The following is a 56,672-nucleotide window of genomic DNA, read 5'->3' as shown; positions in this document are numbered from 1 at the left end:
TATCATGCATCATGAAAACTAATTGCGAAATATGAAAGAATATTTCATATCAGGATGTGATGCGGCATGCCGTGCCGCGCTCAGCTACGCGCAGAAGCCGTCGCGCCGATGCGCGCCGCCGCATTTTTCTGAGTGAAGCGTGTTGAAAGCGGACCGCCTGACCGGCGATCCGCAAGCAGGCACGGCCTCAGCGGGCGAGCCAGCCACCGTCGACGGCGATGGTATAGCCGTTGACATAGGAGGAGGCGTCGCTGGCGAGGAAGACGACCGGCCCGGCAAGATCGCGGGGAAGGCCCCAGCGCGCGGCCGGAATCCGGCCGAGGATCTCGCTGCTGCGCTCTTCGTCGGCCCTGAGCGCCGCGGTGTTGTTGGTGGCCATGTAGCCGGGCGCGATGGCGTTGACGTTGATGCCGTGATGCGCCCACTCATTCGCCAACAGCTTGGTGATGCCCATGACGCCGCTTTTCGAGGCGGTGTAGGAAGGCACCCGGATGCCGCCCTGGAACGACAGCATGGAGGCGACGTTGACGATCTTGCCGCCATGGCCCTGCGCGATGAACTGGCGGGCGACAGACTGGGAGAGGAAGAAGACGCTCTTGATGTTGATGTTCATCACGTCGTCCCAGTCCTTCTCGGAGAAGTCGACGGCATCCTCGCGGCGGATAATCCCGGCATTGTTGACCAGAATATCGACTTTTCCGAATTCACGGACGGCCGTTTCCACGATACCGGGAATGTCATCCTGCTTCATCAGATTGGCTTCGATCGATACGAAACGGCGCCCGAGCGCCTCGACCTTGGCGATCGTTTCCGTCGGCGCGACGATATTGACGCCGACAATATCCGCGCCGGCCTCCGCCAGAGCCACGGCCATGCCCTGGCCAAGGCCGGTATCGCAGCCGGTGACGATGGCCGTTTTTCCGGAAAGGTGAAAATCATCGGTGATCATGGGGTTCTTCCAGTCTTTTGATGAGGGGAAACGTTGCGGCAGCAACGTCTGGAAAAGAAAAGGCGCTCCCTGTTCTATGAGACAAGAAGCGCCTTTGCCGTCATGTCCGGGGGGACCTTATTGAGCGTTCTGAATGGCATCGACCAACTGGCCGATTGCCGGATCCTGTTTGTATTCCTCGATCAGAGGGGCAACCTTTTCCTGGAAAGGCGCCTTGTCGGGGGTCACGATGGTGACGCCCATTTCCCCGATCTGCTGCATGGCCTCGTCAACGGCCTCGTTCCAGACCTTCTTCTGTGCCTGCGTAGCGTTGACCGCGGCCTCCTTGATGATGGCGATCTGCTCATCCGTCAGCTTGTCCATCGCGGTCTTGGAGATCACCAGGAAGTCCGGAATACGCAGGTGCTCGTCCAGCGAATAGCACTTGACCACTTCGCCGTGACGGCCGAGCGTCAGCGCCGTCGGGTTGTTCTCCGCGCCGTCGATGACGCCCTGCTGCAGGGCGGTGTAGATCTCGCCATAGGGAAGGGGGGTGGGAATGCCACCCATCAGCTCGACCATCCGGATCGAGGTATGCGAGTTGATGACGCGCAGCTTCTGGCCCTTGAGATCGTCTGGCGTCTCCACGCATTTCGATTTGGTGTAGAACGAGCGGGCGCCGCTGTCGAAATAGGTGAGCCCCATGAAGCCGCTGTCGAGCGAAGCCTGGTAGACCGGGTCGACGATCGGACCGTCCATGACCTCGTAGAAATGCTCCTGGCTGTTGAACAGATAGGGCAGCGTGAAGGCCTGGTAGATCGGGTTGAAGTTTTCCAGATTGGCGGCGCTGACGCGAGTGATGTCCACAGCGCCGTTCTGCACCTGCTCCAGAACCTCGCGCTCGGAGCCGAGAACGCCGTTCATGTAGAGCCGGATCTTGACCTCGCCATCGGTCTTCTCCTCGACCTCTTCTGCAAACTGCTCGAGGATCACGCTCGTGGGATGATCGGCTGCCAGCGCGTCGGCCAGCTTCAGGCGAACGGCGGCGTCGGCCGAACCGGCTGCTAGCGTCATGCCTGCGGCCAATACGGCCAGTGCGGATGTCATTGTCTTCATTGTCTCACTCCCTGTGGCACATTGTTGTCCGCTGCCGCGGCGCTTACACGCAAAGGCAAACGGAGAAGATGGGAATCATTATGCAGGATGAAATTATATTCTCAATATGAAAGAAAATTTCATGCTCTTGGGATTTGGCGGGATGTGGTTCGCAAGAACAAAGGCGTGGGCGAAGCGCGATCTGCCCCGGGCGTGTTTGCCGAGCAATGCCAGCTCAGCGCGGCTTTCCGCAAGTCTCCCCGCTCACGGACCGGCGCGAGGAGACGTAATGAAACCACTTCGAGCCCCGGCCCTGTCGTGCCTGCCGCGCGAGGCCGCTGATCGGGAGGCGGCCTTCAGCCGGGTGATGGCGGCCGGCTTTGCCTGTCTCAAAAGAGTCCCGGAAACGGCCCTGTATATCTTGACTTCTGGTGCAGACCGGAAAGAATGGTTTGAAAGCCTTTCGGGAGGAACAAATGGCCCCAATCAAGCTCGAGAACGTTTCCAAGAGTTTTGGGAACGTCAATGTTATCAACGATATCTCTCTTGCGGTAGAGGCCGGGGAGCTGATGGTGTTCCTCGGGCCCTCGGGTTCGGGAAAGTCGACGCTGCTGCGCATGATCGCCGGGCTCGAGACGATTGATGACGGGGCGTTGATGATCGATGGCGTTCGCAGCGAGAAACTGGCGCCCGGCCAGCGCAATGTTGCCATGGTTTTCCAGAACTATGCGCTTTATCCGCATATGACGGTGCGTGACAACATGGCTTTCGGCCTGCGCAATATCGGCATGAGTGCGGATGCGATCGCCGAGCGCGTTCAGGAGGCGGCCCGCATGCTCGAAATGGAGGAGTTGCTTGACCGTCGTCCGGCCCAGCTTTCCGGGGGGCAGCGGCAGCGTGTCGCCATCGGCAGGGCGATCGTGAAGGAACCGAAGGCCTTTCTGTTTGACGAGCCGTTGTCAAACCTCGATGCGGCGCTGCGTGTCAGGACCCGCGTCGAGCTTGCCCAGCTGCACAACCGCATGAAGGCGACGATGATCTATGTCACGCATGACCAGACCGAGGCGATGACGCTCGCCGACCGGATCGTGGTGCTCAACAATTGCCGGATCGAGCAGATCGGCACGCCGATGGAAGTCTACCTGCGTCCGGCCTCGCGTTTCGTGGCCGGTTTTGTCGGCTCTCCGGGGATGAATTTCCTGAAGGCCGATCTGTCGGGAGACGGAGCGCATACGGTGCGCATCAACGACGGCTCCGTTCTTGAAATCGATATCCCCGAAGTTGCGGCCGGGCAGTATGAACTGGGCATACGTCCGGAATCCGTCCAGGTCGTCAGGGACGGCCAGGCGGCCGTCACGACGGCCACTGTCGGCGTGGTGGAGCGGCTTGGCGAACGGACGCTTCTCTACTGCACCCTCGCCGACGGCACGGAGCTGATCGCGACCGACAGCGGCCGGACCGAGGTCAAGACTGGCGACACGGTGCCGCTCGCCTTCGATGCGACGGCATGTCATCTCTTTGACGAAGCGGGACGCGCGTTCCACGTCCACTGACCGGCAAAGGGTCTGAGAAAAACAAGGCGCCGCGGCGGATACGCCCGCGGCGTTTCGCGTGCGGCCAGAGGAGAGAGGCGGGACCGCGTCTTTGTCTGATGGCCCCGGCCGAGCCCCGCCTCTCGACGCGCGAAATCGCCGGGACGGGCTTGCCTTCCGCGCCCGACCTTTGCGGATGTCGCCCCATTGCCGGGCGGCGGCGTGGCATGTCCTGCGATCGCGTTTTCATTCCGGCCAGGATGAACGGCTTCGTCGAATAATCGGATTCCGCCTTTCCCGACGATCTACCCCTTGATGCCGGCGGATAGCGTGATGGCCTGGGTCACCTTCCGCTGGAAGACAAGATAGGCGAGGGCGACGGGGAGGCCGGCCAGAACGGCGGCGGACAGTTCGCGGGCGTAATACACCCCGAAGGCATCGTTCACCTGGGTAATGCCGACGGTGATGGTCATCATTTCCGTCTTCGTCACGGCCAGGAACGGCCACAGGAAGGCGTTCCAGGACCAGATGAAGGTCACGATCGCCAGTGCGGTCGTCACGCCCCAGTTCATCGGCATGTAGATGCGGGTGAGAATGCGCCATTCGGAGGCGCTGTCCATGGCCGCCGCCTCGCGGAAATCCTTCGGGACGTTATCGAAGAACTGCTTGTAGACGATGATGACCACTGGATGGATCAGCTGCGGAAGAACGATGCCGGCCCAGGTGTTGATGAAGCCGAAGCGGGCCATCAGCTCGAAATGGTTCACGATCAGAACCTGCATCGGCACCATGAAGCTTGCGAGGATCAGCACCCACAGGACCTTGCGGAAGGGAAATTCGAGTTGCGAGATGGCGTAACCGCAGAACATCGAGGATCCGACGGTCAGAACGGTGATGGCAACCGCCGTGACGATGGAGTTCAGGTACCAGATGCCGATCTGTGTCTGCGTGAGCGCGAAGTAGTAGTGCGAGAAGGTGAGCGTTTCCGGCCAGAGCTCGATATAGCGTCGCACGACCTCGTCTTCGGGCTTCAGCGAGGAGATGACGCCCCAGTAGAGCGGGAAGGCCCAGACAACGGCGATGAAGACGGTCAGAAGCGTGATCGCCAGGCCGGCAATGTTGAGGCGCCTTGCTGTTGTCGCGTGCATCATGCCCTCCCTTTCGAAAGTCGCGTCAGCTGGAAGTTGAGAACGGAGACCACGATGACGAGGATGAACAGGACGACAGCCGCAGCCGCGGCACGGCCGCCCTGATCATACTGGAAGGCCCTCTGGAACACATAGTAGACGAGAACGAGGTTGTCGTTCGGCCGGCCGCCGGTCGAAAACAGGTAGACCTGATCGAAAATCTTCAGCTGCGAGATCAGTTGTATGGTCAGCACCAGCGCTGTCACCGGCCACATCAGCGGCCAGGTCAGCCGGCTGAAGGTTGTCAGGCGCGACGCATTGTCGAGCGCGGCCGCTTCGTAGATCTCGGCGGGTATTGCCCGCAGCCCCGCCAGAAACAGCAGGATCGAAAACCCGGCGGTCCACCAGATCGTGATCATGGCGACGGCCGGCATGAACCACACGGTCGACTTGAATACCGGCACCCGCTCCATGCCCAGGAGATCGAAAAGATACATGGCAATGCCGAACTGGAAATTGAGCGTCCAGTCCCAGATGAGGTAGACCACCGAAACCGGCAGAATATAGGGCAGGAAGAAGAGGGCCAGGATCAGCGCCTGCAGCCTGCCCTTGAGCCGGTTGATGCCGAGCGCGATGCCGAAGGCCACCAGCGTTCCGGGAATAACGGTGAGGGCGACGAAATAGGCGGTGTTCCAGAAGGCCGTGTTGAAGCGCCGGTCGCCCCATAGCCGCGTGTAGTTGTCCAGGGCGACATAATCGCCGCCGCCGATCAACGGCGCGTCCTGAAACGAGGTGATGAACATCCGGATCGTCGGGTAAACGAAGATCAGTCCATAAATGACGATGAACGGAGCGACCAGCAACAGGGCGACGATCGCTTCATTCCGTTTGTTGCGGAGCATGGGGGGCCTCAGATCACGTTAGGCTGACGTGGGAACCGCCGGCGGCGTCGCCGGCGGTTCCGAGTGATTACTGCAGGTCGTTCAGCTCGTATTTGATTTCTTCCACCGCTTCGGCCGGTTCCATTTCGCCGTTGAGCGTCGGCACGAAATAGGTGGACATGACGTCGTAGATCGGACCCGCCACGCCGGCCAGCGGCGATTTGGGATCAAAGATCATGTTTTCCGTCAGGCTCGAATAGGTCGCGTTCGGTTCCATGGTCTGGTACTCGTCAGACTGCGTCACAGGTCCGTAGGCCGGAATATGGCCGGCGGTTGCCCAGAACAGCGAATTCTTGGCCATCCACGAAATGACCTCCAGAACGGCAGCCCGCTTCTCCGGGCTCATCTCCTTGCCCGAATTGGCGGGGATTGCGAAGGTGTGGCTGTCCGCATAGGTCGAGGGATGGTCGAAGATGACCGGAAGCTCGACAGCGCCCCACTCGAACAGTTTTCCCTGATCCTTCAGGTCGATCATCGTCGGAACTTCCCAGACGCCGTTGATCATCAACGGCGATTCGCCGGAGGTGAACAGGGCGACGGTCGCGGGATAGTCGGTATAGGTCGTCTGCAGCCCCTCATTGGTCCAGCCCTGCAGCGCCGCGAGCGCATTTTCGAGCTTTTCGGCATTGTCTCCGGCGAGGAACTCGCCGTCGGTCATCAGTTCGCCGTCCTGCTGGCCCATGAAGGAATAGATGGTGCGGAACATGAAGGTGCCGTCCGCTGTGGTCGAGGCGAGCGGATATTCGGACCCGGCCTCCTTGAGGCCCTTCAGCGTGGCTTCGAAGCCTTCGCGGGAATCGAGACCCATGGGCTTGCCGTCCTCGGACAGAAGCCCGGCCGCCGCAAGAGCGTCCTTGTTATAATAGAGAACGATCGGGTGCGTGTCGAAGGGAACGGCGTATTGCTTGCCGTCCACGGTCACCGCGTCCCAGGTCGAAGGGGCATAATCGGCCTCGGAGAGGCCCATTGCCGACCAGTCGTCCGGCGTGATCTCCTGAAGGATGCCCTGGCTGACGGCCAGCGGAATGCGGCTTGCGTGGTAGGTCATGATATCGGGGCCTTCGCCGATCGCCGCCGAGGTCCGGACCTTCGAGTAGAACGGGGTGCCCCATTCCAGCGTGGTCGCGTCGATGGTGATCTCGCCTTCGTGGTCGGCATTGAAATCGGAGATCAGCTGCTTCATGCGAATGCCGTCGCCGCCGGAAAGGAAATCCCACCACGACACTGTTTCCTGGGCCTGAACCGGGCCGGCCAGCACCGCCGCCGCGATGATCGCACCCGAAGCCACACCAAGCATTTTCGACATTTTCTTCTCCTCACTTTTCAATGCGGCCTCCCGCCGCACGGTTGAAAACTCCGACGCATCGCATCCCGTGCAATGCGTCTGCCGGGCGCCGCCACGCCAATGCCGGCATGATGACGGCCAAGCGCATTCTCAGTCGTCCTGACGGCCGGGACGCCGCTCGGTCCGAACCGCCGAACGCCTCCGGCCTTCACCTTTCCGAGGCGTCCGGTCCCGCCGGATGCGCTTCGGGGATGCCGCGCGGGGCCGCATCCCGCCACTTCGCCCTTGCCTAAAGCGTCACGCGGATCATCGAGTAGGAGTAGGGCGGCACCGTCAACGAGACCCCGCCATTCGTCAGGGTCGCGCCATCCTGTTTCACCGGCTTCACGTTTTCCGGATTGTCCTTCGTGTTCACCGCCTCGAGATTCTCGTGCTTGATCAGAGTGTGCTCAACAGATTTGGCTTCGCCAAACCGTTCCAGCGCCAGGTCGATGGTCATCGGCTCTTCCCCATTGCGGTTGACGGCGAAGAAGGTCAGCGTGCCCGCGTCGTCGTCATGGACGCCCGCAATGTCGAGATAGGAGACATCGGCAGCAACATCGGCATTGTAGCGCGCGCAGTCGACATCGAGAGCGAGCGCCGTGCCCCTGCCGAAACAGGAGGCAAACTGGAAGGGATAATAGATCGTCTGCTTCCAGGCCGCCCCGCCCGGCTCCGTCATGATCGGCGCGATCACGTTCACGAGCTGGGCGATGCAGGCGATGCGCACGACATCGGAGCGCCGGATGAAGGTATTGAGAATGCAGCCGACCTGAAGAACGTCCTCGAAATTGTAGACATCCTCAAGCAGCACCGGCGCGTGCGGCCAGTCCCATTCCTTCATGCGTTTTTCGTCTGCTTCCCGCTCATGATACCAGACATTCCACTCATCGAAAGATATTTTCACATCTTTCTTCGAGCGTTTCTTCGCCTTGATATAGTCGATCACGCCGCTGACCGAACCGATATAGCGGTCGAGCTTTTCCGGAAGCGCGAGATATTCGCGCGTGTTCTTCTCGTAGTTCATGAAATACATGTGCAGCGAGATATAATCGACCTGGTCATAGCTCTCGTCGAGAACCGTCGCCTCCCATTGCGGGAAGGTTGGCATGTCCGAATGGGAGGAGCCGCAGACGACCAGTTCGAGCTTGTCATCGAAAGACCGGATCGCCTTGGCGGTCTCATTGGCGAGATGGCCATACTCGGCCGCCGATTTGTGGCCGACCTGCCAGGGACCGTCCATCTCGTTTCCGAGGCACCAGAGCTTGACGTTCCAGGGGTCGGCCTGACCGTTCTTGCGGCGCAGATCAGACCAATAGGTGCCGCCCGGATGGTTGACATATTCGACAAAGTTGCGGGCGGCATCAAGGCCGCGCGAGCCGAGATTGACGGCCAGCATCATTTCGGTGTTGGCGGCCTCGGCCCATCGGGCGAATTCGTGAATGCCGACCTGGTTGGATTCCGCTGTCCGCCAGGCGAGATCGAGCCGCGTGGGACGCTCGCTCTGGGGGCCGATCCCGTCTTCCCAGTTGTAGGCCGAGACGAAGTTGCCGCCGGGATAGCGGCAGATCGGCGTGTCGAGCTGACGCACGAGATCGATGACGTCACGGCGCATGCCGTTTTCGTCTGCGGTGGGATGTTCAGGCTCATAGATGCCGGTGTATACTGCGCGTCCGAGATGCTCGAGGAACGAGCCATAGAGGCGTGGATCGATCGTGGAAATGGTGAAGTTCTTGTGCGCGGTAACGCGGGCCTGCATGGTGTCTCCTCCGCAATCTAATTCTTGGTATAAACCAATATTTATGGATAATAAAGACCTGATCGAAACGTTCGTCAAGCCGATTTTTTGCGGGGCGGATATTTTCCGGGCGTAATTTTCCGGCCTTCTATTGGGTGGTCAGGCGCAGGACGATGTCCTGGTCGTAATTGCCGAAACCCTTGCCGAAGATGTTGACCCCGCCGGGATGGCGGGCGTCCTCGCGCACGCTGATCGACAGGCGGATCGAGTGGTGCCGGTCAAGCTGAAGGTCGGCGAGGCAGACATCGGATATCCTGATTCCATCGACATAGGACCCGGAGCCGGAGACGCGGAAGCGCTTCAGCATGCCGTACTGCGAGCCCTTCAGCTTCCACCAGTCCGGCGTGAACGAGCCGCGGCGGTCCCCGTAGTCGCCCGGCGATGTCCAGTGGCCGATGTCGATGCCATTGACGGTGATCGTGATGTCGGAGGGCCAGTCCGGGTTCGTCCCCGGCGTTTCGGAGGAGAGTTCCATCGAGAACTCGATCTCCGTGACATCAAGGTTCGCGAGCCGGGCATTGTTGGGAAACTGGTATTCCACGGTGCCGCGGGTGAACCAGATCAGCCCGGCCTTCATGCGCGCCGGATCGAGAAACGAATCGGGCACGTCGAGCAGCCCGATAATGCTCTCATCGGTGCAGAGTCCGCATGGCGCGCTGACATCGAAAGCGGTGTAGAGGCCGACCGGCATCGACACCTCGATACCGTCCTCGCGGCGCTCTTCCGCCGCCTCGCCGAAAACGATGGCGATCTCGTCATAAATATTGGTGCAAAGCTTCTGGCTTCCCTTGCGCGCCCGCTGGCTTTCCGTGCGGATCAGCCCTGCCTCTTCCAGCAGCTGCACGCTGAGGGAGACCGTTGACTGCGGCAGGTCCAGACTTTCGCCGATTTCCTTCACATTGAGCGCACCCTTGCGGCGCAACAGTTTGAGCACGGCGATGCGCGCGGGCGCGGCCAGCCCCTTGATGACCTGGAAATCCTTTTCAGGATCGACGACGAGGAAATTTCTTGGCATGGGTGTTCACTGCTGGAAGGCCGTTGTCAGAAAAGTTTCATATCAGGATTCTTGGCATGGTCAAACGCCGCCGTTTCCGCTCCTGCCGGCCTCCGGAGCGGAAACGGCGGCAGCATCCCCGCGCTCGCATTCCGGGCGGCAGATCGTCGCGCGCTTACGGCCGGCGAAGCGGGGCCCCTGGAATTGCCTTGTTCCAGCGGATGTTCGCGGCCGGCACTCGCCGCATCGTTCGCCGAGGCCGGCGGTTCAGGCAGAAGGTCAGAGAAGTCGGCGTTTCCGTCCGCTCGGGGAGAATGAAGGCGAGTGCCCAGGCCACACCCGTTCGGCAAGCTGCCGTTCGGAACCGGCCGCCCGGCAGCGACGTTGTTTCACGATTGTGTTCATGCGACAGGCCGATTAAAACGGGCACGCCGCAGCTTTGTTCATCCCGCGGGGCGGCGACGATCGTTCGCAGACGGGCCGTTTGTCACTTCCGAGATCGCGAGCACCTCGGGAGCGAGGGACTGAATATCAACACTTGCTTCCAGGCCGGAAAGCGGAACGGAAAGTTATGATCGCGCTCATCGGCGTTTCCCCTGCCATCGCGGCGCTTGTGCTTCTGGCGCTTCTTTTCGCCGCCTTCACGATCGAAAAATACCCTCCCGATGTGACCGCCGTCATCGGCGCGGCGCTGTTCATCGTCCTTGGCCTTGTGCCGGCGGATGACGTGATGGCCGTGTTTTCAAGCTCTGCTCCGATCACGATCGGGGCGATGTTTGTGGTTTCCGGGGCTTTGCTGCGCACCGGCGTGCTGGATGCGCTTGCGGACTTCATTGTCGAACGGGCCAAATCACACCCTGTCCTTGCCATTGTGATCTTCATCATCATCGCGGCATCGGCTTCCGCCTTCATGAACAGCACGCCGGTTGTTCTTGTTCTCATACCGGTTGTCGTCCGCCTGGCGGCCAGTCTGAGCATGGCGCCCACGCGATTGCTGATACCGCTCTCCTACACGGCGATACTCGGCGGGACCTGTACATTGATCGGCACGTCGACAAATCTTCTGGTCGCCGGGGTGGCGCAGCAGAACGGACTGGATGCTTTCTCGATTTTCGAGATCGCGCCGGTCGGCGTCATCTCGGCGATCGTGGGCGGCGTGTCCGTTTTTGTCCTCGGCAAATTCCTGCTGCCGCACCGGGATACGGATCAGACTGTGGGCAATGAGGAGACGCCGTTTCTGTCCGAGGTCACCGTGCTGTCCGATTATGCCGGGGCTGGCAAGCGACTGTCCGAGGTCAGTGATTTTCAGCGCTCCGGCATCCGGGTGACGGGCATAAGGCGCGGAAGCGAGATCGAACGAAGCGATCTCCCCGAACACATCCTTCAGGAGGGCGACGCCGTGATCCTCATTGCCCCGACATCCGAGCTCCTGACCTTCGAAGAACTGGCCGGCCTGCAGGTTGGCCTGCGGCGATCAGTTCTGTTGGAACCCGATGCCGAAATCCGTGTGGCAGAGGTCATCGTGTCGCCTTCACGCAGAAGCTCGGGCAGGCGCATTGCGGATCTCGCGCTCGGGCGGCGTGCCGGCATGCGCGTCCTTGGCGCCTATCGAGCCAGCCATGTGGCAGGTCCGGACCTGCCCAACGTTCAGTTGCGTCCGGCCGACAAGCTTCTCCTTGAAGGCACGTCGGAAGGGTTCGCTGACCTGTCGAGGGTCGGCGACGTCGTTTCGGTTACGGAACCCGGCGGCCGCGCCTTCCGGCGGCGACAGGCGCCGATCGCGGTCCTGACCCTGGCCGGCATCGTCAGCCTTGCCGCATTCAACGTTCTGCCGATCGGGATTCTCGCCCTTCTGGGTGTCGCGGTCATCCTTGCGCTGCGCTGCATTGACAGCGACGAAGCCTGGCAGACCATCGACGGATCCATTCTCGTCCTGATCTTCGCGATGCTGATCGTCGGCGCCGGCTTGGAAAACAGCGGCGCCGTGGAACTCGTCGTGCGCATGCTGAAGCCGTGGCTGGAAAACCTGTCGCCGATGCTGATGCTGCTGGCGGTCTATTTCGTTGGCTCCGTCCTGACGGAAACCGTCACCAACAATGCCGTCGCGGTTGTCTACACGCCGGTTGTCATTGCGCTCGCTACCCAACTCGGTCTGGATCCCCGGCCTTTTGTCGTCGCCGTCATGTTCTCCGCCAGCGCAAGCTTTGCGACGCCGATCGGCTACCAGACCAATACGCTTGTCTACGGCGCCGGCAACTATCGGTTCAGCGACTTCCTGAAGATGGGAATCCCGATGAACATCATCGTCGGCCTGACGTCCGTCTTCGCGATCGGCCTCTTCTTCCCCATGTGAGTGCGCCTCACTGCAGCGGCCGGCGCGTTGCGTCACCTCGAGAAACCCTGGGTGAAGGGGTGGGCTAGCCAGTCCCTTCCGCAGGCGGTCAGAAGTCCGGTCACCGGTCCCGTCCCGAGCCGTCCCGTTTCGCCTGCAGGCGGGGCGCGCGGCTCGGGCTTTTTCGCGCCGGTCAGGCTTGCCTAGAGCATTTCGCAGTCAGATGGAAACATCTGACGTTCGGGAAAATGCGTCAAAACAAGTAGATAGAGCGGATTCGCGTTTCCGGCAAAGGCGGAACCGCTCTAATCGGCCTTGTAGTAGTCGTCGCCATAATTGGCCGCATAGCCGTAACCGTAGCCATAGCTATAGCCATAGCGCTTGAAGCCTTTCGGGTCGATCTGGTTGAGGACAAGGCCGCCGATCACGTCGCGCGAGAACAGGCTCATGGCTTCCTCGACCTGCTGGTGATGGGTCGAATCCCACTTCACGACGAACAGGACGGCATCGACGAACTGGCTGACGACACGGGCATCGGGCACGATCAGGACGGGAGGCGTGTCAATAATGACGATGTCATATGCCTCGCGCGCCTCTGCCAGCAGCCTTTGCATGCTTCCCGAAGTCAAAATGTCGGCTGCATTCGCCTCCGTCTTTTCGCCGAAGAGTATATCGATCCCGTATTCCGCACGGTGCGAAACGGCGTCCTTTAGGCTTGTGTCTCCGGTGAGGGCGGAGATCAGGCCGGTGCCGCTGTTGTTTTTGCCGAAATACTGTTCGAGCGAACGCCGGCGCAGGTCGCCCTCGATGAGGAGAACGCTCTTGCCCATGCCGACGAAATTCAGCGCGAGAGAGGCGGCTATGGTCGTCTTGCCTTCGCCCGGTATCGAAGAGGTCGTCATGAGAAGCTTCGGCGGCTGGTCGATATTGCCGAGCAGCACCGAGGTTCTCAGGTTGCGAATGGCCTCGGTAACGGGCGATGTGGGGTTTTCCAGAACGTAGCTGAGCACGCCCTTCCTGTTGCGGCTGGCGATCAGCGGTATCTGCCCGGTCACGCGTATGCCCGTAAACTGTTCCAGTTCCTGGGAAGAGCGGAAGGTCCGCTTGCGCAGTTCGAGCAGAAGCACGATGCCGCTTCCGAGGGCGAAGCCCAAAAACGTGCTCATCAGCACGATCAGCTTCTTGTTCGGCTGGGATGGCTCCAGCGGCACGACGGCATAGGACAGGATCCGGCTATCGGACTGCTGGATGCCTTGCTGCGCCGAAGTTTCCTTCAGCCGGGCGAGAAAATATTCATAAAGGGTGCGATTGGCTTCCGCCTCGCGCGTCAACTGTTCCAGCTCGACGAATGCCTCGCTTTCGGTCTGGATCTTTTCTTCCAGCACGTTCTCAGAGGTGCGCAGCGTGTTGAGCTGGGAATCCGCTTCCGAAACGGAGCGCCGGGCGCGCTCGACGAGCGAATCGAACTGGGCATCGAAACGGCGGGCCGCGTCGGGGTCGGTCTGTGCCCGGACCGCGAGACCGTCGAGCAGGCTGTTGTCAGCGATGGCTGCCTTTTCGGGATAGGTTTCAGCCGAAGAGACCTGGGCGAGAAACTGACTTGCCTCCTCGGCATCGCGTGACGTCGCTTGAATCCGGTCCCGCAATGATCTCAGCTGACGTTCGAGGCCGGACAGGACGTCAGGCGAGATCATCGGCGTGTTCGTCTTGAACTCCTTGACGGCGTTCTCCGATTTCTGGAGGCTCAGCCTCAACTCGCTCACCTGGTCGCTCAACCAGTCGATCGCCTGCATGGTCGCGTCGCGTTTGACGTCAATCTGGCTCTGAACATATTGCTCGGCCACGGCATCGGCGAGCCGGGCCGACTTTTCCGGCTCTTCGGTGCGGGCCGTTATCCTGAACGCCGTGGTGTTGGGCACGACCAGAACCGAATAGCTTTCCAGAACATGATCGATCACCTGGTCTCTCAGAAGGCTTTCGGAGAGGAGCTCCTCATCGGCCCCGAGGTTGTTCCCGGCCGGCAGGAATGACGTGATCGTATCCTTTATCCGGTCCGCCAGGTCCGGCTCCTGCAGCGTCGTGTTGAATTCCGGGTCGGACATGAGATCAAGCTCATCGACCACCTTGCCGACAAGAATGCGGGACCGCATGACTTCGATCTCGGTCTGAACCACCGTTTCGTCGTTTGTAAGCTGGCTCAGGACACTGGGCAGATCGACGATCTGCTCCGACTGGCTGTTCAGCATCACGACGGAGTTGGCGCTGTAGATCGGCGTCGTGAGCATAATCGCGTAATAAACGCCGAAGCCCGCAAAAATGGCGGTGACAAATGCAATGATGAACTTGCCGCGCCAGAAGACCTGAAAGAGTTTTCCGAGGTCAATTTCGTCGTCGTCGTTAAGGTTTTGAATTTGATTCATATCAGCCCGTTGTTTTTTCAAGGCGCTCTGTAGGCAAAAAGTGAGGCGAACCCTAGGGGATAAAAAAGATTTCCCGAAAAATAAACTTGTCCAAACGAAAATGATCCTAGCCGCCGTGCGGGCGAAAATCTAGATGGGAAGTGGCCTGAGAAATCGGAACGGCCGAGATAAATGAGGTTCGGCTTTTCCCGCCGCCTTGTCGGCGAGCGCCGGCGTCGATTTCGAGCATGCTGCCTCGTCCCAAAAATCCGGCCTGCGCAGGGCAACTTTCAAAGGCGCGTGTCAGGGGCGGCGGCGCAAACCGATCACATCATCGACGGTATGGCGAGCGCGATCGCCGGGAAGGCGATCAGCAGGGCGATGCGGACGATGTCCATGGCGACGAAGGGGAGGAGGCCGGAGAAGATGGTCCTGAGGCTGACATCGCGCACCACCGTGTTGAGCACGAAGGCGTTCATGCCGACCGGAGGCGTGATGTAGCTCACTTCCGTGATGACGACGACGAAGATACCGAACCAGATCAGGTCGAAGCCCTGTGCCGCCACGATCGGGTAGAAGATCGGCACGGTCAGCGTGATCATCGAAAGCCCTTCCAGCACGCAACCGAGCAGGAGATAGACGATCAGGATGGCGATGATGGTGGCGTAAGGCCCGTCGCCGAACATGGAAAGCGCCGATTGGATATCGGCCGTCATGCCCGACAGGTTGACATAATTGGTGAAGGTCAGCGCGCCGAACAGGATGAAGAACATCATCGCCGTGGTCTTGGCGGTGGAATAGAGAATGTCGCCGAGGTCCGAGAGTTTCAGCCGGCCGGAGAGCAGCGCGAGCAGGAAGGCGCCGAAGGCGCCCATGCCGGCGCTTTCCGTCGGCGTGAAGATGCCGATATAGATGCCGCCCATGACGAAGACAAAAAGCAGGAGCGCGCCCGCCGTGCCCTTCAGCGCCAGAAACCGCTGCTTCAGCGGGAGTTTCGGCTCCGCCGGTAGGTCCTGCTTTGAAAGGCGCACCGAGATCATCACCGCGATCGCGTAGCCCAAAATGCCGAGGAGGCCGGGCAGAATGCCGGCCATGAACAGCTTGCCGATATTCTGCTGCGTCATGATGCCGTAGAATACCAGAATGACCGAGGGCGGGATCAGGATGCCGAGCGTGCCGCCGGCGGCAATCGAGGCGGTGGCGAGGCTGTCGGGATAGCCGAAGCGGCGCATGGAGGGCAGGGCGATCTTCGACATGGTGGCAGCCGTAGCAAGCGACGAGCCGCAGACGGAGGAGAACCCGCCGCAGGCCGCAACCGTCGCCAGCGCCAGCCCGCCCTTTCTGTGTCTCAGCCAGGCATGGGCGCTGTCATAGAGCTCGCGGGCAATGCCGGACTGGACGACGAAATTGCCCATCAGCAGGAAAAGGGGCATCACCGTCAGCGTGTAGGAGCGGCCATTGTCGAAGAAGGTGGCGCCGAGCAGCGCGAATGAGGGCTTCAGCCCGATGATCGATGCAGTGCCGATAATGCCGACAAGCGTCAGCGAAAAGGCGATCGGCATGCCGACGAGGAGCAGCGCGATCAGCACCGCAATTCCGATGGGCCACTCGATCATTTCATTCTCTTGAATAGCGCGGCAAGCGCCAGCACAAGCGTGATGAGCGCCGAGATGCCGGCAAAGACCGCGCAGAACCAGACGACGGGGGCGACGGGAAGGCGCAGCGAATTGGTGACGAGATTATAGCCGCCGACCTGCGCGCCATAGGCATAAAGCCGCCAGGCGATGATACCGAGGACGCCGGAAGAGACGAGGCCGGTGACGAACAGGCGTGCCCGCTCGCTCCAGCGTGGCAGCGATTTGGTGACCAGATCGACCGTGACATGGCCGCCGTCAAGACAGACGGCCGGCAGGCCGAGATAGACGAGGGAAACCAGCAGCAGTTCGGAGAGTTCCGCGGCGCCCCTGATCGGGGCATTAAGGACATAGCGGCCGATCACATCGATGACGGTGAGGCCCATCAACGCCATCAGCAGCGCGCCGGCGGTTATGCTCAGAACAATGCGAAGGCCGCGAGCCAGAGGGCTCGCGGCGCCCGCGCGTTCGGAAACAAGGTCTGCGTCGCTCATTCAGCCTGCAATGCTTCGATATTTTCCTTCATCATCGCAACGGCCTTGTCGGAGGGAATGCCGGCGGCATCGACCTCGGCAAGCTTGGCTTCGACCACGGGCGCGACCTTCTGGCTGATCTCGTCAACCTGTTCGGGCGTTGCGTCGTGGAAGGTCACCTTGCCCTGCATGGCCTCGAAGCCGGCCGCATCAGCCGCGTCCCAGGCCTTGCCCGCAAGCCGCGCCAGCGCTTCGCCGGAGACGCTGTTGATCGCGGCCTGGTCTTCGGGCGAGAGCCCTTCCCAGGTGTCCTTGTTCATCACCACGAAGAAGGAGGTGTTGTAGAGCCCGCCGGGGATCACCATTGCCTGGTCGACCAGATCCGTCAGCCCGAAGAAGTTGACGGATTCGTAAGGGAAGGTGATGCCGTCGGCGACGCCCTGCGACAGCAGCTCGTAGGTCTGCGAGGAGGGGCCCTCGACCGGAACGCCGCCGAGCGCGCTCACCAGTTCGTGGACAATGCCGCCGCCGACGCGGATCTTCGCGCCGTCGATCGTCGAAAGCTCGGAAAGGTCTCCGCCCTTCATGAACACCTGGCCGGGGCCGTGGGTGAAGACAGCGAGCACATGCACGTCGTCATATTCGCCGGCTTCCTTCAGCAGGCTGTCCCAGGTGCGCCAGTAGGCGACCGAGGTCTCCTCCGCCGTATCGCCCCAGAACGGGATTTCGGCGAGGTTCGTGGTGCGGAACCGACCGGGATTATAGCCCTGCACGCCGAAGGTGATATCGGCGACGCCGTTGACGGCGAGATCGTACTGGGCTGGCGGCGGTCCGAGCGGCGCCGGCAGAATGCTGGCCGTCACCCGTCCGTCGGTCGCCTCGGAGATCGAGGCCGCGAAAGGCGCGATCACATCGGCCACCAGCGGGTGCGACGGCGGCAGCCAGTTGGCGACCGTCAGCGTCTCGGCGCTTGCCGCCTGGCCTATGAACAGCGCGCCCGCGAGCACGCTTGCCGATCTCAGCATGATCTTCATCTTTCCCCACTCATGGTTTTTAAAGGACTTTGCGGTCGCGAAGAAGCTGGACCAGGCCGGCTTCGATTGTCAATCGGGAAAGCGCGGTCGATGGCCTTCAGGCCTGCGCTTTGGCGCATGGCAGGAGAGGTTTTGCAACAGCGTGCGCCGCCGGTGTGGCGAAAGGCGGCGTCGGGCCTGTCGTAACCCGTGCAACAGTTTCCGGAAATCCGTCGAAAATGCTGGGGCGGCATTTGCTGCAACGTTACAGATTTTCGGTCAGATTAGGGGTGTTCAAGTCAAAAAAGAGCGACATGGCATCGAAGTCACGTCATGTCACATGCGCTTGAGGTTTTGGCATAAAGGTAAATATCAGACGTTTAAAGCGCTTTGGGATACCATTTTATGCGATTAATCGCGATCTCCGGCTTTTGGTGTCCTGTTTTCTGTGCTAGGAAGTCTGCGCTGGAGGAACGAGGGCTGTCCGATCTGAAACGATACGGTAAGCCTGCACCAAGGATGGGATTTCAAAAATGAAATACGGTTTTTTCGACGACGCCGCGCGCGAATATGTGATCACACGCCCTGATACGCCCTATCCGTGGATCAACTATATCGGCTGCGAGGGCTATTTCGGCATCCTGTCGGGCACCGCCGGCGGCTACTCCTACTACCGCGATGCGCGCCTGCGCCGCCTCACCCGCGGCCGCTACAACAATGTGCCGTATGACAATGGCGGCCGTTACGTCTATGTCCGCGACAATGAGGATGGCGATTTCTGGTCGCCGACCTGGATGCCGACTCAGTCGGAGGTCGAGGATTTTACCTGCCGCCACGGCATGGGCTATTCGACGATCGGTTCGAAGCGCAACGGCATCCGCGTGTCGAACCGCTATTTCGTGCCCCTTGGCGAGACGCTGGAAATCTGGCAGCTGACCGTCACCAATGAGCGTCTCGTGCCCGCCGATATCTCGCTGTTTTCCTCGGTCGAATTCTGCCTGTGGGATGCGCTGGATGACCAGAGCAATTTCCAGCGTAACCTGTCGACCGGTCAGGTCGAGGTCGAAGACGAGGTCATCTACCACAAAACCGAATATCGCGAGCGCCGCAATCATTTCGCCTATTTCGCCTGCTCGGAGAAACTCGCCGGTTACGATACCGCCCGCGAGGAATTCCTCGGCCCCTGGCGCGGCTGGGACAAGCCTGTTGCCGTTGCCGAAGGCAAGTCGCGCAATTCGGTTGCCCATGGCTGGTCGCCGATGGGCTCGCACCATGTGAAGATGACGCTTCAGCCCGGCGAAACCCGACAGGTGGTTTTCGTCCTTGGCTATCACGAAAACGACAAGGACGAAAAGTTCGACCCGCCCGGTTCGCAGACGATCAACAAGAAGACGGTGAAGCCCGTCATCGACAAGTATCTCGACGTCGAAAACGTGGAGGCGGCCTTTGCGGCGCTTGCAAAACACTGGGACGATCTGCTCGGCGTCTATCAGGCCGAAACGCCCGATATCCATACCGATCGCATGGTCAATATCTGGAACGCCTATCAGTGCATGGCGACGTTCAACATGTCACGCTCGGCGTCTTCCTTCGAAAGCGGCATCGGCCGGGGCCTCGGCTTCCGCGATTCCAACCAGGACCTGCTCGGCTTCGTCCATATGGTGCCGGCGCGTGCGCGCGAACGCATTCTCGATATCGCCGCAACACAGTTGTCCTCCGGCGGCGCCTATCACCAGTACCAGCCGCTGACGAAGAAGGGCAATAACGACATTGGCGGCGACTTCAACGACGATCCGCACTGGCTGATCATCGGCGTTGCCGCTTATCTGAAGGAAACCGGCGATTTCTCGATCCTTGAAGAGCCCGTCGTGTTCGACAACAAGCCCGGCACGGAAGAGCCGCTTTATGTGCACCTTCAGCGCTCCATGCAATATGCGCTCGACCGCATCGGCCCGCACGGCCTGCCGCTCATAGGCCGCGCCGACTGGAACGATTGCCTCAACCTCAACTGCTTCTCCGACACGCCCGGCGAGAGCTTCCAGACCACGACCAGCAAGGATGGCAAGGTTGCCGAAAGCGTGTTCATTGCCGGCCTGATGGTGCTCTCGGCGAAGGAACTGTCCGATATCGCGAAGGAAACCGGCAAGGCCGAGGACGCCGACTTCTATGCAAAGGTGTCGAAGGACATGGACGCGACGATCCGCGAACATGGCTGGGACGGCGAGTGGTTCATCCGCGCCTATGACGATTTCGGCCGACCGATCGGCTCCAAAGAAAACGTGGAAGGCAAGATCTATATCGAAAGCCAGGGCTTCTGCACGCTCGCCGGCGTCGGCGTGGAAGATGGCAAGGCCCGCAAGGCGCTCGATTCGGTGGCGAAACATCTGGCGACGCCGCATGGCATCGTCGTGCTGCAGCCGGCCTATACCAAATATTATATCGAGTATGGCGAGATCTCGACCTATCCGCCGGGCTACAAGGAAAATGCCGGCATCTTCTGCCACAACAATCCCTGGGTGGTGATCGGAGAGACCGTACTTGGCAATGGCGATGCGGCGTTTGACTATTACACCCGCATCAATCCGTCGGCGCGCGAGGGCATTTCCGATACGCACCGGCTGGAGCCCTATGTCTATGCCCAGATGATCGCCGGCCGCGATGCGACCCGCCACGGCGAGGCCAAGAACTCCTGGCTGACGGGGACGGCGGCCTGGAACTATTATGCCGCGACCCAGTTCATTCTCGGCATCCGTCCGGAATATGAGGGCCTGCGCGTCGCGCCTGTGATCCCGGAACGGTGGACCGGCTTTTCAGTAAAGCGCACCTGGCGCGGCGTCACCTACGACATCGCCGTCATCCGCAAGGGCCCCGGCAATGACGTGGCGCTGACCGTCGACGGCAATGCGATCGAGGGCAATCTGATCGCCCCGCCGGCTGCGGGCGTTACCGGCGTAAAGGTCGAGGCCGTGATCGGCTGACAGGAATACGAGGGGCCGGCATCGGCGCGCGGCCCCGCGTTATGATGCGCGCGCCTTGTGCGTCGCATTCATTTCGCCCGCATTCCGGTTCGTCCGGTGTGCGGGCTTTTTGGTCTTGCGCTCATCCCCCTGCCTGTTCTGCGGGGTCGGTCAGAAGGCCCGTCGCAAGGGTGGAGAAGGCCTCGATCGCCTTGGGAAGCGCTTGGTCCGGCGCATCGCTGGCGGCAATCCAGGCGGCTGCGTTGAGTGCGGCGCCGGCCAGAAGTCGTGCTGCGGCTTCGGCATCAACGGGTTTTACGATGCCGTCGGCGATCAGGTTTTCGAGGGCGTTTCGGGTCTCTTCGAGGCAGGCGTTCTGGCTTGGCCACTGCGACGGGTCGCCGAGGAAGGCGGGGCCGTCCAGCAACACGATCCGTTGCACCTCGGGCTCAAGCGCCATTTCGATATAGGCGATGCCCTCCGTCAGCATCGCCTCCCACGGGGTGTCGGCAGCAATCGCCCTTTTTCGCGCCTGATCCGCCATCTCGCTGTCGATCTGGTGGACCACAGCGGCGAGCAGACCGCGCTTGTCGCCGAAATTATGATAGAGCGCGCCGCGCGTCAGCCCGGCCTCTGCGGTCAGTTCATCCATTGAGGCTGCGGCATAGCCCTTTTCGGCAAATGCCTTGCGGGCCGCCGCGATCAACCTTGCCCTGTTGGCCTCCATCTTCTCGGCACGAATCCCGGCCATCGAATACTCCGATCTTTGCATACGCTCCGTATGTGAATTGACATACGGAGTGTATGCGACTATTTCACATACATTACGTATATCACTTTGTTGTCGCGCGGCGAGAGCCAAATACCGTCCGCTCGAGCCATGCGTTCAAACAGAAGGAGTTCCTCCATGCCCAAACGTCACGCCATCTATCCCGGGGATCAGGGCCGTCATGCCCTTTACGATGCCCACGGCTATTCCCCGGCCGTCCGCTCAGGCGACATGCTCTATGTTTCCGGCCAGGTGGGCAGCCGCGCCGATGGGTCACCCGAGCCGGACTTTGCCGCGCAGGTGCGCCTTGCCTTTTCCAACCTTGAGAATGTGCTGAAGGCCGCCGGCTGCGATTTCGACGATATCGTTGATGTCACCAGCTTTCACACTGACCCGGAAAACCAGCTGGAAACGGTGCTTGCGGCCAAGAACGAGCGCTTTCCCGCGCCGCCCTTTCCCACCTGGACGGCGCTCGGCGTGACCTGGCTGGCCGGTTTCGATTTCGAGATCAAGGTCGTCGCGCGCATACCGACCGCTGACTGAGCGACCCGTTCGGTCCCCGACGGAACACAAAAAAGCCGCCCCGAGGGGCGGCTTTTTTCATAAGGTCTGCAAGAAACCGATCAGGCTTCCTTCGGCGTCAGAACCTGGCGGCCGCGATACATGCCGGTTTTCAGATCGATATGGTGCGGGCGACGCAGTTCGCCGGAATTCTTGTCCTCGACATAGGTCGGGTTCTTCAGAGCGTCTGCAGCACGGCGCATACCGCGCTTGGACGGGGTCGTTTTTCTTTTCGGTACAGCCATTGGACTACTCCAGTTTCGGCAAGGCTCGGTCACCGGCGGGGTTAACCACCGCGATTTCAGCCTCGAAATTCATGAAATTTGGCGCGCTTATACAGGTCTTGCGCCCGTTTGACCAGTCCCTGCGGCATTTTTTTGACTCATGCGGCAGGAAGCCTATTTCTCATACTTCGTCCTCGGGAACAACCCAGCTTTCGGCCAGCGCGCCATCGCGCCAGCGCTGGAAGGCGGGCAGGCTCTTCACCGCGTTCATATAGGCAAGCGTCGGCGTCGAATCGGCGAGCTCGTAGATCTCGAAGCGGTTGACGACCGGCGCATACATGGCGTCGGCGGCGGTGAAATGGCCGAACAGGAAGGGCCCGCCGGACGTCTCCAGCGCGTCGCGCCACATGGTCTCGATCCGCGCGACGTCGGCCTTTACGGCGTCATTGACGGCAAGCGGAGCCGGTTTGCGGCCGAAATTCATCGGGCAGGCGCCGCGCAGCGCGCGGAAGCCCGCATGCATCTCGGCTGAAAGCGCGCGGGCGGCAGCACGTTCGATCCGGTCTTCAGGCCACAGTTGGGCCTCCGGATAGAGTTCGGCGACATATTCGATGATGGCAAGCGATTCCCATATCCTCGCCTTGCCGTGATGCAAAACCGGTACCATGCCGACGGGCGAAAGCTCCCGGAAGCGCGGATTCCCGGCGGCAAAATCGAACGGAATCAGCACCTCCTTGAACGGAATGCCCGAGGCCTCCATGGCTAGCCATGGCCTCAGCGACCAGGATGAATAGCGCTTGTTGCCGATATAGAGCGTCAGATCGCGCATGGGGCGTCCTTTCCGATAGCCATTCCGCGGGCGGGAGTTAACCGCAAATGCCGGCGATGCGCCAATGGAATTATCGGATATCAGTCATAAAGACAGCTGATATAGGCGCCGGATCGCGCGGCCAGCCGTTCCACCCGGTCGGCAAGCCTGTTCATATGGGCGCTCGGGGCTGCGGCCTGCCGGCCTGTCGGGTTCGGCAGCGAAACGGCGAGAAGCGCTGCCTGGCGGCGCGAGAGGGCGGAGGCGGGCACGCCGAACTGCTCGCGCGCGGCCGCCTCGATGCCGAAGGTCTCCGGTCCCCACTGGGCGATGTTGAGATAGATCTCCATCATCCGCTCCTTCGACCAGAAGGCGTCGGCGGCAACGGCCAGCGGCAGTTCCAGGACCTTGCGCATATAGGAGCGGCCGTTCCAGAGGAACAGGTTCTTCACCGTCTGCATGGGAATGGTGCTGGCGCCGCGCGTCTTCTCGCCGGAAAGCGCATCCTCGATCACGGCCTTGTATTCACGCCAATCGACGCCGTAGTGATTGCAGAACTGCCCGTCCTCCGACATCAGCACGGATTGCACCAGAACCGGGGCGATGTCATCGAAGGCGACCCATTGCCGGTCATAGCCGGTCAGTGCCCGCGTCATCATCAGCGTCGACACCGGATGGACGAAGGCCGGACGGTAAAGCGGCAGGAACAGATAGGGCAGCAGCAGCAGGACGGCAAGTGCGAGCAGGGTGATGCGAAACCAACGGCGGAAAAGACCCCTTCGCGGTGCCTTGGCCTCGTCCAAGTCCGGCGTCTCGCCCATATATCAACCAACCCTCATGAATGCCCGTCTCTCCATAGCGCGAAAACGGCTTGCTTGAAAAGAAGGCTGCGGTCGGATCATTGCGGCTTGAACGGCGCCGGGCGGCGTGCCAAGACAAGCCCATGACCGCACACTTGTTCACCGACCGTCTTGAAGATGCCCGTACCCGCGTCGAAGCCTGCCTCGAAGGGCTTCTCGGCTCCGATCCGCTTGAGGGCGAGACCGCGCGACCGCCGACGCTGGTGGCGGCGATCCGCCACGGCGTGCTCAATGGCGGCAAGCGCTTCCGCCCGTTTCTGGTGATCGAAAGCACGCGGCTCTTTGATGGTCCGGAGCAGGCCGCGCTCAGGGTCGGCGCGGCGCTGGAATGCATCCATTGCTATTCGCTGATCCATGACGATCTGCCGGCCATGGATGACGACGATCTTCGGCGCGGTCGGCCGACCGTGCACAAGGCCTATGACGAGGCAAGCGCGATCCTCGCCGGCGACAGCCTGTTGACGCTCGCCTTCGATATCATCGCCGATGATGAGACCGCGCTTTCCCCCGAGGCCCGGCTGAGGCTCATCGCCGCCCTTTCCCGTGCGGCCGGCATCGGCGGCATGGCCGGCGGTCAGGCGCTGGATCTCGCGGCGGAGAAATCACCGCCCGACGAGGATGGCATCATCACGCTGCAGGCGATGAAGACCGGCGCGTTGATCCGCTTCGGCGCGGAAGCGGGCGCGTTGATCGCCGGCGCGGGCGAGGACGAGCGCAGGAGGCTTCACCGCTATGGCGCGGTGATCGGCCTCGCCTTCCAGCTTGCCGATGATCTGCTTGACCTGACGGCGGACGCCGAGACCATGGGCAAGGCGACCGGCAAGGATGCCGGGCGCGGCAAGGGTACGCTGGTGGCGCTTCACGGGCCGGAATGGGCGGAAAGGCGGCTTGGTGAACTTGTGGCAGAAGCCGAGAGCCTGCTCTCGCCCTTCGGCGCGAAGGCCGAGACGCTGGTGGAGGCGGCTCATTTCGTCGCCAGACGGAAGAACTGAGCATGACTACACCCGTCGCCATCATCCGCAACGGCCACCGCACGGCCCTGAAGTGGCATCGCGGCCGGCGCTTTCCTCACGACACCGCATTTTCGCGCGCACGCATCGCCGAGGGCCTGAAGGCCGGCGCCAGCAGCGAGATCGACCTGCTACTGACCGCCGACGGCGCGCTCGCGGTGCTGCATGATGAATTGCTGGAACAGTCGACGACCGGGGTCGGGCCGGTCGCAAAGGCTAGCGCCGATCAGGTCCGCGCCGCCTGCCTTCTTGACCCGGACGGGCGCGATACCGGTGAAAGCGTGATGCTGTTCGAAGACCTGGCGCGGCTGGTGCGCGAGGCCGGGGCGGATGAGGCGGCGGTCCTGCAGCTCGATCTCAAGGAAAGTCTTTCCGCCTTTTCGCCGGACAGCATTGCCCGCTTTGCCGAAACCGCCCGCCCGGTTGCACGCCACATGATCCTGTCGGGCGGCGATGCGGCTGCGGTGAAGCGCCTTTCCGATGCCGTTCCCGGCCTTGCCACCGGTTATGATCCTTGCCTTGACGGGGCGATGGAGCAGGTGATGGCAAACGGGCGCTATGCCGAGTTCGTCGCCGAAGCGCTTCAGACCGCGCCTGACGCGCGGATGTTCTATCTGCACTACGAACTGGTTCTTGCGGCGGCGGACGCCGGTTTCGACATGATCGCAGCTTTTCACGCCGCCGGAAAGACGGTCGATGCCTGGACCATCACGGGCAGCGACGCGGTAAGCCTTGCCCTGGCCGAACGGCTTCTGGCGCTGAAGGCCGACCAGATCACCACCGATGATGCCGATGGGCTTTTTGCTGCACTCAAATGAAGGGTCAGCAGCCGATCTGGCTGCGGATGCGCCTGACTTCGGCAAGTGACCGGCAAACATTCTCGCACGGGATGACGTCGTTGTCGCCGTCGGCGCGGCGATAGCCGTTGCACCATTGCCTGACAGCCTCTGCGCAGCTTGATGCCTGACTGCAAGACCATCCGGCCGCCTGAGTGATCGTCGGCAGAATTGCGGGCGTCATCGGCACTGGCGTTCCTGAAGCCACGGTGGCTGGCGTGGCGGCAAAGGCCAAAACAACGAAAATGAGAAGGTTGTGTAGACCTTTCATGGCGTTGGGCCTCAATCCCGCCCAGGCAGCACCCGGTTCGGCGGGCGGTGGCCGTCGAAGAAGGTGCGGATGTTGATGATCACCTTGTCGCCCATGTCGATCCGGCTTTCGAGCGTGGCCGAACCCATATGCGGCAGGAGCACGGCCTTGCCCTTCCTTGCCAGGTCGAGAAGGCGCGGATTGACGTCCGGTTCGTTCTCGAACACGTCCAGTCCGGCGCCGGCGATCCGGTCTTCCTCAAGGCATTTGATCAACGCCTCCTCGTCGATCACGTCGCCGCGCGCGGTGTTGACGATATAGGCCTCCGGCCGCATGAGCTGCAGGCGGCGGGCCGAGATCAGGTGATAGGTGGCGGGCGTCGACGGGCAGTTGACCGAGACGATATCGACGCGGGCGAGCATCTGGTCGAGACTGTCCCAATAGGTTGCCTCGAGCTCCGCTTCCGTTTCCGGGCTGATGCGGCCGCGATTGTGATAGTTCACCGAGAGGCCAAAGGCCTTGGCGCGCCGACCGACCGCCGTGCCGATGCGGCCCATGCCGACAATGCCGATGCGCTTTCCCCAGATGCGCCGCCCCAGCATCCAGGTGGGGCTCCAGCCCTGCCATTCGCTCGGCTCGGCTTGCGAGAGAAAGCGCGCGCCTTCCGCCAGCCGGCGCGGCACGGCGAGCACCAGCGCCATGGTCATGTCGGCGGTGTCCTCGGTCAGCACGTTCGGCGTGTTGGTGACGGTGATGCCCTTCCTGGCCGCCGCATTGACGTCGACATTGTCGACGCCGTTGGAAAAGCTCGCGATCAGCTTCAGCCGGGGGCCTGCCTTCTCGATCAGGTCCTTGTCGATCCGGTCCGTCAGCGTCGGCACCAGGACGTCGGCCCGGGCCATGGCATCGGCCAGCTCGTCGCGCGAAAGCGGCCGGTCGTCGCGGTTCAGCGTGACCGAGAACAGTTCCTGCATGCGCGCCTCCACGGGCGCGGGCAGTTTCCGCGTGACAAAGACATCGGGTTTCTTCGGGTGGGTCATCGTTTACAGCTCATTAAACATGTCCGGCGATAATGCACATATTGCAGGCTTTTTTCCACCTGAAGCGGAGGGCAGGGGGCCGAAATCGGCGTTGCGGCCCGAAGGCCGCCGTCCGGGTGGCCGATCAAGGCCGTGCAAAGCCCTTGGAAAGGGCGGAATTTCAAGGGAATGCCATGCGTCGCATCGTCAGTCTGGTTCTCAGTTTGCTTGTCGTCCTCGCCGTCGTCATGCCGGTTTCTCCGGTCCAGGCGCAAAGCGAACGGCGCGGAGCCTCCGGCGCGCCCCTGCCACGCTTTGCCATCATCAAGCCGGATCGCGCCCGCATGCGCGTCGGCCCCGGCTTCAACTACGCCACCAAATGGATCTACAAGCGCCCCGGCCTGCCGGTGGAGATCATCGAGGAATATGCCGTCTGGCGCCAGGTGCGCGATGCCGACGGCACGGAGGGCTGGATGCATGTCTCGGTGCTGTCATCCGTGCGCAACGCCATGGTCGCCCCCTGGCTGCGCGGCAACAGCGCCGAGGAAACCTATCTCGACGTCAAGGCCAGCGGCAATGATTCCGCCCGTGATGTTGCGAGGCTTGAACCGGGCGTGATCGTCCACCTTTCCGAATGCGACGGCACCTGGTGCGAGCTGGAGGTCAAGGGCGTTTCCGGCTACATGCACCAGAACGATCTCTGGGGCGTCTATCCCAACGAAGTGTTCCGATAGGCCGCCGTTTCAGGCGCTTTCAGGCCTGGTCGTCAGCACCATGTAATTGACGTCGGTGTCCTTCGAGCGGTTCCAGCTATCGGTCAGTACGCTGTAGAACACGCCCTGGCGTTCGATAATGTCCATGCCGGCGGCTTTCAGCGGCTTTTCGACTTCTTCCGGGCGCACCAGCTTTTCATACTGATGGGTGCCGGGCGGCAGCCAGCGCAACACGCGTTCTGCGGCGAAGATCGCCAACGCCCCGGCTTTGAGCGTGCGATTGATGGTGGCGACGAACATCATGCCGCCGGGGCGAACAAGCGAGGCGCAGGTGGTCAGGAAGAAATCCACATCGGAGACATGCTCCACCACTTCCATGTTGAGGACGATATCGAAGGTTTCGCCGGCCTCCGCCAGGGCTTCCGCCGTTGTCGCTCGGTAGTCGATCTCCAGCCCGGATTCGGCGGCATGGGTGGAGGCGATGCCGATATTCTTCTCCGCCGGGTCGATGCCGGTGACGCTTGCGCCCATGCGTGTCAGCGGTTCGGCCAGCAGCCCGCCGCCGCAACCGACATCGAGGATGCGAAGGCCGGCGAGCGGCCGCGCCGATTTCTCATCCCGGGCGAAATGGGCGCAAGCCTTTTCGCGAATATAGGAGATGCGCACCGGATTGAACTTGTGCAGCGGCTTGAACTTTCCGGTCGGGTCCCACCACTCGGCCGCCATTTTCGAGAACCACTCGACCTGGCTGTCGTCGATCGTCGTCTTTTCGGCGTTGCTCATTGGCCTCATCTCCGGCGTGGCGGCGGCATTCAGGGCCGCCCATTCATGTTTTGCTGCGCATGCAAGCCCGGATGGTACTCCGCTCTCAAATCGCCTGTCGCTGCCATCCGCTTATAGAAGCGGGCGGGGTCAGCGGCAAGCAAGTCCGGCGCTTTCTGCACTCTTCCTCCGGGCGCAAAGCCCGTATTCTTGAGATGTAAGGCGGATTCCCGCAGTTCCAAGCCCGCGCCGGCGTTTCGGGCAAACGCGAAAACGGCCCGGCGACGCCGGGCCGTTGACGAGGTCTGGCTTGGATGGCGAGCGATCAGGCGCGGATGACGCCGCCGGTCGCCTTTTCGACATTGGCGACGATCTTCTTCGTCAGCGCCTCGAAATCCTCATCCGTCAGCGTGCGATCGCTCGGCTGGATCGACACTTCGATCGCAACCGATTTCTTGCCCTCGCCAAGGGACGCGCCGGCGAACACGTCGAACACGGTGACGCCGGTGATCAGCCTGCGGTCGGCGCCGGCCGCAGCCCGCTCGATCGCCGCCGCCTCGACATCGCGGTCGACGACGAAGGCGAAGTCGCGGGTGACCGCCTGGAAGGGCGAAAGCGTCAGCGCCGGCTTGGTGCGGGTCGGCTTCTTCTTCGGCTCCGGCATGGCATCGACAAAAATCTCGAAACCGGCAAGCCTGCCGGAGACATCGAGCGCTTCCAGGACCTTGGGATGGAACTCGCCGAAATGGCCGAGCACGATCTTCGGCCCCATCTTTATGGTGCCGGAACGGCCGGGGTGGTACCAGTCCGGCCCGCCGGCCACGATCTGGACATTGCTCATCGGCACGCCGCAGGCCTCGATCACGGCCAGCGCATCGGCCTTGGCATCGAAGACGCCGACCGCGCGACCGGCGCCGGTCTCCCCGTTCGACCACATCCGGCCGGCGCCCGAAAGCGTTGCCGTGCCGCGCCGCACGCCGCCCGCCACCCGGCGCTGGCCTTCAGGCCTGTCGTTCTCATAGGTCGCGGCGACCTCGAACAGGGCAACATCGCCGTGGCCGATGGCCGCATTGCGCTTCGCTGCTGCCAGAAGGCCCGGCAGAAGAGAGGGGCGCATATCCGACATATCGGCGGCAATCGGGTTTGAAAGCTTCAGCGAAGGCGTGCCGCCGCCGAAGAGTCTTGCTTCGGCTTCGGGAATGAAGGACCAGGTGACGGCTTCCATCATGCCGCGCGCGGCCAGTTCCCGCCGCGCGTTGCGGGAGCGGATCTGCAGCGTCGTCAGGATCTTCTCATTGACTGCGCCGGCTGAGGGAAGCGCTTCCGGGCTGATCTTGTCGACGCCGAAAATGCGCATGACCTCTTCCACGAGATCGGCCTTGCCTTCGACATCGGGCCGCCAGGAGGGCACAGAAACGGAAACCGTCTCGCCGCTGCCGTTGACCCTGAAGCCAAGCCGGGTCAGGATATCGCGGCTCTCTTCCGGAGTGACGTCAAGGCCGGTCAGCCGCTTCGCCTCGGAGAAGGGGTAGTCGATCACCTTGGGCGTGTGGCCTTCATAGCCGGTGACGGTCTTTTCGCTCGCCGCTCCGCCGCAGATCTCCAGCACCAGTTCGGTGGTGCGTTCCAGCCCCGGCACCATATATTCCGGGTCGACGCCGCGCTCGAAACGATAGCGCGCATCGGTGATGATGCCGAGGGTGCGACCGGTGCGGGCAATGTTCATCGGGTCCCACAGCGCCGATTCGATCAGCACGTCGGTGGTGGTCTCGTCGCAGCCGGAATGCTCGCCGCCCATGATGCCGCCGATGGACTCGACGCCATTGTCGTCGGCGATGACGACATTGTCATGATTCAATTCATATTCGCGTTCATCAAGCGCCAGGATCTTCTCGCCGGCCTTCGCACGGCGCACCGTCAGCCCGCCCTTGACCTTGGCGGCGTCGAATACATGCATCGGCCGGCCCTGATCGAAGGTCATGTAATTGGTGATGTCGACCAGCGCATTGATCGGGCGAAGGCCGATCGCGAGCAGGCGCTGCTGCATCCATTTCGGGCTCGGGCCGTTCTTCACGCCGCGCACCAGACGCAGCGCAAAACCGGGGCAGAGATGCCTGTCCTCATCGGCGAAATCGAGCGTCAGCGAAACCGGCAGATCGCCCTCGACCTTGAAGGAGGGCGCGGGCCTTGTCTTCAGCGTGCCGAGGCCCGACGCTGCCAGGTCGCGGGCAATACCAAAAATGCTGGTGCAGTCCGGCCGGTTCGGCGTCAGATTGATCTCGATGACCGGGTCGTCCAGCCCGGCATAGGCGGCGAAGGACGCGCCCACCGGCGCATCCTCCGGCAGGTCGATAATGCCGTCGTGATTGTCCGACATGTCGAGCTCTTTCTCCGAGCACATCATGCCCTGGCTCTCGACGCCGCGGATCTTGCCGACCGACAGCGTCACATCGATGCCCGGCACATAGGTCCCCGGCAGCGCGAGCGCGCCAACAAGCCCGGTGCGCGCATTCGGCGCGCCGCAGACGATCTGAAGCGGCTTGCCGCCATTGATCGCCGGCCCGGCATCGACGGTCAGCACTCTCAGCCGATCCGCATCGGGATGCTGCTTCGCCTCGGTCACGCGGGCGATGGTGAACGGCCTGTAGGCCGCCTTGTCGTCGACCTCCTCGATCTCGAGCCCGATCGTCGTCAGCCGCTCGCAGATATCCTCAAGCGAGGCCTCGGTCTCCAGATGGTCCTTCAACCAGGACAGTGTGAATTTCATGATTTAGTATCCAATCGCCAAATTCTAAAACCGCACGGGAAGACAACGGACTAAGTCATCTTCCGAGAGTTTGGTGCTTTCATATCCATCGGAGCGCATTGCCTTAACAAGAACAGCGAAGCGCTTTTCGCATAAGTTCGCGTCATATGGCCTGCTTTCGTGAGCGGCCAAAAAATCCGTCGTCGCTGATATCACCTCATCTGAGGCAACCAGAAACAATTCTGCCCAATTCTTTTTGTGAGAGGTAACCGCTTCGATCGCATTTTGAGTTTCTCCGACCGCCACAATACCAAAAAGAAATTCGCGATAGGCCACTCGGCGCAACTCTATCAGAGCGTGGCGCCTGTCGACACGACGCTGAATTACGTAAGTGACCGCAGCTCCGACGATGGTGACTAGCGCGACGGCGATAGGAAGCCATTCCAGGCTCATGCCACTTCCCTCGGCTCAACCGCGTTCGGATATTTCCAGCCGCTCAGCATCCCGCGAACCGAAAGATCTTCATCGACATCCGGCCAGTGAACGCCATCCAGCATCAGCTCGACATTGTTCCGCTCGGCCGGGCTTGCCGCCAGAAGACGAGGATACCACCAGAGCGGCGTCACCACTTCGCGATCATCGGCAAGGCGCACATGCACATGCGCCGGGTCACACCAGGCAGCAACCGGTCGCTCATGTTCAGGATATGGATCCGAAGAAGTCATCCCATGCCTCCAGAAACTCAACCTTGTGTTCTTCAACCACAGACAGAATACGCTTCACATCGACGGTATTGAAGCCTTTGCATTCCGCCATCTCGCCGGAATGGAGCCAGACCTTGGCCTTGCCGCCCTGACCGGACGCATGGATATGCGGCGGCTCGCCCATGTCCGAACCATAGAAATGGAAACGTATCCCATATTTCTTCAGAACGGTCGGCATCCCTTCCTCACGACGTTGCCTCGCATCCGTATTCACCCAGCGTCTCCACCAGCCGGAACCGCTCGCAGATCAGTTCCATTTCCGGCTCGAATCCGCCATTGCGGGCGAAATAGGCCTCGTGGCCCTCGCTCCAGTAGGCAAGCGACAGGTCGCCCTCGCCCTCGTCGCGGGCGAAATCCTCGTCGACCTCGTTAAACCGGCGGATGCTGACCTCGGTCGTCTCGATGACGGCGGCGGGCTTGCCGGCGCCGTCGAGCACCACATCGCGACGGCCGACTTCCGGCATCGGCTCTCCTGCCTCGGTCACGTCCCGAAGCGCGCCACAGGTAGCCGTCTTCTTGCCGGCGAGCACCAGCGCCAGAAGCTCGTCCTTCAGCGCCGGCGTATCGCCGAACGCGAACTGGACCGCGTCCCTGTAGCGTTCCGGAAGCCCGGTCATGACGACAATCCTCCGAACAGCGTCGGGATATCGAGCGGGCGGAAGCCATAATGGCTTGTCCAGCGCTCGTCGGCGGCGAAGAAGTCGCGGAGATCCGGCATGCCGTATTTCAGCATGGCAATGCGATCCAGCCCCATGCCCCAGGCAAAGCCCTGGTAGACGTCGGGGTCAAGGCCGCAATGGCGCAGCACGTTCGGGTGCACCATGCCGCAGCCGAGGATTTCCATCCAGTCCGTGCCGGTTCCGAACTTCACCTGCTCGCCGGAACGGTCGCACTGGATGTCGACCTCGAAGGAGGGCTCGGTGAAGGGGAAGAAGGACGGGCGGAAACGCATCGTCACGCTGTCGACCTCGAAGAACGCCTTGCAGAATTCCTCCACCGTCCAGCGCAGATGGCCGACATGGGTTGTCTTGTCGATCACCAGCCCCTCGAGCTGATGGAACATCGGCGAATGGGTGGCGTCGCTGTCCTGCCGGTAGGTCTTGCCGGGCGCGACGATGCGGATCGGCGGCTCCTGGCTTTCCATCGTGCGGATCTGCACCGGCGAGGTGTGGGTTCTGAGCACCTTGCGCTTGCCCTCCTCATCCGGATTGAAGAAGAAGGTGTCGTGCATCTCGCGGGCCGGGTGACCTTCCGGGAAGTTCAGAGCCGTGAAGTTGTAGTAGTCCGTCTCGATCTCCGGCCCTTCGGCAATCGAAAAGCCCATGTCGCCGAAAATGGCGGAAATTTCATCGATCACCTGGCTGACCGGGTGGATGCGGCCGGAAAGCGATGGCGAGGGGCGCACCGGCAGGGTCACGTCCACCGTTTCGGCGGCAAGCCGCGCGGCAATCGCCGCATCCTTCAATTCCGCCTTGCGGGCGGCAATCGCCTCGCCGATTTCGTTGCGCATGGCATTGATGGCCGCGCCGCGCGTCTTGCGCTCTTCGGGATCCATCTTGCCGAGCGTTTTCAAAAGCTCGGAGACCGTACCCTTCTTGCCGATCGCGCCGACGCGCACGGCCTCGATCGCCGCCTCGTCCCCGGCGCCGGCAATCTCGGCCATCAGCTTCTGTTTCAGAACATCAAGATCGGACATCTTCATCTCTTCCTTGCCGGAGCATTTTGCCGCTCCCCAACCGGTCGGATACAGGCATTATATGATTTCAAAATGAAAAACCCGCACTGGTCCTGCCAGCGCGGGTTTCCCAAAAGGTAAAATTTCAAAAAGAGCTTGGGAAGCGCTGGCTTATGCAACCGCGCTTTCAAACTCGTTGGCCGTGCCCTCTTTCTTGAGGTACTCGAGGCCCTTCTTCGCAGCGGCAACCAGGCTTGCAAATGCTTCCGGCTCATGGATCGCCATGTCGGACAGGACCTTGCGGTCAACTTCGATGCCGGCCTTGTTCAGGCCGTCGATGAAGCGGCCATAGGTCAGGCCATGTTCACGCACGGCGGCGTTGATGCGCTGGACCCACAGAGCGCGGAAATTGCGCTTGTTGACCTTGCGGTCGCGGTAGGCGTACTGCTTCGACTTGTCGACAGCAGCCTTGGCCGTGCGGATGGTGTTCTTGCGGCGGCCGTAGAAGCCCTTGGCCTGCTTGATGACTTTCTTGTGCTTTGCGTGTGCAGTCACGCCACGTTTTACGCGAGCCATATCGGTTCTCCTTGAAATCTATCGGAATGCGTTGGGATAAAGTGCGGGCGTTACTTGCCGTAGGGCATGAACTGCTTGACGATCTTGGCGTCCTGATCGGACAGGACCATCGTGCCGCGCGCATCACGGATAAATTTGTTGGAACGCTTGATCATGCCGTGCTGCTTGCCTGCAGCCGCGACCTTGACCTTGCCGCTCGCGGTCAGCTTGAAACGCTTCTTGACCGACGATTTCGTCTTCATCTTGGGCATTTTGCTACTCCGTTGTTGTTGATTGGGGCTGCCGGGCGACGAACCCGGGCCACATTGCATTTTCGAGCAGACACGGCATGCCCTGCCGGCCTGCTCCATGGCGGTCCGCCGAAAGGCGATCCGTCAGGACGGCGCGCTTATACGCGGTTTGTCTGAAAAGCGCAACCGGTTGTCTTGCCACACACGCAATTCGCCGCCTCGGCCAGTTTTCCTGACCGGACGGCGCGTCAGAAGCGTGCCCGAAGGCTTATTTCGGTGCAAGCACCATCAGCATCTGGCGGCCTTCGAGCTTCGGCTCGGCTTCCACCTTGGCGATTTCGGCGGTGTCTTCCTTGACCTGGGACAGAAGCTTCATGCCCAGTTCCTGGTGCGCCATCTCGCGACCGCGGAAACGGAGCGTCACCTTCACCTTGTCGCCTTCCTCGAAGAACTTGTTCATCGCCTTCATCTTCACCTGATAGTCATGGGTGTCGATGTTGGGGCGCATCTTGATCTCTTTGACTTCGACGACTTTCTGCTTCTTGCGGGCCTCGGCGGCGCGCTTCTGGTTCGCGTATTTCAGCTTGCCGAGGTCAAGAATCTTGCAAACGGGCGGCGTCGAGTTGGGGGCGATCTCGACGAGATCAAGCCCGGCTTCCTCAGCCATTCTCAACGCATCTTCAGTCAGTACGACGCCCTGGTTCTCCCCTTCTGCATCGATCAGCTGCACTTCGCGGATGCGAATGTCGCGATTGGCGCGGGGACCTTCCTTGGTCGGGGGAGCGGCTCTGTGGGGTCTGCGAATGGTCGTGATCTCCTCAATGATTGAAAATCGGGTTCTGAAGCGCCAAGTCCATAGCCTGAGGCACTTATCGGACACAAATGGTTGTTAAGCCCGTCCAATGTCAATAACACAGCCCAAAAAGAAAATCACCTCTTGATCGCGAGATCGGCGCGATCGCGGGCTTTTGGAGCGAAACCGGCGGAGACTATCATGCAGCAGGATGTTGCGCTGACCTATATCGAAATCGATCACGGCGAGGGGCCGCTGAAGATCGCCATGCGCCTGCGTCAGGGATCAGGCGACGCGCCGGCGCTGGTCTGGTTCTCCGGCTACGGCTCCGACATGCTCGGCACCAAGGCCGAGGCGCTTGACACCTATGCCGGCAAAAAAGACCTTGCCATGATCCGCTTCGACTATACGGGCCACGGCGAAAGCGAGGGCGCGTTCAAGGACGGCACGATCTCGCGCTGGCTTGCAGACGCGCTCAGGGCCATCGAGCGGGCTGCTCCTGAGCGGATCATCATCATCGGCTCGTCCATGGGCGGCTGGCTGGCGCTCAGGGCGGTGCAGGAACTGAAGAAGCAGGCCGGCGGACCGAAGGTCGAGGGCCTGCTACTGCTTGCCCCCGCGCCGGATTTCACCAGCGAACTGATCGAGCCGGACCTGAATGACGCCGAATGCAAGGCGTTGGCCGAACAGGGCTATTTCGAGGAGGCCTCACCCTACGGTCCCGAGCCCACAATCTTTACCGCGAAGCTGCTTGACGACGGTCGGCGCAACCGCGTGCTGAACGGCATTATCGAGACGGGATGTCCGGTTCATATTATCCAGGGCAAGCAGGACGCGGACGTTCCCTATGCGCATGCGCTGAAGCTGATGTCGCATCTGCCGGCCGACGACGTGGTGCTCACCCTGGTGCAGGACGGCGACCACCGCCTGTCGCGGCCGGAGGATATCGAGCGCATGCTGAAGGCCGTCGGCGATCTCGTTTCCGGAGCCAGCGGAAGTTAACCATTCCTTAAGATCCTGCCGCCGGCACAGCCGTGACTGATTGACTCCGTCCGCCTTATCTCCTTAACTCTTTGTTAAGAATTCAACAGGCGGATGGGTATAGCGTGCCTCGTTTCAATCAACTGGCATATATGGTTTTCGGTGCGATCGCGGCCATGTTCTCGGCCGGTCTGTTTGCGCCGGCGCTTTCCGCCGGAATGCCCGCCATGCCGATTGGCGGCATCACATCCCAGCCCATCGGCCATTTCGAGTTCTGCCAGCAGCACCGTCGCGATTGCGAGCCCGAGGCCGGGCTCTCCGGCCCGGCCCGGTTAACCTCGTTCGGCTGGCGTTCGGTTGAGGAGATCAATCTCGCCGTCAACGCCGAGGTCGAGCCAATGACGGACGAGGAGCTTTACGGCCGCGAGGAAGTCTGGGCCTATCCGAAGAGCGGCGCGGGCGATTGCGAGGACTTTGTCCTGGAAAAGCGCCGTCGGCTGATGAAGGCCGGCTTCTCGGCCTCCGATCTTCTGATCACCGTTGTGCGCAAGCCCAATGGCGAGGGCCATGCCGTGCTGACGCTGCGCTCCAGCAAGGGCGATTTCATTCTCGACAATCTGAGCGACGAAATCCTGCCCTGGGCCGAAACGCCCTATACCTTCCTGAAGCGCCAGGCCTCCTTCGATGCCGGCCGCTGGGTCAAGGTCGAAACCGGCACGGACCTGCCCGTCGCTTCGCTGCGGTGAACAGCCTGAGGCGTGCGGAGCGCCCGGTCGAAAGATAACAAGCAAGGTGCGGCACTTCGGGTGATCCTTTCCTCCCGAAAATGCTGCAACAAGGAACCGGAGCAGGCCGGAAGAGCCTGAAAGGGAGGCTCGGACGGTTTTCATGCATATCCCACCGAAGGCATCGATCGTCGTTCTGACCGGGGCGGGCATTTCCGCCGAGAGCGGCCTTGCCACCTTTCGCGACAATGGCGGCCTCTGGGCCGATCACGATATCCGCGATGTCGCCACGCCCGAGGGTTTTCACCGCAATCCGGACCTCGTCTTCGATTTCTACAACATGCGTCGTCGCGAGGCGGCAAAGGCCAGCCCGAACGCGGCCCACAACGCGCTGGCGAAGCTGGAAAACGCCTGGGATGGCCCGTTCCTGCTGATTACCCAGAATGTCGACAATCTGCACGAGAAGGCCGGCTCGAAGAATGTGCTGCACATGCACGGCAAGCTGAATTCGGCGCTCTGTTCCGAGTGCGGCAGCCACCAGCAATGGGACGGCGATCTTGATGACGGCGAGGTCTGTTCCAGCTGCGCGCGGGCCGCCCTCCGGCCCGACATCGTCTGGTTCGGCGAGATGCCCTATGACATGGAGCGGATCGAAGCGGCGCTCGGCGGGGCCGAGCTATTTGTGTCGATCGGCACGTCCGGCACGGTCTATCCGGCCGCGGGCTTCGTCATGGAGGCAGCCGGCAATGGCGCCCGGACCGTCGAGGTCAATCTTCAGGCGACCGGCAATCCCCTGTTCGAGGATTGCTACGAGGGGCCGGCCGCGACCACGGTTCCGGCCTTTGTGGAAGCCCTGCTGGCGGGCCGGTAACGTGCTTACGCGACCCTGCGACGAAGGGTCATTTGACCATCGTCACTTATTCATGACAAAAGCAATCATGTTTATTGACGCCGCCGGCTGACTGGTCGCCGCGCGGCCTATCGGAGTTTTCTCATGTCTGAACAGGTCAATGATATCGCCCCGCCGGAAATCGAGCGCGTCCGCCACGAACTGAAGCGCCGGACGCTGAGGGTGGCGGCGGCGGACTATATCACCCCCGCCATGCGGCGCATCACCTTCGAATGCCCCGAACTTGCCGATTTCATCAGCGCGGCGCCCGACGATCATATCAAGCTGTTCTTCGACACGGGCGAAGAGAAACCGGCGATGCGCGACTATACGCCGCGCCGCTACGACAATGACCAGCGGTCGCTCACCATCGATTTCGCCATCCACGATGCGGGCCCGGCAACGGCTTGGGCGGTTGCCGCAAAACCCGGCGATACGCTTGAGATCGGCGGGCCGCGCGGTTCCGCCGTGGTGAAAGGGCCGGTCGCCCACTGGCTTCTGATCGGCGACGAGACCGCGCTACCGGCAATCGGCCGGCGGATTGAGGAAGCGGAGCCCGGAACGCGGATCACTGCCATCATCGCCGTGTCGTCGTCCGATGACGGTCAGGCCTTCAAGACAGCGGCCGATGTCGAGTTTAGCTGGATCGACCGGGCCGGCGCCGATGCGACCGACCCCGCGCCGTTTCTCGAGGCGCTCAAGGCCGTCGCGCTGCCGCCGCAGACCTTTGCCTGGATCGGCGCCGAGGCCCGCGTGGCGCGCGCGATCCGCACGTACCTCGTGGAAGAGCGCGGCCATCCGCTGACCTGGATGAATGCCTCCGGCTACTGGGTCGCCAATCAGGCGGGCACCAGCGAAAAGAACATGTGACCTGTCGCATGATTGCAGCAAAAGCCTGCAATCATCGCGACGGACAAGCGGGATTTGACCTTCTCTCGATGTTAGTTTAGAAGAATTCTAAATTCATTTCGGGATGATGATCATGGCATTCAATCTGTTTTCAAGGCCACGCCGCGCCTTCTCCTCGCTCTCCGAGCAGGAAGTCCTGGCGCTCGCCATCTCCTCGGAAGAGGATGATGCGCGCATCTACAAATCCTATGCGGAGCATCTGCGGTCCGAATATCCGGATTCTGCGAAGATTTTCGATGACATGGCGATGGTCGAGGACAGCCACCGGCGCATGCTGATCGACATGCACAAGCGCCGCTTCGGCGATGTCATCCCGCTGATCCGGCGTGAACATGTGCGCGGTTTCTACGAGCGGCGTCCGGACTGGCTGATGAAGAGCCTGCCGCTCGACAAGATCCGCGACCAGACGGTGACGATGGAAGAGCAGGCATGCCGGTTCTACCGCGCGGCCGCCGCCCAGGTCAGCGATGCCGACACCCGCAAGCTGCTCGGCGATCTTGCCATGGCCGAAGAGGCGCATGAGGAAACCGCCGTCGCGCTCAGCGAAAAGCATGCGCCGAAGGATGTCCGGGATGAGGAAAGCCTGAAGGAGCGCCGGCAGTTCGTGTTGACCTGGGTGCAGCCGGGGCTTGCCGGGCTGATGGACGGCTCGGTCTCCACGCTTGCGCCGATCTTTGCCGCCGCCTTTGCCACGCAGGATACCAAGCAGACCTTCCTGATCGGCCTTTCGGCGGCCGTCGGCGCCGGCATTTCCATGGGCTTCACCGAGGCCGCCCATGATGACGGCAAGCTTTCCGGGCGCGGGTCGCCGATCAAGCGCGGCATCGCCTCCGGCGTCATGACCATGGTCGGCGGCCTCGGCCATGCGCTGCCCTATCTGATCCCGGAATTCTGGACGGCGACGATCGTCGCCATCATCGTGGTGTTCTTCGAACTCTGGGCGATCGCCTTCATCCAGAACAAATATATGGAAACGCCCTTCATGCGGGCCGCCTTCCAGGTCGTGCTCGGCGGCGGCCTGGTGCTCGCCGCCGGCATGCTGATCGGCAGCGGCTGATCAGCCGTAACTGCGCGTCGGCCGGTCCATCACCCGCCGGCCGAACAGGCTGGCCGTGAGGTCCGTCATCAGGATGGCCGCCTTGCCGCGTTCGTCGAGAAACGGATTGAGTTCCACCAGGTCGAGCGAGGTGACGAGTTCGCTGTCATGCAGCATCTCCATCACCAGATGGGCCTCGCGGAAGGTCGCGCCGCCCGGAACCGTGGTGCCGACGCCCGGCGCGACGGCAGGGTCGAGAAAATCGACGTCGAAGCTGACATGCAGCATGCCGTCCTCAGCGACGACCATACCGAGAAACGCCGACAGGAGGGCGGCAATGCCGCTTTCGTCGATGGCGCGCATGTCGTGGACGGTGACGCCGCTTTCCTTCAGCGCCGCGCGCTCGGGCGGATCGACGCTGCGGATGCCGAGCATGCAGACATTTTTCGGGTCAACCGGCGCATCAAGCGGTGGGAAAATGCCTTCAAATCCTGGTCTACCGGTGAAATAGGCCGCCGGTGTGCCGTGGAGATTGCCGCTTTCGGTGCTCTCCAGCGTGTGAAAATCGGTATGGGCGTCCAGCCAGAGGACAAAGAGCGGCCGGCCCTGCTGTTTCGCCCGCCGGGAAACGCCGGCAACGCTTGCCGCCGCCATCACATGATCGCCGCCCATGAAGATCGGCAGGCCGTTCCCGGAAATCTCGAACGCCTTGTCATATAGCGCATCGAGCCAGGAGACGGTTTCGCCAAGCGCCTTGAGCTTGGCATTGGGGTGGGAAACCGCGCGCCGGGGCGCCGGCGCAAGGTCGCCGAGATCGACCACGTCGTGACCCAGGCCGGCAAGCGCTTCGCCAAGGCCGGCGGCTCTCAACCCGTTCGGCCCCATGTTGCAGCCTTTCCGGCCCGAGCCGGACTGGACGGGAACGCCGAGCAATGTGCAATGCATGAAAAACTCCGTTTTCGGTTTCCGTCTTCGACAGAAGTCGGCAATAATAACCGCCCCGAAGGGCGGTCCAGAATCGTCGGAAACCAGTATAGACCCTTGTTGACTTTGCTTTGAAGGGTGGCAGGAAGACGGATAAATACGGTAGCGCTGCCATTTACGCCTTTCAATTTCGCGCAAGGGCGTTTGACTTGCGGAAAATTGTGCTATGCCTTGCTATTGGTTGAGAGGAACCGGGAGGCTCCATGAAGAGGAAACCGGCAGATGTCCAACCCCGTTTCAGGGTCTGGGTTGAAATCCGCCCGCCTGCCTCCGCCCCTTTTGTCCCTTGGGTTTTCGCATGAGACGATCGTGATGGAAGAGGTTGAAACGGCGCGGTGGTTTCGTGCCGCCATTGCCCGGGTGTCGTCCTGTCTGGCCGTGCTTGCGGTTCTGCTGCTTGGCGCCGTCCCGACGGCAAGGGCGCAGGACCTCGAGCTGAGCGCGGACGAGCGTGCCTATATTGCCGCGCGCGGTCCGGTCAGCGTCGGCGTTGTCGCCGACAACGACCCCTACTCCTTCTATCGCAACGGCAATATCATGGGCTGGACGGTTGATCTCATCGGCGTGATCGGCACCATGACCGGGCTCGATTTCAAGCTGCGCATGGGCTCCTGGTCGGATGTCTACGGCCAGTTCCGCGCGGGTGGGCTCGATATCATCGCCGATATTTCCGAGACCGAGGAACGCAGCCGTTTCATCACCTTTACCGATCCCTACCATCTGCGCCGAACGGTGCTTTACGAAAATGTCGATCAGTCCTTCGACAGGCCCCTCACGCTCGATCAGCTGAAACAGAAGCGCATCGGCATCATCCGTGACATCTATTATGCCGATGCGCTGCGCGAGATCGGAGTGAGGCCCGTCACCTATGCCACTTACCGCGACCTGATGGCGGCCGTCGCCTTCGGCTGGGTGGACGGCGTGCTGGCAGCGGAGATGACCGGGAATTTCTTCCTGCGCGAAAACGGCTTCACCAATGTCGCGAATGCCGGAACGCCGCCGCTGACGGCGGTGGCGCTCGAGGATTTCCGCCTTGGCGTTCTCAGCCGTGACGGTGACGAGAATGCGAAGGTGCTCGCCGACATCCTGGAGAAGGCCATCACGGCGATGCCGACGGATACGCTGGATGCGATCACCACGCGCTGGCTTTCCTATCGCTCCGAGCGGTCGATGAGCACGGGGCCGCTTCGCCTGCTGCCGGAGGAGCAGGCCTTCGTCAAGGGCGCGCCGCCGTTGAAAATCGGGTTCTCGCTTGACTACGAGCCGTTCAGCTACCTTGACAATGGACGCGGCAAGGGGTTTGCGGAAGACATAACCCAATATATCGCATCCGCCACTGGCCTCGTATTCGAGCGCGTCTATGACAACTGGTCGGGATTGCTCCGCCGCTTTCGCGAGGGCGAACTCGACGTTGTCACCAACATCTCTTTCACGGACGAGCGGGCCGAGTTCACGCTGTATTCCGATCTTTACCACCGGGTGCCGAATGCCGTCTTCCTGCCCTCCGGAGCGGGTCCCTATGCAGGTCTCGAGAGCCTTGAAGGCAAGTCCATCGGCATCAGCCGTGACATCTACTACGCCGACGCTCTCAAGGCTCGTTTCGAGGATGTCCGCGAGTTTGATAGCCGGGAAGAGCTGATGCAGTCGCTTTCCGGCCGCGAGATTGATGTGGTGATCACCTCGCTGAGCAATGGTACCGCGATTATCCGCCAACAGGGGCTGATCAATATTCAGATCGGCGGCGAGTTCCTGATGGACGGCGTCGAGCGCGAGGACCTCCGTTTCGGCGTATCGCCGCGCTATCCCTATCTCAGGAGCATCATCGATCATGCCCTGGAATCGATCTCCCTGTCGCGCTGGGAAGAAATGGAGCGGCGCTGGCTCGGTCCGCCGATGGCGGGGATGGAGTCGGACCGCGATCTTCTGACCGGCGACGAGCGACAGTATCTGGCCGAGAAAGGCCCGATCCGGGTCTGCGTGGAGCCCAGTTCACCGCCCTACACGACCATCGAGGATGATGGTTCGCTCGGCGGCGCGATCGCCGAAATCCTCGCCCTGATGAGCGCGCGCGGCAGGTTCGACCGTCAGATCGAGCCTGTCTCGCTGGCGATTGCTGACAGCGACAGCGCGCTCTCGGCCGACTGCGACGTGCTGCCCTTCGTGGCGCGCGAGAACATGCGCGACACGACCTTCGATCTTGCGCCCCCCTATCTCGATATCGCCCTTGCCGTGGCCGCGCCGCTTCAGGCGCCCTTCGTCAGCAGCCTGCGCGAGCTTGAGGGCCAGCGCGTCGGTATCGTTCCCACCCATGTGCCGGCGGAACTCCTGAGGAGCCGTTATCCGAATGTCGGGCTTGTCGCCATCGACAGCGAGGGCGTCGGGCTCAAGGCGATCGAGGACGGAGAACTCGACGCCGTCGTCGGCCCCCTGGACAGTCTCGTCTACCTGATTGCCGGCATGGACAGCAACGACGTGAAGATTTCCGGCCGCATTCCCGAGGGGTTGCAGGTGGTGGTCGCCACCGTGCCGGACGAGCCCTATCTCGGCCGGATCTTTGCCAAGCTGGTCGTCAATCTCGATCCGGACGCCGTCGACCGGATCATCAGCATGCAGAAACTGGCGCCCTTCAAGCGCGCGATCGATTATCGCCTGCTGCTCGGCATTGGTGCGATCGGCCTCGTCGTGCTGGTGCTTTCGCTTTACTGGGTGCGCAAGCTCAGATCCCTGAATGTCGCGCTTAACAAGGCCAACAGCAAGCTTCACGAGGTCAGCATAACCGACGGCATGACCGGGCTTTACAACCGCAGCCACTTCATCGAGCGCGGCGAGGCGGAGTTCGGCCTGTCGCGTATGCGCGGCCTGCGTTTCACCGTCGCCATGCTCGATGTCGACCATTTCAAGCCGATCAATGATCGCATGGGCCATGTTTTCGGCGATGCCTGCCTCAAGCATCTGGCCGAAATCCTCAATGCCCATTTCCAGCGCGCCGGAGATCTCGTCGCCCGCTACGGCGGCGAGGAATTCGTGGCTTATACGCTCGCGGGCGAGGCCGACCAGGTTCGGGCCTTTATCGAAAGGCTGCGCGAGCGCGTGGCGGAAAACCCTGCGGCGGTCAACGATGTGGTGCTGAGCCTGACGGTCAGCGTCGGCTTCTATTCCGCCGTGCCCGGCGCCGGCGATACGCTCGAACAGTATATCGACCGGGCGGACTCCTATCTCTATGAGGCCAAACGAAGCGGCCGCAATCGCGTCAACGGCAATCTCTGATCGTCCTCACCATCTCCTTCGCTCTTGCCTTGCCGAATGTCGGCCGGCGCGTCGGAAAAACAACGCATCGACCGTCGATGCGCAAGAATATGGTTTACGTACATCAAGAACGCGGCTAACCTTGCTACCAAAGGGTAGGGACCTGTCGCGGCGAAGCATAGGCCGCGCGGTTGGACCCGTCGGGTGCGGTGGAGCGCGCCCGGGAGGAAAGACGGAAGCCGGGTGAAGCGCATTCCGGTGGAGCGGGGGAGGCCATGCGCGACGACAACGAGCGCGGCGGGAATGATATTCTTCTCAAGACCGCCGGACTGACCAAATCCTTCGGTCCGATCGAGGTACTGCACGGCATTGACCTTGCGGTGCGCGCCGGCGAGGTTCACGCCGTCATCGGCGAAAACGGCGCCGGCAAGTCGACGCTGATGCGGCTTCTGGCCGGCAATCTCAAGCCGTCGGGCGGCGATATCAGGATCGACGGCCAGTCGGTCTCCTTCGCCAATCCGACGGAGGCCGAGGCCAAGGGGATCGTGCTGGTGCACCAGGAAATCCTGCTCGCGCCCGATCTCACCGTTGCCCAGAATATCTTTCTCGGTCGCGAAATCCGCCGCGGCCTCGCCGTCAACGACCGGGTGATGAATGCCGAGGCGCGAAAGGCGGTCGGCGAACTCGGCGCCGATATCGATCCCGAAACGCCTGTAGCCCGGCTCTCGATTGCCAAGCGCCAGCTTGTGCAGATCGCTCGGGTGCTGCTGACGCCGCACAGGGTGGTGATCTTCGATGAGCCGACCGCCTCGCTGACGCCGGTGGAAACCGATGCGTTGCTCAAGGTGATGCGGGCGATCCGGGACCGGGGCGTGGCGGTGCTGTTCATTTCCCACAGGCTGAATGAAGTCAAGGAAATCGCCGACACGGTGACGGTCCTCAGAGACGGCCACAAGGTGGCGACCCATGAAGCGGACGAGCTTGAACCCTCCGACATGGCCCGCCTGATGGTCGGGCGCGACGTCTCCAAGCTCTATCCCGACCGCAAGCACGACGACGCCGGCGCGGCCGTGCTCGAGATCGGGGACTTCTCCGTTCCGGGTTATGCAAGAAACGCATCCTTTACGTTGCGCAAGGGCGAGATCCTGGGGTTTGCCGGTCTCGTCGGCGCCGGCCGCACGGAGTTGATGGAGGGCATTCTGGGCCTCCGCCCGGGGCGCGGCACGGTCCGTCTGAAGGGCGAGGCGGTGCATTTCAACGCGCCGATCGCGGCGCTGAAAGCCGGCATCGTCTATCTCTCCGAGGACCGCAAGGGCAAGGGCCTGCTGCTCTCCAAGGATCTGCGGACCAATCTGACGCTTGCGGCACTCGATCGTTTCATCAAGGCGCTGATGGTCGACCGCAATGCGGAGGACAAGGCGCTTGATGCCGCGATCCGCGATTTCGACATTCGCACCGGCTCGAAGGAGCTTGCCGCCGGCGAGCTTTCCGGCGGCAACCAGCAGAAGCTGCTTCTTGCCAAAATGATGCTGCTCGATCCCGAGATCGTCATCATCGACGAGCCGACGCGCGGGATCGATATCGGCAACAAGGAGCAGATCTATAAATTCATCGCCGAACTTTCGAAGGCGGGCCATTCGATCATCGTGATCTCTTCGGAGATGCCCGAACTGATCGGGCTTTGCGACCGGATCGTGGTGATGCGTTCCGGCGAGATCGCCGGCGAGGTGACGGGCGAGGGCATGAACGAGAATGAAATCGTGGTTCTGGCAACGGGCGTTGCCGGCAACAGGCATGAGATGGCAGGCGCAAGATGAGTGACAGCGTGAAAGGCGAGGCCGGTTCCGGCTTTCTGAGAAATATCGATCTGCGCGTGATGGCGCCGTTTCTGGCACTGGCGCTGCTTCTGGTGCTCGGCACCTTTTCAAACCCGAACTTCCTGACCGTCAACAATCTGATGAATGTCGCCACCCGCTCGGCCTTCATCGCCATCATCGCGGTCGGCGCCACTTTCGTCATCTCGGCGGGCGGGCTTGACCTTTCGGTCGGCGCCATGGTCGCCTTCGTCGCCAGCCTGATGATCATGTTCATCAACTCGGCGGCGATCGCGAACCCCTACCTTCTTCTGGTGGCGGCGATGGTGCTGGCGATCCTGATCGGCATGGGCTGCGGGCTTTTGAACGGCGTGATCACCACGGTCGGGCGGATCGAGCCCTTCATCGTCACGCTCGGGACGATGGGCATCTATCGCGGGCTGACGACCTGGCTGTCGCAGGGCGGCGCGATCACCGTGCGCGATTTCGAGGTGCAGCAGATCTACCGGCCGGCCTATTTCGGCACCGTGCTCGGCGTGCCGGTGCCGGTGATCGCCATCATCGCGACCGCGCTGATCGGCGCCTTCGTGCTCTACCGCACGCGCTATGGCCGGCATGTGATTGCCGTCGGCTCGAACGAGGAAGTGGCGCGCTATTCCGGCATTTCGGTGCGCAATGTGCGCATCATCACCTATCTGATCCAGGGGCTCTGCGTGGCGGTTGCCGTGCTGTTCTACGTGCCGCGCCTCGGCTCAACCTCGGCGACCACCGGCATGCTGTGGGAATTGCAGGCGATCACCGCCGTCGTCGTCGGCGGCACGGCGCTTCGCGGCGGTGTCGGGCGCATCTGGGGCACGATCTGCGGCGCCTTCATTCTGGAGATCGTCGGCAACATCATGCTCTTGTCGAACTTCATCAGCGAATATCTGATCGCCGCCATCCAGGGCGCGATCATCATCATTGCCATGCTGGTGCAGCGTTCGCTGCTCCGCAGGCAATAGAAAAGCGATCGCGGGCATTGCGGACCGCCCGCGCGTCTCGCTTTACGGCTTGAACGGTTCGCCATTTTGGGAGGAATGCGTATGAAAAATCTGGTTATGGGCGCAACATTGCTGGCGGCGACCTCGCTTGCCGGCGTCACCCAGGCTCAGGCGCTGACGGTTGGCGTCTCCATTCCGGCAGCCGACCACGGCTGGACGGCGGGCATCGTCTACCATGCCGAACGCGTGGCCGAGAAACTGATGGAGGAATATGACGACCTCAATGTGATCGTCAAAACCTCGCCCGATCCGGCAAGCCAGGCGAATGCCGTACAGGATCTGGCCGTGCAAGGCATTGACGCGCTGGTCATCCTGCCGACCGACCCGGATCCGCTGGTCAACGCCATCATGCAGGTCAAGATGGAAGGCACTTTCGTCACGCTCGTCGACCGCGCCCCCTCCAACAACGACAATTCGGTGCGTGACCTCTATGTGGCCGGCAACAATCCTGCGCTCGGTGCGGTCGCCGGCGAATATATTGCCGATACCACGCCGGATGCCCAGGTGGTCGTCATCCGCGGTCTGCCGATCCCGATCGACCAGCAGCGCCAGGACGGCTTTGATGCGGCGCTGGAAGGCACCAATGTCGAGGTTCTGGAGAAGCAGTTCGGCAACTGGAACCGCGACGATGCCTTCCGGGTCATGCAGGACTATCTGACCAAATATCCGAAGATCGACGTTGTCTGGGCCCAGGATGACGACATGGTTGTTGGCGTGCTGCAGGCGATCGAGCAGTCGGGCCGCGACGACATCCAGTATGTCATCGGCGGGGCCGGCTCGAAGGACATGATCAAGAAGGTCATGGACGGCGATCCGATGATCCCGGTCGACGTTCTCTATCCGCCGGCGATGATCGGCACGGCGATGGAGTTGACGGTGGCTGGCATGATGGACCAGGTGCCGATTGCCGGAAGCTATATTCTCGACGCCACGCTGGTGACGCCGGAAAATGCCGAGAACTACTACTTCCCGGATTCGCCCTACTGAGGACCGGGAAGCGGCCGCCCGGCTTCCGGGCGAACCTGAAGGGATCGGCGATCCCGGAGAGCCTTTTCCGGGATCGCTTGAAAATTGGAAAGCCGTCCGCACATTCATCAGAGGCGGGACGGTTTTCGACCGGCGGACCGTCTCGGCCCTGCGGAGCGCGCGGGGCCGTTTCGCCGGCCATTTCGTAAGGCCGTTCCGGGCGGGCTTCGCCCGGCTTTGCGGCACAATCAGCTATCCAGTCTTTCCGGGAGAAAGCACCATGAAAACGATTAAGGGGCCGGGCCTTTTCCTCGGCCAGTTCGCAGGCGACGAGGCGCCGTTCAACAGCTGGGACGCGATCACGAAATGGGCGGCCGATTGCGGCTACAAGGGCGTGCAGGTGCCGTCCTGGGCCGGACAGTTGTTTGATTTGAAGAAGGCGGCCGAATCGAAAGACTATTGCGACGATTTCAAGGGCCAGGCGCGCGAGAACGGCGTCGAGGTCACCGAGCTTTCAACCCACCTCCAGGGCCAGCTCGTCGCCGTCCATCCGGCCTATGACGAGGCCTTTGACGGTTTTGCGGCGCCGGAAGTGCGCGGCAATCCGAAGGCGCGGCAGGAATGGGCCGTCAACCAGGTGATGATGGCGATCACCGCCTCGAAAAATATGGGCATAAACGCGCATGCGACCTTTTCCGGCGCACTGGCATGGCCCTTCCTTTACCCCTGGCCGCAGCGCCCGGCGGGCCTGATCGAGACCGCCTTCGAGGAGCTCGCCCGCCGCTGGAAGCCGATCCTCGATCATGCGGACGAGAACGGCGTCGATATCTGCTACGAAATCCATCCCGGCGAGGACCTGCATGACGGCGTGACCTTCGAGATGTTCCTCGACCGGCTCGACCAGCATCCGCGCGCCAACATGCTCTACGATCCGTCGCATTACGTGCTGCAGTGCCTCGACTATCTCGACAATATCGACATCTACAAGGACCGCATCAGGATGTTCCACGTCAAGGATGCGGAGTTCAACCCGACCGGTCGTCAGGGCGTCTATTCCGGCTATCAGGGCTGGGTCGACCGCGCCGGACGGTTCCGTTCATTGGGTGATGGCCAGGTGGACTTCAAGGCGATCTTTTCGAAGATGGCGGCCAACGACTTCGACGGCTGGGCCGTGGTCGAATGGGAATGCTGCCTCAAACACCCCGAGGACGGAGCGCGTGAAGGCGCCCAGTTCGTCAAGGACCACATCATTCGCGTGACCGAGAAAGCCTTTGACGACTTCGCCGGCGGCGGAACGGACGAGGCAGCCAACAAGCGGATGTTGGGGCTCTAGTCTCGCTTACGGTATCACTGGGCGATGGCCTCCCCCTCACCCCAGCCCTCTCCCCTCCGGGGCGAGGGGGTCTGCTGGTCGGGGCGATAGGCAGAGAGCCAACCACGCGGTCCCTTCTCCCCTCAGGGGAGAAGGTGGCGGCAGCCGGATGAGGGGATACCCCCGGCCAAAGACAATTCAGGAGATATTCCAATGGCAATCAAAGGCAAAGACGAAATCTATTCGGGCCGCATTCGGCTCGGCATGGTCGGCGGCGGGTCCGGCGCTTTCATCGGCGGCGTGCACCGCATGGTATCGCGCCTCGACGATCACTACACATTCGTCGCCGGCGCCCTGTCGTCGACGCCGGAAAAGGCGCTCGCTTCGGGCAAGGAGCTCGGTCTCGATCCCGAGCGCACCTATGGCTCCTACGAGGAAATGGCCGAGAAGGAAGCCGCGCGCGAGGACGGCATCGAGGCGGTGGCGATCGTCACGCCCAATCACATGCATTTCGGCCCGGCCAAGGCCTTTCTCGAAAAGGGCATCCACGTCATCTGCGACAAGCCGGTGACGTCCAGCCTTGAGGAAGCCAAGGCGCTGAAGGCGATCGCCGACAAGGCCGATGCACTGTTCATCCTCACCCACAATTACACGGGCTATCCGATGATCCGGCAGGCCCGCGCCATGATCGAAAACGGCGATCTCGGCGATATCCGCCTGATCCACGCCGAATATCCGCAGGACTGGCTGACGGAGCCGGCCGAACGCTCCGGCTCCAAACAGGCGGAATGGCGCACCGATCCGAAGCGCTCGGGCGCAGGCGGCGCGATCGGCGATATCGGCACCCATGCGCTCAATCTGGCGCTTTTCGTTTCCGGCGCGGAACTGGAAAGCCTTGCCGCCGATCTCGACAGCTTCGTCGAGGGTCGCCAGCTTGATGACAACGCCCATATCATGCTGCGCTTCAAGGAAAAGAACGGAGTGAGGCCGAAGGGCATGCTGTGGGCAAGCCAGGTGGCGCCAGGCTTCGAAAACGGGCTGCAGATCAAGATCTGCGGCACAAAGGGCGGCATCCAATGGGCGCAGGAAAACCCGAACTATCTGTGGTACACGCCCTTCGGCGAGCCGAAGCGCCTGCTGTCGCGCAACGGCGCCGGCGCGCTTGATGCGTCCACCCGCGTATCGCGCATCCCGGCCGGCCACCCTGAAGGCTATCTGGAGGGCTTCGCCAATATCTATACCGAGGCCGCCCGGGCGATAAAGGCGTTCCGCGACGGCAAGACGGCGGATGACGTGGTCTATCCGACGATCGAGGACGGCGTCATCGGCCTTGCCTTCATCGAGGCCTGCGTTGCCTCCTCGAAGGCTGACGGAAAATGGGTCGGGCTCGACGTCTGACCCGGCAAGACATACCCGCGCCCCGCCGGACGACCTTTCGGGCGGGGCGTTTTCTTGACCGCCGTCAGGCGATGACGCAAATCGGCAACGCCGGACATCGAACTTCTGCAACGTTTCAGATTCGCCTTTGCGTTTATGTACAAACCCGCCCAACTCCTCTAGATCACCTTTCGAAAACCGCCGCGCCGTCCGGACAAGGCCGAGATCCGCCGACGCGCAGCCGAAACGACAATGATGCGGTCCGGCGGCCGACAAGGCTGTTCGCCGGGCCGACACTTGAAGGATCACCGACCATGATCGACCCGAAACAGCTCGCCCGTCGTTTTCCGGACGATTTCATTTTCGGCGTTGCCACCGCTTCCTACCAGATCGAGGGCGCGGCGCGCGAGGACGGGCGCAAACCCTCCATCTGGGATGCCTTTTCCCATATGCCCGGCCGCGTGCATAACCGCGACACCGGTGATGTCGCCTGCGACCACTACCACCGTCTTGAGAGCGATCTCGACATGATGAAGGATCTCGGCGTCGAGACCTACCGGTTCTCGATCGCCTGGCCGCGCATCATTCCGGACGGTCGCGGACCGGTGAACGAGGCGGGGCTTGATTTCTACGACCGGCTCATCGACGGCTGCAAGGCGCGCGGGCTGAAGACCAATGCGACGCTCTACCACTGGGACCTGCCGCTGACGCTTGCAGGCGAGGGCGGCTGGACGGCGCGCTCCACGGCCTATGCCTATCAGCGCTATGTGCAGACTGTGATGAAGCGGTTCGGCGACCGGCTGGACCTGGTTTCCACTTTCAACGAGCCCTGGTGCATTGTCTGGCTCAGCCACCTCTACGGCATCCACGCGCCGGGCGAGAGATCCATGGATGCAGCCCTTGCGGCGCTCCACACCGTCAACCTCGCCCACGGGCTCGGCCTTGAGGCGATCCGTCAGGAAGCCCCCGAGGTCAAGGCGGGCATCGTGCTCAATCTGCAGGCGATCTACCCGATCAACGACACGGATACCGACCGAGCTGCGGCCGAACGCAGCTTCCAGTTCAACAACGGCGTCTTTCTCGATCCCCTGTTCAAGGGCGCCTATCCGGACGGCTTCATGTCGGCGCTGGGAGAACGGATGCCGGTAATCGAGGACGGCGATCTCGATCTGATTAGCGGCAAGCTCGACTGGTGGGGCCTGAACTACTACATGCCGTCGCGCGTGGCCGATGACAGCGCGTCGGGCGCCGAATTTCCGGCGGTCAGCTTCGGCGCGCCGGTCTATAACGTGATCACCGATATCGGCTGGGAAACCCACGCGCCGGCCATGAAGATGCTGACCGAGCAGGTCTACCAGCGTTACGACCTGCCGGACATGTACATCACCGAAAACGGCGCGTGCTACAACATGGCGCCCGTTGACGGCGTGGTCGATGACGCGCCACGCACGGAATACCTGTCCGACCATATCGCCATTGCCGCAGACCTCGTGGAGGCCGGCATACCGCTCAAGGGTTATTATGCCTGGAGCCTCATGGACAATTTCGAATGGGCGGAGGGCTATGCGATGCGCTTTGGCCTGATCTATGTCGATTATGAGACCCAGGAGCGCACGCTGAAGAATTCCGGCAAGTGGTACAAGGCGCTTGCGGAGGAATTTCTTGAAAGGGGCGAGGAGCGCTGAGGCTCAGCCCGTTGCAGCATGCACAAACCGCCCGGATGTCGTCCTGGGCGGTTCGTTGCAACGGTTCTCGCCCGGAAACCTAAAGGTTGTCGATCCGGTTCTGCAGGACGCGCAGCTGCCGGCGCAGGTCGTCCAGGTCGCCGGCAACCGGGTGCACGGCCGGAGCGGATTCCCCGCCCTCGTCATCCTCGGCGCGGTAGCTGCTGGCGCCGAGCGGCGCGCGTCGTACCGTCTCCTCCCGGCGGTAGTATTCGCGCTTGAGCGGGTTTTCATAAAGCGCCCTGTCCATCTGCTCGCGCATGTGGGCCTGCTGTTCGGAGAACGCCTTCATCGCGTTGTCGAGGAAGCCCGGCAGCATGGCCTGCATCTGGTCCCCGTAATAGCCGATGATTTCGCGCAGGAACGAGACCGGCAGAATGCCCTGGCCGGATTTCGCCTCCTGTTCGAAGATGATCTGGGTCAGCACGGTGTGCGTGATGTCCTCGCCCGACTTGGCGTCCTGAACGGTGAAATCCTCTCCCTGTTTCACCATGTCCGCCAGGTCCTCAAGCGTTACGTAACTGCTCGTGCCGGTGTTGTAGAGCCGGCGATTGGCATATTTCTTGATAGCCGTCGGTCCGTCTTTTACGGGCATGTTGTGTCTCCTCCCCGCGTTTTTGTTTCCTCTTCCCGTCTTGGATGTAACCTCAAAAAACACCGGGTTACAATCGTTTTATCGCAGCGCAGCGACACGAAACCGGGTCGCGGTGGCACGATCGTGGCCCAATTCTCGGATAGCGAGCCCAGTGACACTGGCTGATCCGGCGCGCACTTTTGCGTGATAGTCGCTGCTGGCGGCTTCTTGATATGCTCGCGCCCCGCTTCTGTTATCGCACCTGCAAACCGCCGCTCGGCTCGAGCCGGGCACAAAAAAAGGCGCCGCCCGAGATGGCGGCGCCCTGACCGGCGAGCGGTGCTGCGAGCCGGTCCTGACGCGACAGCCTTTCGGCGCGCGCCGCTTTCGATGACAGTCGGCGTTACCGGTTGGCTGTCGCCGCGCCAATGCCGCCGCCGATCAGGCCGCCGGCAATCGCGCCGGTTGCGTCTCCGGTAATCGCTGCGCCAGCGGCGGTACCAACGCCGGCGCCGATCGTGGCATTGCGTTCCTGCGTTGTGCAGGCGGCGAGCGGAAGAATGAATGCAAGGGCGAGGACTGCTTTCTTCATGATCTTGGTCTCCAGGTTATACATAGCCTGCGATGAGCAGGATGATGACGATTAGCAGGACGAGACCCAGACCGCCAGACGGTCCGTAACCCCATGTCCGCGAATAGCCCCAGCGCGGCAGGGCGCCGATCAGAAGCAGGATAATGATGATGAGCAGGATTGTGCCGAGCATGGTTTCTCTCTCCGGGAAATCAGTTGGACAAAGAACGCCGGCACGACGAGATTTGTTCCCGAGCGCCTAGAATAGGGCTTTCGGAAAGGATCGCGACCGCCTCGGAAAGCCAGCCGCAATGCCAAAAAAATATGGTTAAGACTTTGTAAATCCACGATATATAGCGGTGAACAAAACAGGAAAACCAGGCTGTCAGCGATTCGTCGCTGATTCGTTCCGGCTTTGGTCCCGGCGCGGAAAAAAGCCTGGGAGTGCCCGGCTCACGCCTCCGCCGTCACGCGCCGCGCCTTCGCCATGTAGACGGCCGAGCGGGCGACCGAGAAACCCGTGGCAAGGCCGACGAAGAGGTTTACCGGGATCATGAAGGCGGGATGCTTGGCAAGCCCCGGGTTGATGGCGAGGCCGGCATTTTGCACATAGAGCGCGGCAAACAGGATCAGAACCATGGCAAGCGTGTGCCATTCGCCCTCGATCAGCACCCTGTCGGCGCTGACGGGGTGCAGTTTCCTCTGCGGCCGCAGCAGCCACACGGCAAGACCGCCGAGAAGGAGCCCGAGGCCGAGTCCCTGCAGAGCGGGCGCGGCAAATCCGAGTGAAACCACCCTGTGCGCCGCAAGGATCAGAAACAGGAGCGGCAGGATGAAGAGCCGGTTGACCGACACTTCCTTGTCCTGGAACCGCTTCGCGCCGCGCAGGACGAGTATGACGAGGATGACCCAGACATAGATCGGCGTTCCGGCGATGATCGAGACGAGCATTTCCATAACGTGACCTTCCTTTCGAATTTCGCTCGGGATAAACTGGGACCTTCATGACAAACGTGAAGGGTGCGTGAAAAGCGGGAGATGAACGAAGTCCGGAAAAACTTCGCAAAATGCAGCGGATTGCAGTTCACGCTTCGCGAAATGCACAGGGATTTTACCCACTGGCGGACCTACGGGCTTCTTGCGATCGTCATTCTCGTCGCCGCATGGTCCGGCCCCTTCGGTACGGAGCGCGAATTCCCCTTCTTCCTGCGCCTGGTCTATTGGGCGGCCGTGGTTCTTCTGACCTTTTCCGCCGCGCATTTCTTCGGCGCCTGGACAAGCTTTCTGCTGCGCCGGCGGGGCCTGCATGCGTTTCCTCGCATCCTTCTGGTCACGCTTGCGGCGGGGTTTGCCAGCACGGCCGCCGTGCTGCCGGTCACCATTGTCGTCTCCGGCAAAGAGGCGCTTTCGCCCGCCGCGCTCTTCTCCACGGCCTACCACGCGCTGCTGATCGCGGCTGCCGCTGTCGGCGCCATGGAGCTTCTGCGCGGCAAAAAAGGCGATGCCGTCGCGACCGGGCCATCTGGCGAGGCGGAGCGCCCGCCGCCGCTGCTCGCGCGCCTGCCGCTGGAAAAGCGCGGCAGGCTGATCTCGCTCTCGGTTTCCGATCACTATGTCGACGTGGTCACGACGCGCGGACGGGCCATGGTGCTGATCCGTCTGAAGGATGCGATCGGGGAGACCGCACCGGAGCCCGGGATAAGAATTCACCGCTCGCATTGGGTGGCGCTTGCGGCTGTCGAGAGAGTGGAGCGGAGGGACGGGCGTCTTGCGATCGTCACCGGCGCCGGCGAAGTGCTGCCGGTCAGCCGCAGCTATCAGGCGGATGTGAGGGCCGCCGGCCTCACCCCGGGCTGATCGTCCGCGTTCATCCTTTGTTTACGAAGGTTAACGTGCCCCTTCCGTTCACCGGGAAGGTGATGATGGCGTTTCCACATCTAGGGCGTTGGCGCCGAGAAAACCCAATATCTAGCCGTGAACAAACCGGGAAAACGGCAGAGTCAGCGATTCGTCTGTGATTCGTTCGCGTCTGTTCCAAATCTTAAGAAAAGCCGATGTTTCGGGCAAAATCCCTGTCCCCCTTGCTTGCGGGCGCAAGCCGGTCCATCTATAGAGAAAGCGCGCGCCGGCGGTTTTCCGCGCGGCGTTTTGAGCAATGGACGGGGGCGAGGATTTGGCCCCGGCCAGGGAATCGGGACCGGGACATTGAATTCTGAAGCAATGATCTTGAGCGGACGCGGTGTCACCGCCATGCTCGGTCCGACCAATACCGGCAAGACCCATTTTGCGATTGAACGCATGGTGGCCCATTCCTCGGGCATCATCGGACTGCCGCTGCGCCTTCTGGCCCGCGAAGTCTATACCCGCCTTGTCGAGCGCGTCGGCGTCAATCGCGTGGCGCTGATCACCGGCGAGGAGAAGATCGCGCCGAAAACCGCCCGCTACAGCGTCTGCACCGTCGAAGCGATGCCGCGCGAGACCGATGTCGCCTTCGTGGCGATCGACGAGGTCCAGCTGGCCGGCGATCTGGAGCGCGGCCACATCTTCACCGACCGCATCCTGCATTTGCGCGGGCGCGAGGAGACCCTTCTTCTGGGCTCGGCGACGATGAAGCCGATCCTTCGGCAATTGCTGCCGGGCGTTTCGATCGTCGAGCGGCCGCGACTTTCCAGCCTGTTCTACGCCGGGCAGAAGAAGATCACCCGCCTGCCGCGCCGTTCGGCGATCGTCGCCTTTTCCTCCGACGAAGTCTATGCGATCGCGGAACTGATCCGCCGTCAGCGGGGCGGCGCGGCCGTTGTGCTGGGCGCGCTTAGCCCGCGCACCCGCAATGCCCAGGTCGAACTCTACCAGAATGGCGACGTCGAATATCTCGTGGCGACGGACGCCATCGGCATGGGGCTCAATCTTGATGTCGATCATGTGGCCTTCGCCCAGGATCGTAAATTCGACGGCCATCAGTACCGCAATCTCAATGCCGGCGAGCTCGGACAGATCGCGGGGCGCGCCGGCCGCCACATGCGCGACGGCACATTTGGCGTGACAAGCCGCGTCCCGCCCTTTGACGAGGAACTGGTGGAGCGGCTCGAAACCCATCACTTCGACCCCGTCAAGGTGCTGCAATGGCGCTGCAAGACGCTTGATTTCTCCTCGCTGCATGCGCTGAAGGCGAGCCTTGACGAGGTGCCGCGCGTGCAGGGGCTGACGCGGGCGCTTCCAGCCGTCGACCAGCGCGCGCTGGAGTTTCTCGCCCGCAACCCCGCCGTTGCCGGAAAGGCGGACCGCCGCGACAGGATCGAGACCCTGTGGGAGGCTTGCGCGCTGCCGGACTATCGGCGCATCACGCCGGCCCAACACGCCGACCTGATCGCCTCGCTTTAT

52 protein-coding genes (1 of these 52 cut by a window edge) are annotated in these 56,672 nt (G+C 61.9%); 21 read left to right on the top strand and 31 right to left on the bottom strand.

Annotated elements, in window-relative coordinates; genetic code table 11:
* Positions 1-187: 187 nt before the first annotated feature.
* Positions 188-949 carry a 2-dehydro-3-deoxy-D-gluconate 5-dehydrogenase KduD gene (gene kduD, locus JET14_RS19285; RefSeq protein WP_200335694.1) on the bottom strand — a complete coding sequence of 254 codons (762 nt, stop codon included), beginning with the start codon at positions 947-949 and terminating at the stop codon, positions 188-190.
* A 117-nt stretch (positions 950-1,066) separates the two neighbouring features.
* Complete coding sequence (locus JET14_RS19280) at positions 1,067-2,044, bottom strand: TRAP transporter substrate-binding protein (RefSeq protein WP_200335693.1); 978 nt, start codon at positions 2,042-2,044, stop codon at positions 1,067-1,069.
* Positions 2,045-2,499: 455 nt separating this feature from the next.
* Here JET14_RS19280 and JET14_RS19275 point away from each other — a divergent pair, with 455 nt between their 5' ends.
* Positions 2,500-3,576 carry an ABC transporter ATP-binding protein gene (locus JET14_RS19275; protein WP_200335691.1) on the top strand — a complete coding sequence of 359 codons (1,077 nt, stop codon included), beginning with the start codon at positions 2,500-2,502 and terminating at the stop codon, positions 3,574-3,576.
* Positions 3,577-3,860: 284 nt separating this feature from the next.
* On the opposite strand, the gene JET14_RS19270 is transcribed toward JET14_RS19275, so the two are convergent.
* The 5 genes from JET14_RS19270 to JET14_RS19250 all read right to left on the bottom strand — a co-directional run bounded on the left by JET14_RS19270 (position 3,861) and on the right by JET14_RS19250 (position 9,760).
* Positions 3,861-4,703, bottom strand: a complete 843-nt coding sequence (locus JET14_RS19270; protein ID WP_024709955.1) for a carbohydrate ABC transporter permease — start codon at positions 4,701-4,703, stop codon at positions 3,861-3,863.
* Entirely contained in the window at positions 4,703-5,584 is an 882-nt protein-coding gene (locus JET14_RS19265; RefSeq protein ID WP_200335689.1) for a carbohydrate ABC transporter permease, read from the bottom strand. The genes JET14_RS19270 and JET14_RS19265 overlap by 1 nt, the downstream gene beginning before the upstream one ends.
* 67 nt (positions 5,585-5,651) lie before the next feature.
* A complete protein-coding gene (locus JET14_RS19260) occupies positions 5,652-6,920 on the bottom strand; it encodes an extracellular solute-binding protein (RefSeq protein WP_200338173.1) in 1,269 nt (422 codons plus the stop codon).
* A gap of 277 nt (positions 6,921-7,197) precedes the next feature.
* On the bottom strand, positions 7,198-8,706 hold the full coding sequence (locus JET14_RS19255) for an alpha-N-arabinofuranosidase (protein WP_200335687.1): 1,509 nt from the start codon (positions 8,704-8,706) through the stop codon (positions 7,198-7,200).
* A 127-nt stretch (positions 8,707-8,833) separates the two neighbouring features.
* Entirely contained in the window at positions 8,834-9,760 is a 927-nt protein-coding gene (locus tag JET14_RS19250; RefSeq protein ID WP_200335685.1) for an ArsR/SmtB family transcription factor, read from the bottom strand.
* A 550-nt stretch (positions 9,761-10,310) separates the two neighbouring features.
* Here JET14_RS19250 and JET14_RS19245 point away from each other — a divergent pair.
* Positions 10,311-12,092, top strand: a complete 1,782-nt coding sequence (locus JET14_RS19245) for an SLC13 family permease (RefSeq protein ID WP_200335683.1) — start codon at positions 10,311-10,313, stop codon at positions 12,090-12,092.
* Positions 12,093-12,376: 284 nt separating this feature from the next.
* Here the strand turns inward: JET14_RS19245 and JET14_RS19240 are convergent, their stop codons facing one another.
* The 4 genes from JET14_RS19240 to JET14_RS19225 all read right to left on the bottom strand — a co-directional run bounded on the left by JET14_RS19240 (position 12,377) and on the right by JET14_RS19225 (position 17,602).
* Entirely contained in the window at positions 12,377-14,491 is a 2,115-nt protein-coding gene (locus JET14_RS19240) for a GumC family protein (protein WP_200335681.1), read from the bottom strand.
* A gap of 305 nt (positions 14,492-14,796) precedes the next feature.
* Positions 14,797-16,086: a TRAP transporter large permease gene (locus JET14_RS19235; RefSeq protein ID WP_200335679.1), complete on the bottom strand. Its 1,290-nt coding sequence runs from the start codon at positions 16,084-16,086 to the stop codon at positions 14,797-14,799.
* On the bottom strand, positions 16,083-16,598 hold the full coding sequence (locus JET14_RS19230) for a TRAP transporter small permease (RefSeq protein ID WP_200335677.1): 516 nt from the start codon (positions 16,596-16,598) through the stop codon (positions 16,083-16,085). The genes JET14_RS19235 and JET14_RS19230 overlap by 4 nt, the downstream gene beginning before the upstream one ends.
* Positions 16,595-17,602 (bottom strand): TRAP transporter substrate-binding protein, encoded by a 1,008-nt coding sequence (locus JET14_RS19225; protein WP_246750381.1) that lies wholly within the window; start codon positions 17,600-17,602, stop codon positions 16,595-16,597. Before JET14_RS19225 ends, JET14_RS19230 begins: the two co-directional genes overlap by 4 nt.
* 521 nt (positions 17,603-18,123) lie before the next feature.
* On the opposite strand from JET14_RS19225, the gene JET14_RS19220 reads away from it, so the two are divergent.
* The gene (locus tag JET14_RS19220; RefSeq protein ID WP_200335673.1) at positions 18,124-20,568 is read left to right on the top strand and encodes a GH36-type glycosyl hydrolase domain-containing protein; all 2,445 of its coding nucleotides are present in this window, start codon (positions 18,124-18,126) and stop codon (positions 20,566-20,568) included.
* Positions 20,569-20,689: 121 nt separating this feature from the next.
* Here the strand turns inward: JET14_RS19220 and JET14_RS19215 are convergent, their stop codons facing one another.
* Positions 20,690-21,298 carry a TetR/AcrR family transcriptional regulator gene (locus tag JET14_RS19215; protein ID WP_200335672.1) on the bottom strand — a complete coding sequence of 203 codons (609 nt, stop codon included), beginning with the start codon at positions 21,296-21,298 and terminating at the stop codon, positions 20,690-20,692.
* Positions 21,299-21,454: 156 nt separating this feature from the next.
* Between JET14_RS19215 and JET14_RS19210 the strand changes: the two genes are divergently transcribed.
* Entirely contained in the window at positions 21,455-21,859 is a 405-nt protein-coding gene (locus tag JET14_RS19210; RefSeq protein WP_200335671.1) for a RidA family protein, read from the top strand.
* Positions 21,860-21,939: 80 nt separating this feature from the next.
* Here the strand turns inward: JET14_RS19210 and rpmF are convergent, their stop codons facing one another.
* The 3 genes from rpmF to JET14_RS19195 all read right to left on the bottom strand — a co-directional run bounded on the left by rpmF (position 21,940) and on the right by JET14_RS19195 (position 23,730).
* Positions 21,940-22,122, bottom strand: coding sequence for a 50S ribosomal protein L32 (gene rpmF / locus JET14_RS19205; RefSeq protein ID WP_024709968.1), 183 nt, complete (start codon positions 22,120-22,122; stop codon positions 21,940-21,942).
* 160 nt (positions 22,123-22,282) lie between these two features.
* The gene (locus JET14_RS19200; protein ID WP_200335670.1) at positions 22,283-22,930 is read right to left on the bottom strand and encodes a glutathione S-transferase family protein; all 648 of its coding nucleotides are present in this window, start codon (positions 22,928-22,930) and stop codon (positions 22,283-22,285) included.
* Positions 22,931-23,010: 80 nt separating this feature from the next.
* Entirely contained in the window at positions 23,011-23,730 is a 720-nt protein-coding gene (locus tag JET14_RS19195; protein WP_200335669.1) for a biosynthetic peptidoglycan transglycosylase, read from the bottom strand.
* Positions 23,731-23,852: 122 nt separating this feature from the next.
* Here JET14_RS19195 and JET14_RS19190 point away from each other — a divergent pair, with 122 nt between their 5' ends.
* The gene (locus JET14_RS19190) at positions 23,853-24,761 is read left to right on the top strand and encodes a polyprenyl synthetase family protein (RefSeq protein ID WP_200335668.1); all 909 of its coding nucleotides are present in this window, start codon (positions 23,853-23,855) and stop codon (positions 24,759-24,761) included.
* Between the two features lie 2 nt (positions 24,762-24,763).
* Positions 24,764-25,597 (top strand): glycerophosphodiester phosphodiesterase, encoded by an 834-nt coding sequence (locus tag JET14_RS19185; RefSeq protein ID WP_200335666.1) that lies wholly within the window; start codon positions 24,764-24,766, stop codon positions 25,595-25,597.
* Positions 25,598-25,897: 300 nt separating this feature from the next.
* On the opposite strand, the gene JET14_RS19180 is transcribed toward JET14_RS19185, so the two are convergent.
* Positions 25,898-26,905, bottom strand: a complete 1,008-nt coding sequence (locus JET14_RS19180; RefSeq protein WP_200335664.1) for a 2-hydroxyacid dehydrogenase — start codon at positions 26,903-26,905, stop codon at positions 25,898-25,900.
* A 173-nt stretch (positions 26,906-27,078) separates the two neighbouring features.
* Between JET14_RS19180 and JET14_RS19175 the strand changes: the two genes are divergently transcribed.
* Positions 27,079-27,618, top strand: a complete 540-nt coding sequence (locus JET14_RS19175) for an SH3 domain-containing protein (RefSeq protein ID WP_200335662.1) — start codon at positions 27,079-27,081, stop codon at positions 27,616-27,618.
* A 9-nt stretch (positions 27,619-27,627) separates the two neighbouring features.
* Here the strand turns inward: JET14_RS19175 and ubiG are convergent, their stop codons facing one another.
* The 10 genes from ubiG to infC form a co-directional block, all read right to left on the bottom strand.
* Positions 27,628-28,380 (bottom strand): bifunctional 2-polyprenyl-6-hydroxyphenol methylase/3-demethylubiquinol 3-O-methyltransferase UbiG, encoded by a 753-nt coding sequence (gene ubiG / locus JET14_RS19170; RefSeq protein ID WP_200335661.1) that lies wholly within the window; start codon positions 28,378-28,380, stop codon positions 27,628-27,630.
* 304 nt (positions 28,381-28,684) lie between these two features.
* On the bottom strand, positions 28,685-31,126 hold the full coding sequence (pheT, locus tag JET14_RS19165; protein WP_200335660.1) for a phenylalanine--tRNA ligase subunit beta: 2,442 nt from the start codon (positions 31,124-31,126) through the stop codon (positions 28,685-28,687).
* 24 nt (positions 31,127-31,150) lie between these two features.
* Positions 31,151-31,558, bottom strand: a complete 408-nt coding sequence (locus JET14_RS19160; protein ID WP_200335659.1) for a hypothetical protein — start codon at positions 31,556-31,558, stop codon at positions 31,151-31,153.
* Positions 31,555-31,830, bottom strand: a complete 276-nt coding sequence (locus JET14_RS19155) for a DUF2442 domain-containing protein (RefSeq protein WP_200335658.1) — start codon at positions 31,828-31,830, stop codon at positions 31,555-31,557. Before JET14_RS19155 ends, JET14_RS19160 begins: the two co-directional genes overlap by 4 nt.
* On the bottom strand, positions 31,805-32,047 hold the full coding sequence (locus JET14_RS19150; RefSeq protein ID WP_200335657.1) for a DUF4160 domain-containing protein: 243 nt from the start codon (positions 32,045-32,047) through the stop codon (positions 31,805-31,807). Before JET14_RS19150 ends, JET14_RS19155 begins: the two co-directional genes overlap by 26 nt.
* Before the next feature lie 7 nt (positions 32,048-32,054).
* Positions 32,055-32,486 carry an ASCH domain-containing protein gene (locus JET14_RS19145; protein ID WP_200335656.1) on the bottom strand — a complete coding sequence of 144 codons (432 nt, stop codon included), beginning with the start codon at positions 32,484-32,486 and terminating at the stop codon, positions 32,055-32,057.
* On the bottom strand, positions 32,483-33,565 hold the full coding sequence (gene pheS, locus JET14_RS19140; RefSeq protein WP_200335655.1) for a phenylalanine--tRNA ligase subunit alpha: 1,083 nt from the start codon (positions 33,563-33,565) through the stop codon (positions 32,483-32,485). Before pheS ends, JET14_RS19145 begins: the two co-directional genes overlap by 4 nt.
* A 150-nt stretch (positions 33,566-33,715) precedes the next feature.
* Entirely contained in the window at positions 33,716-34,120 is a 405-nt protein-coding gene (gene rplT / locus JET14_RS19135) for a 50S ribosomal protein L20 (RefSeq protein WP_024709980.1), read from the bottom strand.
* Between the two features lie 50 nt (positions 34,121-34,170).
* Positions 34,171-34,371, bottom strand: a complete 201-nt coding sequence (gene rpmI, locus JET14_RS19130; protein WP_024709981.1) for a 50S ribosomal protein L35 — start codon at positions 34,369-34,371, stop codon at positions 34,171-34,173.
* 247 nt (positions 34,372-34,618) lie between these two features.
* A complete protein-coding gene (gene infC, locus JET14_RS19125) occupies positions 34,619-35,155 on the bottom strand; it encodes a translation initiation factor IF-3 (protein WP_036238379.1) in 537 nt (178 codons plus the stop codon).
* Between the two features lie 189 nt (positions 35,156-35,344).
* On the opposite strand from infC, the gene JET14_RS19120 reads away from it, so the two are divergent.
* The 5 genes from JET14_RS19120 to mbfA all read left to right on the top strand — a co-directional run bounded on the left by JET14_RS19120 (position 35,345) and on the right by mbfA (position 39,704).
* Complete coding sequence (locus tag JET14_RS19120) at positions 35,345-36,145, top strand: alpha/beta hydrolase (RefSeq protein ID WP_200335653.1); 801 nt, start codon at positions 35,345-35,347, stop codon at positions 36,143-36,145.
* 131 nt (positions 36,146-36,276) lie between these two features.
* Positions 36,277-36,870 (top strand): transglutaminase-like cysteine peptidase, encoded by a 594-nt coding sequence (locus tag JET14_RS19115; RefSeq protein ID WP_200338172.1) that lies wholly within the window; start codon positions 36,277-36,279, stop codon positions 36,868-36,870.
* A 142-nt stretch (positions 36,871-37,012) separates the two neighbouring features.
* The gene (locus JET14_RS19110; protein ID WP_200335651.1) at positions 37,013-37,720 is read left to right on the top strand and encodes an NAD-dependent deacylase; all 708 of its coding nucleotides are present in this window, start codon (positions 37,013-37,015) and stop codon (positions 37,718-37,720) included.
* Positions 37,721-37,843: 123 nt separating this feature from the next.
* The gene (locus tag JET14_RS19105; protein WP_200335649.1) at positions 37,844-38,608 is read left to right on the top strand and encodes a siderophore-interacting protein; all 765 of its coding nucleotides are present in this window, start codon (positions 37,844-37,846) and stop codon (positions 38,606-38,608) included.
* A gap of 112 nt (positions 38,609-38,720) precedes the next feature.
* Positions 38,721-39,704, top strand: coding sequence for an iron exporter MbfA (mbfA, locus tag JET14_RS19100; RefSeq protein WP_200335641.1), 984 nt, complete (start codon positions 38,721-38,723; stop codon positions 39,702-39,704).
* Here the strand turns inward: mbfA and rocF are convergent, their stop codons facing one another.
* On the bottom strand, positions 39,705-40,628 hold the full coding sequence (gene rocF, locus JET14_RS19095; RefSeq protein ID WP_200335639.1) for an arginase: 924 nt from the start codon (positions 40,626-40,628) through the stop codon (positions 39,705-39,707).
* A 351-nt stretch (positions 40,629-40,979) separates the two neighbouring features.
* On the opposite strand from rocF, the gene JET14_RS19090 reads away from it, so the two are divergent.
* From JET14_RS19090 to JET14_RS19060, 7 genes are all read left to right on the top strand, one after another.
* Positions 40,980-43,934, top strand: coding sequence for a diguanylate cyclase (locus tag JET14_RS19090; RefSeq protein ID WP_200338171.1), 2,955 nt, complete (start codon positions 40,980-40,982; stop codon positions 43,932-43,934).
* A 254-nt stretch (positions 43,935-44,188) separates the two neighbouring features.
* Positions 44,189-45,730, top strand: a complete 1,542-nt coding sequence (locus JET14_RS19085) for a sugar ABC transporter ATP-binding protein (protein WP_200335636.1) — start codon at positions 44,189-44,191, stop codon at positions 45,728-45,730.
* Positions 45,727-46,728 carry an ABC transporter permease gene (locus tag JET14_RS19080; protein WP_200335634.1) on the top strand — a complete coding sequence of 334 codons (1,002 nt, stop codon included), beginning with the start codon at positions 45,727-45,729 and terminating at the stop codon, positions 46,726-46,728. Before JET14_RS19085 ends, JET14_RS19080 begins: the two co-directional genes overlap by 4 nt.
* Positions 46,729-46,803: 75 nt before the next feature.
* On the top strand, positions 46,804-47,754 hold the full coding sequence (locus JET14_RS19075) for a substrate-binding domain-containing protein (protein ID WP_024709992.1): 951 nt from the start codon (positions 46,804-46,806) through the stop codon (positions 47,752-47,754).
* A 259-nt stretch (positions 47,755-48,013) separates the two neighbouring features.
* On the top strand, positions 48,014-49,066 hold the full coding sequence (locus JET14_RS19070; RefSeq protein ID WP_200335632.1) for a sugar phosphate isomerase/epimerase family protein: 1,053 nt from the start codon (positions 48,014-48,016) through the stop codon (positions 49,064-49,066).
* A gap of 192 nt (positions 49,067-49,258) precedes the next feature.
* A complete protein-coding gene (locus JET14_RS19065) occupies positions 49,259-50,443 on the top strand; it encodes a Gfo/Idh/MocA family protein (protein WP_200335630.1) in 1,185 nt (394 codons plus the stop codon).
* A gap of 293 nt (positions 50,444-50,736) precedes the next feature.
* The gene (locus JET14_RS19060) at positions 50,737-52,107 is read left to right on the top strand and encodes a GH1 family beta-glucosidase (RefSeq protein ID WP_200335620.1); all 1,371 of its coding nucleotides are present in this window, start codon (positions 50,737-50,739) and stop codon (positions 52,105-52,107) included.
* A gap of 79 nt (positions 52,108-52,186) precedes the next feature.
* Here the strand turns inward: JET14_RS19060 and phaR are convergent, their stop codons facing one another.
* The 4 genes from phaR to JET14_RS19040 form a co-directional block, all read right to left on the bottom strand.
* Positions 52,187-52,741, bottom strand: coding sequence for a polyhydroxyalkanoate synthesis repressor PhaR (phaR, locus tag JET14_RS19055; protein WP_200335618.1), 555 nt, complete (start codon positions 52,739-52,741; stop codon positions 52,187-52,189).
* Positions 52,742-53,123: 382 nt separating this feature from the next.
* Positions 53,124-53,312, bottom strand: coding sequence for a hypothetical protein (locus JET14_RS19050; RefSeq protein ID WP_200335616.1), 189 nt, complete (start codon positions 53,310-53,312; stop codon positions 53,124-53,126).
* A 16-nt stretch (positions 53,313-53,328) separates the two neighbouring features.
* Positions 53,329-53,484 (bottom strand): DUF3309 family protein, encoded by a 156-nt coding sequence (locus JET14_RS19045; protein WP_081725892.1) that lies wholly within the window; start codon positions 53,482-53,484, stop codon positions 53,329-53,331.
* A gap of 260 nt (positions 53,485-53,744) precedes the next feature.
* Positions 53,745-54,248, bottom strand: coding sequence for a DUF6622 family protein (locus JET14_RS19040; protein WP_200335614.1), 504 nt, complete (start codon positions 54,246-54,248; stop codon positions 53,745-53,747).
* Positions 54,249-54,368: 120 nt separating this feature from the next.
* Here JET14_RS19040 and JET14_RS19035 point away from each other — a divergent pair, with 120 nt between their 5' ends.
* Both JET14_RS19035 and JET14_RS19030 read left to right on the top strand, forming a co-directional pair.
* Complete coding sequence (locus JET14_RS19035; RefSeq protein WP_200335612.1) at positions 54,369-55,148, top strand: LytTR family DNA-binding domain-containing protein; 780 nt, start codon at positions 54,369-54,371, stop codon at positions 55,146-55,148.
* Between the two features lie 363 nt (positions 55,149-55,511).
* Positions 55,512-56,672, top strand: the 5' end (the start) of a protein-coding gene (locus JET14_RS19030) for a helicase-related protein (RefSeq protein ID WP_200338170.1). The gene runs 1,869 nt beyond the window's last position; only the first 1,161 of its 3,030 coding nucleotides appear in the window; its start codon is at positions 55,512-55,514; the stop codon falls past the right edge of the window.

Origin of the sequence: Martelella lutilitoris (assembly GCF_016598595.1) — a bacterium.
Lineage (GTDB): Bacteria > Pseudomonadota > Alphaproteobacteria > Rhizobiales > Rhizobiaceae > Martelella > Martelella lutilitoris_A.
Note: the sequence above shows the minus strand (reverse complement) of the source record. Positions and strands in the feature narration are given on the sequence as shown.

What these genes read in the sequence shown, in the direction of transcription:
- JET14_RS19185 (WP_200335666.1), top strand. Translation starts at nt 24,764, where the DNA reads ATGACTACACCCGTCGCCATCATCCGCAACGGCCACCGCACGGCCCTG.
- mbfA (WP_200335641.1), top strand. Translation starts at nt 38,721, where the DNA reads ATGGCATTCAATCTGTTTTCAAGGCCACGCCGCGCCTTCTCCTCGCTC.
- JET14_RS19265 (WP_200335689.1), bottom strand. Translation starts at nt 5,584, where the DNA reads ATGCTCCGCAACAAACGGAATGAAGCGATCGTCGCCCTGTTGCTGGTC.
- JET14_RS19040 (WP_200335614.1), bottom strand. Translation starts at nt 54,248, where the DNA reads ATGGAAATGCTCGTCTCGATCATCGCCGGAACGCCGATCTATGTCTGG.
- JET14_RS19090 (WP_200338171.1), top strand. Translation starts at nt 40,980, where the DNA reads ATGGAAGAGGTTGAAACGGCGCGGTGGTTTCGTGCCGCCATTGCCCGG.
- JET14_RS19275 (WP_200335691.1), top strand. Translation starts at nt 2,500, where the DNA reads ATGGCCCCAATCAAGCTCGAGAACGTTTCCAAGAGTTTTGGGAACGTC.
- JET14_RS19115 (WP_200338172.1), top strand. Translation starts at nt 36,277, where the DNA reads ATGGTTTTCGGTGCGATCGCGGCCATGTTCTCGGCCGGTCTGTTTGCG.
- JET14_RS19180 (WP_200335664.1), bottom strand. Translation starts at nt 26,905, where the DNA reads ATGACCCACCCGAAGAAACCCGATGTCTTTGTCACGCGGAAACTGCCC.
- JET14_RS19230 (WP_200335677.1), bottom strand. Translation starts at nt 16,598, where the DNA reads ATGAGCGACGCAGACCTTGTTTCCGAACGCGCGGGCGCCGCGAGCCCT.
- JET14_RS19260 (WP_200338173.1), bottom strand. Translation starts at nt 6,920, where the DNA reads ATGCTTGGTGTGGCTTCGGGTGCGATCATCGCGGCGGCGGTGCTGGCC.
- rocF (WP_200335639.1), bottom strand. Translation starts at nt 40,628, where the DNA reads ATGCATTGCACATTGCTCGGCGTTCCCGTCCAGTCCGGCTCGGGCCGG.
- ubiG (WP_200335661.1), bottom strand. Translation starts at nt 28,380, where the DNA reads ATGAGCAACGCCGAAAAGACGACGATCGACGACAGCCAGGTCGAGTGG.
- JET14_RS19175 (WP_200335662.1), top strand. Translation starts at nt 27,079, where the DNA reads ATGCGTCGCATCGTCAGTCTGGTTCTCAGTTTGCTTGTCGTCCTCGCC.
- JET14_RS19105 (WP_200335649.1), top strand. Translation starts at nt 37,844, where the DNA reads ATGTCTGAACAGGTCAATGATATCGCCCCGCCGGAAATCGAGCGCGTC.
- phaR (WP_200335618.1), bottom strand. Translation starts at nt 52,741, where the DNA reads ATGCCCGTAAAAGACGGACCGACGGCTATCAAGAAATATGCCAATCGC.
- JET14_RS19065 (WP_200335630.1), top strand. Translation starts at nt 49,259, where the DNA reads ATGGCAATCAAAGGCAAAGACGAAATCTATTCGGGCCGCATTCGGCTC.
- rpmF (WP_024709968.1), bottom strand. Translation starts at nt 22,122, where the DNA reads ATGGCTGTACCGAAAAGAAAAACGACCCCGTCCAAGCGCGGTATGCGC.
- JET14_RS19075 (WP_024709992.1), top strand. Translation starts at nt 46,804, where the DNA reads ATGCGTATGAAAAATCTGGTTATGGGCGCAACATTGCTGGCGGCGACC.
- JET14_RS19145 (WP_200335656.1), bottom strand. Translation starts at nt 32,486, where the DNA reads ATGACCGGGCTTCCGGAACGCTACAGGGACGCGGTCCAGTTCGCGTTC.
- JET14_RS19110 (WP_200335651.1), top strand. Translation starts at nt 37,013, where the DNA reads ATGCATATCCCACCGAAGGCATCGATCGTCGTTCTGACCGGGGCGGGC.
- pheT (WP_200335660.1), bottom strand. Translation starts at nt 31,126, where the DNA reads ATGAAATTCACACTGTCCTGGTTGAAGGACCATCTGGAGACCGAGGCC.
- JET14_RS19155 (WP_200335658.1), bottom strand. Translation starts at nt 31,830, where the DNA reads ATGACTTCTTCGGATCCATATCCTGAACATGAGCGACCGGTTGCTGCC.
- JET14_RS19160 (WP_200335659.1), bottom strand. Translation starts at nt 31,558, where the DNA reads ATGAGCCTGGAATGGCTTCCTATCGCCGTCGCGCTAGTCACCATCGTC.
- JET14_RS19245 (WP_200335683.1), top strand. Translation starts at nt 10,311, where the DNA reads ATGATCGCGCTCATCGGCGTTTCCCCTGCCATCGCGGCGCTTGTGCTT.
- JET14_RS19250 (WP_200335685.1), bottom strand. Translation starts at nt 9,760, where the DNA reads ATGCCAAGAAATTTCCTCGTCGTCGATCCTGAAAAGGATTTCCAGGTC.
- JET14_RS19045 (WP_081725892.1), bottom strand. Translation starts at nt 53,484, where the DNA reads ATGCTCGGCACAATCCTGCTCATCATCATTATCCTGCTTCTGATCGGC.
- JET14_RS19240 (WP_200335681.1), bottom strand. Translation starts at nt 14,491, where the DNA reads ATGAATCAAATTCAAAACCTTAACGACGACGACGAAATTGACCTCGGA.
- JET14_RS19195 (WP_200335669.1), bottom strand. Translation starts at nt 23,730, where the DNA reads ATGGGCGAGACGCCGGACTTGGACGAGGCCAAGGCACCGCGAAGGGGT.
- JET14_RS19200 (WP_200335670.1), bottom strand. Translation starts at nt 22,930, where the DNA reads ATGCGCGATCTGACGCTCTATATCGGCAACAAGCGCTATTCATCCTGG.
- JET14_RS19190 (WP_200335668.1), top strand. Translation starts at nt 23,853, where the DNA reads ATGACCGCACACTTGTTCACCGACCGTCTTGAAGATGCCCGTACCCGC.
- JET14_RS19225 (WP_246750381.1), bottom strand. Translation starts at nt 17,602, where the DNA reads ATGCTGAGATCGGCAAGCGTGCTCGCGGGCGCGCTGTTCATAGGCCAG.
- JET14_RS19120 (WP_200335653.1), top strand. Translation starts at nt 35,345, where the DNA reads ATGCAGCAGGATGTTGCGCTGACCTATATCGAAATCGATCACGGCGAG.
- kduD (WP_200335694.1), bottom strand. Translation starts at nt 949, where the DNA reads ATGATCACCGATGATTTTCACCTTTCCGGAAAAACGGCCATCGTCACC.
- JET14_RS19255 (WP_200335687.1), bottom strand. Translation starts at nt 8,706, where the DNA reads ATGCAGGCCCGCGTTACCGCGCACAAGAACTTCACCATTTCCACGATC.
- JET14_RS19070 (WP_200335632.1), top strand. Translation starts at nt 48,014, where the DNA reads ATGAAAACGATTAAGGGGCCGGGCCTTTTCCTCGGCCAGTTCGCAGGC.
- JET14_RS19270 (WP_024709955.1), bottom strand. Translation starts at nt 4,703, where the DNA reads ATGCACGCGACAACAGCAAGGCGCCTCAACATTGCCGGCCTGGCGATC.
- JET14_RS19235 (WP_200335679.1), bottom strand. Translation starts at nt 16,086, where the DNA reads ATGATCGAGTGGCCCATCGGAATTGCGGTGCTGATCGCGCTGCTCCTC.
- rpmI (WP_024709981.1), bottom strand. Translation starts at nt 34,371, where the DNA reads ATGCCCAAGATGAAGACGAAATCGTCGGTCAAGAAGCGTTTCAAGCTG.
- JET14_RS19220 (WP_200335673.1), top strand. Translation starts at nt 18,124, where the DNA reads ATGAAATACGGTTTTTTCGACGACGCCGCGCGCGAATATGTGATCACA.
- rplT (WP_024709980.1), bottom strand. Translation starts at nt 34,120, where the DNA reads ATGGCTCGCGTAAAACGTGGCGTGACTGCACACGCAAAGCACAAGAAA.
- JET14_RS19085 (WP_200335636.1), top strand. Translation starts at nt 44,189, where the DNA reads ATGCGCGACGACAACGAGCGCGGCGGGAATGATATTCTTCTCAAGACC.
- JET14_RS19080 (WP_200335634.1), top strand. Translation starts at nt 45,727, where the DNA reads ATGAGTGACAGCGTGAAAGGCGAGGCCGGTTCCGGCTTTCTGAGAAAT.
- JET14_RS19050 (WP_200335616.1), bottom strand. Translation starts at nt 53,312, where the DNA reads ATGAAGAAAGCAGTCCTCGCCCTTGCATTCATTCTTCCGCTCGCCGCC.
- JET14_RS19215 (WP_200335672.1), bottom strand. Translation starts at nt 21,298, where the DNA reads ATGGCCGGGATTCGTGCCGAGAAGATGGAGGCCAACAGGGCAAGGTTG.
- JET14_RS19210 (WP_200335671.1), top strand. Translation starts at nt 21,455, where the DNA reads ATGCCCAAACGTCACGCCATCTATCCCGGGGATCAGGGCCGTCATGCC.
- JET14_RS19060 (WP_200335620.1), top strand. Translation starts at nt 50,737, where the DNA reads ATGATCGACCCGAAACAGCTCGCCCGTCGTTTTCCGGACGATTTCATT.
- JET14_RS19150 (WP_200335657.1), bottom strand. Translation starts at nt 32,047, where the DNA reads ATGCCGACCGTTCTGAAGAAATATGGGATACGTTTCCATTTCTATGGT.
- pheS (WP_200335655.1), bottom strand. Translation starts at nt 33,565, where the DNA reads ATGTCCGATCTTGATGTTCTGAAACAGAAGCTGATGGCCGAGATTGCC.
- JET14_RS19280 (WP_200335693.1), bottom strand. Translation starts at nt 2,044, where the DNA reads ATGAAGACAATGACATCCGCACTGGCCGTATTGGCCGCAGGCATGACG.